This is a genomic window from Nitrobacter vulgaris, from assembly GCF_031453995.1.
Taxonomy (GTDB): Bacteria; Pseudomonadota; Alphaproteobacteria; order Rhizobiales; family Xanthobacteraceae; genus Nitrobacter; species Nitrobacter vulgaris.
Genome location: NZ_JAVDPZ010000009.1, coordinates 57346 through 113331 on the forward strand (window position 1 = coordinate 57346; position 55986 = coordinate 113331).

Annotated in this window: 55 protein-coding genes, 1 tRNA gene and 3 pseudogenes; 26 read left to right on the top strand and 33 right to left on the bottom strand. The window is 58.9% G+C overall.

What is annotated here, in order from left to right:
- Window positions 1-23: 23 nt before the first annotated feature.
- Window positions 24-230 (top strand): DUF2842 domain-containing protein, encoded by a 207-nt coding sequence (locus GGQ85_RS07735; protein ID WP_079446371.1) that lies wholly within the window; start codon window positions 24-26, stop codon window positions 228-230.
- A 193-nt stretch (window positions 231-423) separates the two neighbouring features.
- On the top strand, window positions 424-1617 hold the full coding sequence (locus GGQ85_RS07740; protein WP_309774021.1) for a GNAT family N-acetyltransferase: 1194 nt from the start codon (window positions 424-426) through the stop codon (window positions 1615-1617).
- Between the two features lie 21 nt (window positions 1618-1638).
- On the opposite strand, the gene GGQ85_RS07745 is transcribed toward GGQ85_RS07740, so the two are convergent.
- Window positions 1639-3804 (bottom strand): GumC family protein, encoded by a 2166-nt coding sequence (locus tag GGQ85_RS07745; RefSeq protein WP_309774022.1) that lies wholly within the window; start codon window positions 3802-3804, stop codon window positions 1639-1641.
- Between the two features lie 243 nt (window positions 3805-4047).
- On the opposite strand from GGQ85_RS07745, the pseudogene GGQ85_RS07750 reads away from it, so the two are divergent.
- The 4 genes and pseudogenes from GGQ85_RS07750 to GGQ85_RS07765 all read left to right on the top strand — a co-directional run bounded on the left by GGQ85_RS07750 (window position 4048) and on the right by GGQ85_RS07765 (window position 8741).
- Window positions 4048-4664 (top strand): annotated as a pseudogene (locus GGQ85_RS07750) (polysaccharide biosynthesis/export family protein).
- A gap of 3 nt (window positions 4665-4667) precedes the next feature.
- The gene (locus tag GGQ85_RS07755) at window positions 4668-5801 is read left to right on the top strand and encodes a glycosyltransferase (protein WP_309774023.1); all 1134 of its coding nucleotides are present in this window, start codon (window positions 4668-4670) and stop codon (window positions 5799-5801) included.
- A gap of 108 nt (window positions 5802-5909) precedes the next feature.
- Entirely contained in the window at window positions 5910-7442 is a 1533-nt protein-coding gene (locus GGQ85_RS07760) for an undecaprenyl-phosphate glucose phosphotransferase (RefSeq protein WP_309774024.1), read from the top strand.
- 33 nt (window positions 7443-7475) lie between these two features.
- On the top strand, window positions 7476-8741 hold the full coding sequence (locus tag GGQ85_RS07765) for an O-antigen ligase family protein (RefSeq protein ID WP_079446365.1): 1266 nt from the start codon (window positions 7476-7478) through the stop codon (window positions 8739-8741).
- A 392-nt stretch (window positions 8742-9133) separates the two neighbouring features.
- Here GGQ85_RS07765 and GGQ85_RS07770 read toward each other — a convergent pair whose 3' ends face one another.
- The 8 genes from GGQ85_RS07770 to GGQ85_RS07800 all read right to left on the bottom strand — a co-directional run bounded on the left by GGQ85_RS07770 (window position 9134) and on the right by GGQ85_RS07800 (window position 13948).
- Window positions 9134-10315, bottom strand: a complete 1182-nt coding sequence (locus GGQ85_RS07770; RefSeq protein ID WP_079446418.1) for a saccharopine dehydrogenase family protein — start codon at window positions 10313-10315, stop codon at window positions 9134-9136.
- Window positions 10316-10559: 244 nt separating this feature from the next.
- Window positions 10560-11687, bottom strand: a complete 1128-nt coding sequence (locus tag GGQ85_RS07775) for a tyrosine-type recombinase/integrase (RefSeq protein WP_309774025.1) — start codon at window positions 11685-11687, stop codon at window positions 10560-10562.
- On the bottom strand, window positions 11573-11896 hold the full coding sequence (locus GGQ85_RS20820; RefSeq protein WP_374708858.1) for a helix-turn-helix domain-containing protein: 324 nt from the start codon (window positions 11894-11896) through the stop codon (window positions 11573-11575). The genes GGQ85_RS07775 and GGQ85_RS20820 overlap by 115 nt, the downstream gene beginning before the upstream one ends.
- On the bottom strand, window positions 11896-12330 hold the full coding sequence (locus tag GGQ85_RS07780) for a hypothetical protein (RefSeq protein ID WP_309774027.1): 435 nt from the start codon (window positions 12328-12330) through the stop codon (window positions 11896-11898). The genes GGQ85_RS20820 and GGQ85_RS07780 overlap by 1 nt, the downstream gene beginning before the upstream one ends.
- A 98-nt stretch (window positions 12331-12428) precedes the next feature.
- Window positions 12429-12647 carry a helix-turn-helix transcriptional regulator gene (locus GGQ85_RS07785; RefSeq protein ID WP_309774028.1) on the bottom strand — a complete coding sequence of 73 codons (219 nt, stop codon included), beginning with the start codon at window positions 12645-12647 and terminating at the stop codon, window positions 12429-12431.
- A gap of 271 nt (window positions 12648-12918) precedes the next feature.
- Window positions 12919-13113 carry a hypothetical protein gene (locus GGQ85_RS07790; RefSeq protein WP_309774029.1) on the bottom strand — a complete coding sequence of 65 codons (195 nt, stop codon included), beginning with the start codon at window positions 13111-13113 and terminating at the stop codon, window positions 12919-12921.
- 152 nt (window positions 13114-13265) lie between these two features.
- Window positions 13266-13556 (bottom strand): hypothetical protein, encoded by a 291-nt coding sequence (locus tag GGQ85_RS07795; RefSeq protein ID WP_309774030.1) that lies wholly within the window; start codon window positions 13554-13556, stop codon window positions 13266-13268.
- Window positions 13553-13948: a hypothetical protein gene (locus GGQ85_RS07800; RefSeq protein WP_309774031.1), complete on the bottom strand. Its 396-nt coding sequence runs from the start codon at window positions 13946-13948 to the stop codon at window positions 13553-13555. The genes GGQ85_RS07795 and GGQ85_RS07800 overlap by 4 nt, the downstream gene beginning before the upstream one ends.
- Before the next feature lie 393 nt (window positions 13949-14341).
- Between GGQ85_RS07800 and GGQ85_RS07805 the strand changes: the two genes are divergently transcribed.
- From GGQ85_RS07805 to GGQ85_RS07820, 4 genes are all read left to right on the top strand, one after another.
- Complete coding sequence (locus GGQ85_RS07805; protein WP_309774032.1) at window positions 14342-14725, top strand: helix-turn-helix domain-containing protein; 384 nt, start codon at window positions 14342-14344, stop codon at window positions 14723-14725.
- A 191-nt stretch (window positions 14726-14916) separates the two neighbouring features.
- A complete protein-coding gene (locus tag GGQ85_RS07810) occupies window positions 14917-15405 on the top strand; it encodes a hypothetical protein (RefSeq protein ID WP_309774033.1) in 489 nt (162 codons plus the stop codon).
- Window positions 15402-15641, top strand: coding sequence for a hypothetical protein (locus GGQ85_RS07815; RefSeq protein ID WP_309774034.1), 240 nt, complete (start codon window positions 15402-15404; stop codon window positions 15639-15641). Before GGQ85_RS07810 ends, GGQ85_RS07815 begins: the two co-directional genes overlap by 4 nt.
- Before the next feature lie 911 nt (window positions 15642-16552).
- Entirely contained in the window at window positions 16553-16846 is a 294-nt protein-coding gene (locus GGQ85_RS07820) for a hypothetical protein (RefSeq protein WP_309774035.1), read from the top strand.
- 861 nt (window positions 16847-17707) lie between these two features.
- On the opposite strand, the gene GGQ85_RS07825 is transcribed toward GGQ85_RS07820, so the two are convergent.
- The 8 genes from GGQ85_RS07825 to GGQ85_RS07860 all read right to left on the bottom strand — a co-directional run bounded on the left by GGQ85_RS07825 (window position 17708) and on the right by GGQ85_RS07860 (window position 24616).
- Window positions 17708-18373: a hypothetical protein gene (locus tag GGQ85_RS07825; protein WP_309774036.1), complete on the bottom strand. Its 666-nt coding sequence runs from the start codon at window positions 18371-18373 to the stop codon at window positions 17708-17710.
- Window positions 18374-18536: 163 nt separating this feature from the next.
- The gene (locus GGQ85_RS07830) at window positions 18537-20513 is read right to left on the bottom strand and encodes a hypothetical protein (protein ID WP_309774037.1); all 1977 of its coding nucleotides are present in this window, start codon (window positions 20511-20513) and stop codon (window positions 18537-18539) included.
- Window positions 20510-20851 carry a hypothetical protein gene (locus GGQ85_RS07835; protein WP_309774038.1) on the bottom strand — a complete coding sequence of 114 codons (342 nt, stop codon included), beginning with the start codon at window positions 20849-20851 and terminating at the stop codon, window positions 20510-20512. The genes GGQ85_RS07830 and GGQ85_RS07835 overlap by 4 nt, the downstream gene beginning before the upstream one ends.
- Window positions 20848-21642 (bottom strand): HK97 family phage prohead protease, encoded by a 795-nt coding sequence (locus GGQ85_RS07840; RefSeq protein WP_309774039.1) that lies wholly within the window; start codon window positions 21640-21642, stop codon window positions 20848-20850. Before GGQ85_RS07840 ends, GGQ85_RS07835 begins: the two co-directional genes overlap by 4 nt.
- A gap of 14 nt (window positions 21643-21656) precedes the next feature.
- A complete protein-coding gene (locus GGQ85_RS07845) occupies window positions 21657-21890 on the bottom strand; it encodes a hypothetical protein (RefSeq protein WP_309774040.1) in 234 nt (77 codons plus the stop codon).
- Window positions 21891-21923: 33 nt separating this feature from the next.
- The gene (locus GGQ85_RS07850; RefSeq protein WP_309774041.1) at window positions 21924-22589 is read right to left on the bottom strand and encodes a hypothetical protein; all 666 of its coding nucleotides are present in this window, start codon (window positions 22587-22589) and stop codon (window positions 21924-21926) included.
- Between the two features lie 66 nt (window positions 22590-22655).
- On the bottom strand, window positions 22656-24239 hold the full coding sequence (locus GGQ85_RS07855) for a hypothetical protein (protein WP_309774042.1): 1584 nt from the start codon (window positions 24237-24239) through the stop codon (window positions 22656-22658).
- A complete protein-coding gene (locus GGQ85_RS07860; RefSeq protein ID WP_309774043.1) occupies window positions 24236-24616 on the bottom strand; it encodes a hypothetical protein in 381 nt (126 codons plus the stop codon). The genes GGQ85_RS07855 and GGQ85_RS07860 overlap by 4 nt, the downstream gene beginning before the upstream one ends.
- Before the next feature lie 357 nt (window positions 24617-24973).
- Here GGQ85_RS07860 and GGQ85_RS07865 point away from each other — a divergent pair, with 357 nt between their 5' ends.
- The gene (locus GGQ85_RS07865; RefSeq protein ID WP_309774044.1) at window positions 24974-25645 is read left to right on the top strand and encodes a hypothetical protein; all 672 of its coding nucleotides are present in this window, start codon (window positions 24974-24976) and stop codon (window positions 25643-25645) included.
- Between the two features lie 344 nt (window positions 25646-25989).
- Here GGQ85_RS07865 and GGQ85_RS07870 read toward each other — a convergent pair whose 3' ends face one another.
- The 3 genes from GGQ85_RS07870 to GGQ85_RS07880 all read right to left on the bottom strand — a co-directional run bounded on the left by GGQ85_RS07870 (window position 25990) and on the right by GGQ85_RS07880 (window position 28569).
- Window positions 25990-26631: a recombinase family protein gene (locus GGQ85_RS07870; RefSeq protein WP_309774045.1), complete on the bottom strand. Its 642-nt coding sequence runs from the start codon at window positions 26629-26631 to the stop codon at window positions 25990-25992.
- Between the two features lie 1300 nt (window positions 26632-27931).
- Window positions 27932-28165 carry a cold-shock protein gene (locus GGQ85_RS07875; protein WP_309774084.1) on the bottom strand — a complete coding sequence of 78 codons (234 nt, stop codon included), beginning with the start codon at window positions 28163-28165 and terminating at the stop codon, window positions 27932-27934.
- Window positions 28165-28569: a hypothetical protein gene (locus GGQ85_RS07880; protein ID WP_309774046.1), complete on the bottom strand. Its 405-nt coding sequence runs from the start codon at window positions 28567-28569 to the stop codon at window positions 28165-28167. The genes GGQ85_RS07875 and GGQ85_RS07880 overlap by 1 nt, the downstream gene beginning before the upstream one ends.
- 55 nt (window positions 28570-28624) lie before the next feature.
- Between GGQ85_RS07880 and GGQ85_RS07885 the strand changes: the two genes are divergently transcribed.
- The 5 genes from GGQ85_RS07885 to GGQ85_RS07905 all read left to right on the top strand — a co-directional run bounded on the left by GGQ85_RS07885 (window position 28625) and on the right by GGQ85_RS07905 (window position 35518).
- Entirely contained in the window at window positions 28625-29926 is a 1302-nt protein-coding gene (locus GGQ85_RS07885) for an integrase (protein WP_309774047.1), read from the top strand.
- Window positions 29927-30097: 171 nt separating this feature from the next.
- Window positions 30098-30298 carry a helix-turn-helix domain-containing protein gene (locus GGQ85_RS07890; RefSeq protein WP_309774048.1) on the top strand — a complete coding sequence of 67 codons (201 nt, stop codon included), beginning with the start codon at window positions 30098-30100 and terminating at the stop codon, window positions 30296-30298.
- Between the two features lie 313 nt (window positions 30299-30611).
- Window positions 30612-33083: a DUF3987 domain-containing protein gene (locus GGQ85_RS07895; protein ID WP_309774049.1), complete on the top strand. Its 2472-nt coding sequence runs from the start codon at window positions 30612-30614 to the stop codon at window positions 33081-33083.
- Window positions 33084-33767: 684 nt separating this feature from the next.
- Window positions 33768-34082 carry a hypothetical protein gene (locus tag GGQ85_RS07900; protein ID WP_309774050.1) on the top strand — a complete coding sequence of 105 codons (315 nt, stop codon included), beginning with the start codon at window positions 33768-33770 and terminating at the stop codon, window positions 34080-34082.
- Between the two features lie 353 nt (window positions 34083-34435).
- Window positions 34436-35518 (top strand): tyrosine-type recombinase/integrase, encoded by a 1083-nt coding sequence (locus GGQ85_RS07905; RefSeq protein WP_309774051.1) that lies wholly within the window; start codon window positions 34436-34438, stop codon window positions 35516-35518.
- Window positions 35519-35628: 110 nt separating this feature from the next.
- On the opposite strand, the pseudogene GGQ85_RS07910 reads toward GGQ85_RS07905, so the two are convergent.
- Window positions 35629-36584 (bottom strand): annotated as a pseudogene (locus tag GGQ85_RS07910) (IS630 family transposase).
- Between the two features lie 650 nt (window positions 36585-37234).
- On the opposite strand from GGQ85_RS07910, the gene GGQ85_RS07915 reads away from it, so the two are divergent.
- The 4 genes from GGQ85_RS07915 to GGQ85_RS07930 all read left to right on the top strand — a co-directional run bounded on the left by GGQ85_RS07915 (window position 37235) and on the right by GGQ85_RS07930 (window position 39856).
- Window positions 37235-37972, top strand: coding sequence for a thermonuclease family protein (locus GGQ85_RS07915; protein WP_309774052.1), 738 nt, complete (start codon window positions 37235-37237; stop codon window positions 37970-37972).
- A 451-nt stretch (window positions 37973-38423) separates the two neighbouring features.
- The gene (locus GGQ85_RS07920; RefSeq protein ID WP_309774053.1) at window positions 38424-38717 is read left to right on the top strand and encodes a hypothetical protein; all 294 of its coding nucleotides are present in this window, start codon (window positions 38424-38426) and stop codon (window positions 38715-38717) included.
- Window positions 38718-39175: 458 nt separating this feature from the next.
- Entirely contained in the window at window positions 39176-39436 is a 261-nt protein-coding gene (locus tag GGQ85_RS07925; protein ID WP_309774054.1) for a hypothetical protein, read from the top strand.
- A gap of 108 nt (window positions 39437-39544) precedes the next feature.
- On the top strand, window positions 39545-39856 hold the full coding sequence (locus tag GGQ85_RS07930; RefSeq protein ID WP_309774055.1) for a hypothetical protein: 312 nt from the start codon (window positions 39545-39547) through the stop codon (window positions 39854-39856).
- Between the two features lie 364 nt (window positions 39857-40220).
- Here GGQ85_RS07930 and GGQ85_RS07935 read toward each other — a convergent pair whose 3' ends face one another.
- Both GGQ85_RS07935 and GGQ85_RS07940 read right to left on the bottom strand, forming a co-directional pair.
- Entirely contained in the window at window positions 40221-40409 is a 189-nt protein-coding gene (locus GGQ85_RS07935) for a hypothetical protein (protein ID WP_309774085.1), read from the bottom strand.
- A gap of 564 nt (window positions 40410-40973) precedes the next feature.
- Window positions 40974-41213 (bottom strand): annotated as a pseudogene (locus tag GGQ85_RS07940) (hypothetical protein).
- A gap of 541 nt (window positions 41214-41754) precedes the next feature.
- On the opposite strand from GGQ85_RS07940, the gene GGQ85_RS07945 reads away from it, so the two are divergent.
- The 3 genes from GGQ85_RS07945 (at window position 41755) to GGQ85_RS07955 (ending at window position 45443) form a co-directional block, all read left to right on the top strand.
- Window positions 41755-42495 carry an SOS response-associated peptidase gene (locus tag GGQ85_RS07945; RefSeq protein WP_309774086.1) on the top strand — a complete coding sequence of 247 codons (741 nt, stop codon included), beginning with the start codon at window positions 41755-41757 and terminating at the stop codon, window positions 42493-42495.
- 176 nt (window positions 42496-42671) lie between these two features.
- Entirely contained in the window at window positions 42672-44726 is a 2055-nt protein-coding gene (locus tag GGQ85_RS07950; protein ID WP_309774056.1) for an acyltransferase family protein, read from the top strand.
- 219 nt (window positions 44727-44945) lie between these two features.
- The gene (locus tag GGQ85_RS07955; protein ID WP_309774057.1) at window positions 44946-45443 is read left to right on the top strand and encodes a WbuC family cupin fold metalloprotein; all 498 of its coding nucleotides are present in this window, start codon (window positions 44946-44948) and stop codon (window positions 45441-45443) included.
- A 79-nt stretch (window positions 45444-45522) separates the two neighbouring features.
- Here the strand turns inward: GGQ85_RS07955 and GGQ85_RS07960 are convergent, their stop codons facing one another.
- A complete protein-coding gene (locus tag GGQ85_RS07960) occupies window positions 45523-47049 on the bottom strand; it encodes a right-handed parallel beta-helix repeat-containing protein (RefSeq protein WP_309774058.1) in 1527 nt (508 codons plus the stop codon).
- A 16-nt stretch (window positions 47050-47065) separates the two neighbouring features.
- Here GGQ85_RS07960 and GGQ85_RS07965 point away from each other — a divergent pair, with 16 nt between their 5' ends.
- A complete protein-coding gene (locus GGQ85_RS07965; RefSeq protein ID WP_309774059.1) occupies window positions 47066-47488 on the top strand; it encodes a hypothetical protein in 423 nt (140 codons plus the stop codon).
- Between the two features lie 480 nt (window positions 47489-47968).
- On the opposite strand, the gene GGQ85_RS07970 is transcribed toward GGQ85_RS07965, so the two are convergent.
- A complete protein-coding gene (locus GGQ85_RS07970) occupies window positions 47969-48223 on the bottom strand; it encodes a hypothetical protein (RefSeq protein ID WP_309774060.1) in 255 nt (84 codons plus the stop codon).
- A 544-nt stretch (window positions 48224-48767) separates the two neighbouring features.
- Between GGQ85_RS07970 and GGQ85_RS07975 the strand changes: the two genes are divergently transcribed.
- Window positions 48768-49058, top strand: coding sequence for a hypothetical protein (locus GGQ85_RS07975; RefSeq protein ID WP_309774061.1), 291 nt, complete (start codon window positions 48768-48770; stop codon window positions 49056-49058).
- A 121-nt stretch (window positions 49059-49179) separates the two neighbouring features.
- Here GGQ85_RS07975 and GGQ85_RS07980 read toward each other — a convergent pair.
- The 7 genes from GGQ85_RS07980 to GGQ85_RS08010 form a co-directional block, all read right to left on the bottom strand.
- Window positions 49180-49257, bottom strand: a tRNA-Pro gene (locus tag GGQ85_RS07980).
- A gap of 81 nt (window positions 49258-49338) precedes the next feature.
- Window positions 49339-49935, bottom strand: coding sequence for a MerR family transcriptional regulator (locus GGQ85_RS07985; RefSeq protein WP_309774062.1), 597 nt, complete (start codon window positions 49933-49935; stop codon window positions 49339-49341).
- A gap of 38 nt (window positions 49936-49973) precedes the next feature.
- Window positions 49974-50294: an integration host factor subunit alpha gene (locus GGQ85_RS07990; protein WP_079446363.1), complete on the bottom strand. Its 321-nt coding sequence runs from the start codon at window positions 50292-50294 to the stop codon at window positions 49974-49976.
- A 129-nt stretch (window positions 50295-50423) separates the two neighbouring features.
- The gene (locus GGQ85_RS07995; protein ID WP_079446362.1) at window positions 50424-51401 is read right to left on the bottom strand and encodes a beta-ketoacyl-ACP synthase III; all 978 of its coding nucleotides are present in this window, start codon (window positions 51399-51401) and stop codon (window positions 50424-50426) included.
- A complete protein-coding gene (gene plsX / locus GGQ85_RS08000) occupies window positions 51398-52459 on the bottom strand; it encodes a phosphate acyltransferase PlsX (RefSeq protein WP_309774063.1) in 1062 nt (353 codons plus the stop codon). Before plsX ends, GGQ85_RS07995 begins: the two co-directional genes overlap by 4 nt.
- A 242-nt stretch (window positions 52460-52701) precedes the next feature.
- Window positions 52702-53289, bottom strand: coding sequence for a YceD family protein (locus GGQ85_RS08005; protein ID WP_309774064.1), 588 nt, complete (start codon window positions 53287-53289; stop codon window positions 52702-52704).
- Window positions 53290-53299: 10 nt separating this feature from the next.
- Window positions 53300-53839 (bottom strand): ubiquinol-cytochrome C chaperone family protein, encoded by a 540-nt coding sequence (locus GGQ85_RS08010; protein WP_079446359.1) that lies wholly within the window; start codon window positions 53837-53839, stop codon window positions 53300-53302.
- Between the two features lie 105 nt (window positions 53840-53944).
- Between GGQ85_RS08010 and GGQ85_RS08015 the strand changes: the two genes are divergently transcribed.
- Window positions 53945-54418, top strand: a complete 474-nt coding sequence (locus tag GGQ85_RS08015) for an outer membrane protein assembly factor BamE (RefSeq protein WP_309774065.1) — start codon at window positions 53945-53947, stop codon at window positions 54416-54418.
- A gap of 45 nt (window positions 54419-54463) precedes the next feature.
- Here the strand turns inward: GGQ85_RS08015 and GGQ85_RS08020 are convergent, their stop codons facing one another.
- Complete coding sequence (locus GGQ85_RS08020; protein ID WP_309774066.1) at window positions 54464-55891, bottom strand: DUF1254 domain-containing protein; 1428 nt, start codon at window positions 55889-55891, stop codon at window positions 54464-54466.
- Between the last annotated feature and the right edge of the window lie 95 nt (window positions 55892-55986).

Consider the following 55986-nt stretch of genomic DNA (forward strand, 5'->3'; position numbering starts at 1 on the left):
GGTCACGAGTTGCACTTTAAGGTATGCGGATACGCACCCGGAAATTCCTCGGCACGATCGCTTTGCTCGTGCTGGTCGTCGTCTGGTCGCTGCTGGGCATGGCGGTTGCGCAAATGCCGTGGCTCGCGGCATCCGGTCTCTACCAGGCGATCTTCTATGTTGTCGCCGGACTCGGCTGGGTCTTGCCGGCTATGCCTATCGTGAGTTGGATGGCGAAACCCGACGCGTGAAGCGTCTCACGGTCACCTCACCGGCGGCGAGCGCAAGCCCAGAGTCCGGGTCTTCGATCCATCGCCTTCGACGCGAATGCCTACGGGAACCCCTTCTCGCCGCTCGCATATGGCCCTTACTCTTTGTTGACATCTTTTATGCGAAAGTCCGCCCAGACCAAAAGCTAACAAAAAATTGATAACAGGCTCAGCAATGACCATGGCGGCTCTGATCGAAAGTCCGACCGCGAAGTCACAGCCACGATCAGGCGAACGGCGTATCGCGCATCTCGAAATCCTCCAGGATCTACGCGAAGCCGAGCCGATCTGGCGCAATCTCGAGGTGTCGCAGTTTTCGACGCCCTATCAGCGATTCGACTTCCTGTCTGCCTGGCAGCGACACGTCGGAACCGACAAGCAACTTCCACCCAGCATTATCGTCGCCTTCGACGCTCAGCGACAACCACTCCTGCTGCTCCCGCTCGTATTGGGCACGGAAAGTGGCGTTCGTGTCGCACGGTTCATGGGCGGCAAGCACACGACTTTCAACATGGCGCTCTGGCAGCAGGATTTCGCGGCCTCCGCCACGCGTGCGGATCTCGACGCGCTGGTTCGAGGAATCGGCGAACTTCCAATCAGAATCGACGTGCTGGCATTCACGCGGCAGCCGCGGCACTGGCGCGACCTGCAAAATCCAATGGCGCTCTTGCCGAGCCAGCCCTCTGCCAACGGCTGTCCGTTGATGATATTTTCGCCGGGAGCGCCGCCGTCGGCGCGCATCAGCAACTCATTTCGACGTCGGCTCAAAGGCAAGGAACGCAAGCTCGAAACACTGCCCGGCTATCGCTATTGTATGGCGTCGACGGACACCGAGATTAAGCGGATTTGTGATGCGTTCTTCGCAATCAAGCCGCTGCGAATGGCCGCGCAGAAGCTTCCGAACGTGTTCGCCGAGACGGGCGTCGAGAGTTTCTTGCGCGCGGCTTGCCTGACACCGCTGACGGATGGCGGGCGCGCCATCGAGGTCCATGGCCTCGAATGCGATGCCGAGGTGATCGCGATCTTCGCTGGCGTCGCGGACGGACACCGCTTCTCGATGATGTTCAACACCTACACCATGTCGGAAAGCGCCCGCTACAGTCCCGGCCTGATCCTGATGCGCGATATCATCGATCATTATGCTGGGCGCGGCTACACCTCGCTCGACCTCGGAATCGGATCGGACGACTACAAGCGCCTGTTCTGCAAAAGCGACGAGCCAATCTTCGACAGCTACCTGCCGCTCACCACACGCGGCAGAATGGCTGCCATTGGCATGTCTTCGCTGGCCCGTGCCAAACGCTTCGTGAAGCAGACGCCGGCGCTGAAGCGGTCGGCCGAGATGTTGCGCGGGATAATGCATCGCTGACACCTCCCGCGCGGCGACCGATCAAGCCGCCTCGCGAGGGCCAAGCTGAGTGTCCGAGCGTAGTGATGCCGGATCAAGCATCGTCACTGTCGTAAAGCCGATAGCCTTGAGTTGGCTACTCATCCGCATCCGCGCATCCGCGTTCATCGACGGGTCGGGAACGACGATCGCGCGCGCCTGCTCCGTCAGGAGTTTCGCCGGGAGGTCAGTAGCAGTGCCCGCGACGAGCAGCACGTGATCGTAGACGCCCAACAGAGCATCGAGCGCAATTGCGAGGCGCGGCGATTGCAGCAGCGAGCGATCGGCATCAGAACGCCCGGCACCGACAAGATGGAGCGGCGAGAGCCGGTCGCGGGTGATCACCTGTCCGAAAGACGTCTCACCCAGCATCAGGTCAGCCAATCCAGGCGCCGCCGGATCGACCGAAGTCGCCGTCAACGCCGACGATGACGGAGAAAGGTCGACCAGGACTACCTTGGCACTATTGGTTAACAGGCGCGCGAGCGCGAGCGCCGCGAGCATGATGCTCTCGTTCTCGCCGGTACCCATAACCGTGATTCTGTGCGCCGCTTCGCCTGCCGCTCGCAGGTCATTCGCGAGATGATCGATCTCTGCCAGGTCCGCTGCCGGCGCGGAATCAACGCGGAACTCGCGTATCCTCGGTGCAGCAGGCAACGCTAGGCCGGAGTTAACTGCTGCCAGGTTCCGCGGCGAAGTGATGCGCAGCAGCTCGCCGGTCGCGATAGTGCCCGCGGCCAGCATCAGGGTCGCCAGCGTGGCGATCAGGACGATTGGCAGCTTCTTCGGGTAAGCCGGCGTGTTCGAGACGATGGCCCGCGAGATAACGCGGCCATCGGACGGTGCCGTATCGATGTTTTCTCGCGTGGTAGCTTCGCGGTATTTTGCGAGATACGATTCCAGCAGGTCACGCTGCGCCTTGGCTTCGCGCTCCAGCGCACGCAGCTTGACATCGTCCCCGTTGGAAGACGTCGCCAGCTTCTTCAACTGATCGAGACTAGTGTTGAGACTCTCGACCCGGCCGCTGGCAATGCGGGCGTCGTTTTCCAGCGACCGCGAGATCTTGTCCGCCTCCTCGCGCAACTGACGATCGAGATCCGCAAGCTGGGCCTTCAGTTCCCTGATCCGCGGATGCCGGTCGAGCAGGGTCGACGATTGCTCCGCCAGTTGCGCACGCAGCGTCACGCGCTGTTCCGAAAGGCGGCGGATCAGTTCCGAATTGAGAACTTCCGAGGCTTCGATCGATTTACCGGTCTGAAGCATCCCGCGGATCAGTCGCGATTTCGATTCCGCGTCTGACTTCAGCGCACGCGCGTTGTTCAGTTGGGTATTGATTTCACCCAGTTGCTGGTTCGACAGCGAAGTGTTGTTGGTGCCGATGAAAAGGCTGGATTTAGACCGGAATTCCTCCACCCGTGACTCGGCGTCGGCGACCTTCTTGCGCAAATTGTCGATTTCTCCGGACAACCATTGACCTGCAGCCTTCGCCTGCTCCTGACGCGCGTTCAGTTGCAAAACGAGATATCCGTCCGCGATGGAATTCGCGATGCGGGCTGCGAGCTCCGGACCATGCGATTGGAATTCAATGACGATCACGCGGGATTTATCGACGGCGTAGGCGGTCAGTCGGTCGTAGTAGGATTCCAGCACGCGCTCTTCCAGTGTCATCCGAAGCGGGTCGCGGCCGATTCCGAACAGCGCAAGCAGCGACTTGATCGGCGACACGCCGCGCAACACCGGATCGAATTCCGGATTCTCCGCGAGCTTGTTCTTTTTGATGACCTCGCGGGCAAGATCGCGTGACAGCACCAGTTGCACCTGGCTGGCGACGGCTTCCGGATCGAGCGCGTTGCGCTCTTCGTTACGCTCCCCGGTCGGGCGTAAAAAAACGTTCTCGCGCCCATCGATCAGGATGCGGGCTTCGGACTTGTATCTGGGTGTGATCAGATTGACGATAAGAAGCGAAAGCGCGAAGGCGAGAAGCGTTGGGATGATGATCAAGCGTTTTTTGCGCAGCAGCACCCGCCAGATCGAGCGCAGATCGAGGTCACCGGACTCCGGATTCGGCACGGTTTCGGACGCCGCCGGACCTGACGAAGATATCGCCCCGGATTTAGTCTCCAGATCCGACATCGTGTTCTTGACAGCACGCCAGAACGCAAACCGCATTGCTTACTCCCGCTGGACGCTTAGAGCGCTTTCGGGTGAATCTGACACTCGCCCAATCGGAGGCAAATGTTGGAGCCTTGAATAGGACCACTCAGCCGAACGGGACGATTACAGTCGATTATAGTTTCTGCCGAGTTAACCACGCCTGCCAAGCGGGTTCCACCGGGTGCGTCGCGACGCCTTCGATTACGGTTTATTAACCACAAAAGCCTTTAGTGGATTTGAATATTTCATGGATGCCCGATGCGAAACGTGCGCGCCGTCACTCTGTGCCTGCTAACCGCGCTGGCGTTGTCGGGATGCATGCGGCAGCCGACGACGATGGTCCGTCCGCATAACGCTCTCGATGCGCTGGCCTATGGAGGACAGATAGCGTCGGCGCCGCCGCCGGTTGTGCACGATCCCGCCTACCGGCTCGATGCCGGCGACGGCTGCGCATCGTGGTCTACGGCCAGGAGGGCCTCACCAACACCTATCTGGTCGGTGCCGGCGGCAGCATCACCATGCCGTTGATCGGCGCCGTCACCGCGCGCGGCCGCACGCCGGCTGAACTGTCCGCCGCCATCGCCGCGCGGCTGCGCAACGGCTACATCCGCCAGCCTTACGTCGCCGCCGAAGTCGAGGCCTACCGGCCGTTCTTCATTCTCGGCGAGGTGGCGGCTCCCGGCCAGTATCCGTTCGTGCCGAATATGACGGTCGAAAGCGCCGTCGCCATCGCCGGCGGCTTTTCCCCCCGCGCCAGACGCGACCTCGTCATCGTCACCCACACCGATGCCCGCGGCGTCGTCCGCATCAGCGTTCCCCCCGCTACGCCGCTCAGCCCCGGCGACACCGTCCTCGTTGACGAACGCTGGTTCTGAGGCATGACGGAGCCACCCGATCGACCGCTCCGCATTCTTCATGCCGTTCGCGCGCCGGTGGGCGGGATCATTCGGCATATTCTCGATGTCGCAAACGGACAGGCCGATCGCGGACATCTCGTCGGCATCGTCGCCGACAGCCTCACCGGCGGCGAGCGCGCAGTTGCAGCTTTCGCAGAGATCGCCCCGCGAATGAAACTCGGTATCCACCGTATTCCGATCCGCCGGAACCCGCATCCTAGCGACCTGTTTGCGTGGACGCAGTTCGCCGCGCTGGTGCGGAAGTTGAAGCCGAATGTTCTCCACGGACACGGCGCCAAGGCCGGCGCCTTCGTGCGGCTTAAGGGCTCATCGAAAGGCACAATCCGCGTCTACACACCGCACGGCGGGTCCCTGCACTTCCCATCGACGACAATGAAGGGAATGTTTTACAGCCGCCTCGAACGCGCGCTGATGAACCGCACCGACCTGTTTCTGTTCGAGAGCGCATTCGCGCGGAATACCTATCAGCGGATCGTCGGCATCCCGGCCGGACTGGTGAAATGCGTCTTCAACGGCGTAACGTCCGGCGAATTTGATCCCGTTATGCTAGCCGACGATGCGACCGATATTGTCTATGTCGGCGAGTTCAGACATATCAAGGGTGCGGACCTACTGATCGACGCGGTGGCGCGTTTGCGGGAAAGCGGTAGACGCCTCACGCTCACGCTTGCAGGCGACGGCGAGGAAACAGGAGCGCTGAAAGCCCAGGTCGAGCGCCTCAATCTTGGGGAAACGGTCCGCTTCATTGGACACGTCAAGGCTCGCTACGGATTCTCGAAAGGCCGATTGCTGATCGTGCCGTCGCGCGGCGACTCCATGCCATACGTCGTGATCGAAGCAGCGGCAGCGGGTATTCCCATGATCGCGGCGAACGTCGGCGGCATCCCGGAAATTTTCGACTCGTACACCGACGCACTATTCGCCCCCGGCGTCGTCACTGCCTTGGCGGATGCCATAGAGGCCGCATTGAATGACCCTGCGGCCGCCGCCGCGCGCGCAACATCGTTGCGCGAGCGCATCCTCATGCATTTCTCACAGAATGCGATGGTCGAGGGCGTTATGGCAGGTTACCGTGAGACGTTTGCGAGACGTTAACCATTTCTGAAATGCCGGGAGTTGCGCGAAACCAAATCTTCCCGATTTAGTCCTTAAGTCGCTCTGAAAACGCTTGCTGCATGTGCGGCGTGATGTGGACTTGAGGACATGGACCTTTTCAACGCTCGCTCGAGGATCGATTCAGCAGCGAGCAGCGGCTTTGGAATACCTGTGGAGCGTCGGCGACGGCTGTCACCGGCGGCGCTTGCCGTCACCAATCAAAAGGTACGGCCGGCCTATTCACCCGTCATCATCACCGGCATCGTTCGTGCCGCAGATTTCTTGCTGCTGAGCCTGATCGGCATCGCGCTTTACCTCGGATACGTAGCTCGCATCGACGGTTTTAGCTGGAGCTTCATCGCATCAATCCTCGCCATGTCCGCCACCGCAGTCGTGTGTTTCCAGGCTGCGGACATCTACGACATCCAGGTTTTTCGTAGCCAGTTGCGGCAGATAACGCGGATGAGTTCATCCTGGGCGTTCGTTTTCCTGTTGTTCATTTGCGCATCGTTCTTCGTCAAGCTCGGCGATTCCGTCTCGCGGCTCTGGCTGGTCGCGTTTTTCCTTGCTGGTCTCGCCGGCCTCATTGCCGGGCGGCTTCTGCTGCGCACCATGATCCGCCGCTGGGCACGCGACGGCCGACTGGAACGCCGCACCGTTATCATCGGCGCGGACATGAACGGAGAAAATCTGATCAACGCGTTGCGAGCGCAGGAAGACTCCGACATCGAGATTCTGGGCGTGTTCGATGACCGTAACGACTCGCGCGCGCTCGACACCTGTGCCGGTAGTCCCAAGCTCGGCAAGGTCGACGACGTGCTTGAATTCGCGCGGCGTACCCGGCTTGATCTCGTGCTGTTCGCGCTCCCGATCTCGGCGGAAACGCGGATCCTCGCGATGTTGAAGAAGCTGTGGGTGCTTCCGGTTGATATCAGATTATCAGCGCATACAAACCAACTGCGCTTTCGCCCCCGCGCCTATTCCTTTCTCGGCGCGATTCCGATGCTTGACGTCTTCGAAGCCCCGATCACCGACTGGGATATGGTGATGAAATGGCTGTTCGATAGGCTCATCGGTGGTTTCATTTTGCTACTCATCTCGCCAGTGATGGTGCTGGTCGCGCTCGCGATCAAGCTGGATAGTCCCGGCCCTGTGCTCTTTCGTCAGAAACGCTTCGGCTTCAACAACGAGAGAATCGAAGTCCTCAAATTCCGCTCGTTGTTTCACGATCAGGCCGATCCCATGGCTACGAAGGTCGTGACCAAGAACGACAGTCGCGTCACCCGGGTCGGACGATTCATCCGCAAAACCAGCCTGGACGAATTGCCGCAACTCTTCAACGTCGTCTTCAAGGGCAACCTCTCCCTTGTTGGACCACGTCCCCATGCCGTACAGGGCAAATTACAGACGCGGCTGTTCGATGAGGCCGTTGACGGCTATTTCGCACGTCACCGCGTGAAGCCGGGCATCACGGGATGGGCGCAGATCAATGGCTGGCGCGGCGAGATCGACAACGAGGAAAAGATCCAGAAGCGTGTCGAGTTTGACCTCTATTACATCGAGAACTGGTCGGTGCTGCTCGATCTTTATATCCTGTTCAAGACGCCGCTGGCGCTGTTGAAATCCGAAAACGCTTATTGATCCGGCCTGGCACGTTGAGTTTGCGAAAGTGTAATGGCGTATCCTGCAGCAGTTGACAGTTGGCTCCGGTCATCGACGCAAGCGCCTGGCGTTGCCGCGCTCCAACGCGCGCTGTTGTGGGCAGTGGGAGCTGGCGGCGCGATCGTTTACATCGAACCCAGCCCCTACGAGTTTGCGACTCTGGCGGCAATGGTCGTGTTCTTCGCAACCGGCCTACGAATGCGGCTCGCCTTCGTTCCCCTGCTCATGCTGCTCTTTCTCATCAATATCGGCTACACGATCTGCGCCATACACCTGATGGACAAGACTCCGATCGTGAATTGGATCATGACATCGTGGTACATGGCGGTGACGGTCATTTTCTTCGCGCTGGTTTTCTCGGAAGATACAGAGGCGCGGCTTGACCTGATGCGGCGTGGCCTGATCGTCGGCGCGGTTATTGCGTCGGTAGCTGGTGTCGCGGGCTATTTTCATCTGGTGCCAGGCGAACATGACGTGCTGACCCTTTATGGTCGCGCGCGAGGTACCTTTAAGGATCCGAACGTGCTGTCCGCGTTCCTGATCTTGCCAGCATTGTTCGTGCTGCAAAGCGTCGTCTCGGATCGGTTCGGAAAGGCTGCTCGCAGCGCGATTGCGCTCGGGATCATGAGTCTTGCGTTGCTGTTGGCCTTTTCACGCGCTGCCTGGGGCCAGTTCGTGCTCACGTCGGCTGTGATGCTGGTCCTGATGTTCCTGACCAGCCCATCAAGAAAACAGCGGTCGCGGCTGGTTGTGACCGCGGTGATCGCAGCCGCTGCGATTGCACTGCTGCTGGCAATTCTGCTGTCCCTCGATTCGGTCGAAAGCCTGTTCAAGCAACGTGCGAGTTTCGACCAGAGCTACGACGAGGGTCGTTTTGGCCGCTTCGGCCGGCACATTCTGGGCTTCCAGATGGCGCTGGACCTACCGCTCGGAATCGGCCCGCTGCAGTTCACGCGGTTCTTTCCGGAAGACACTCACAACTCGTATCTGAACGCTTTCATGTCGGGCGGGTGGATTTCCGGAATTTGCTATCCGGTGCTGATCTTCATCACCGTCATCCTGGGCTTTCGATATATTTTCGTGCGAGTTCCCTGGCAACGCACTTATCTTGCCGTCTTCACGGCATTTCTGGGAACTGTCGGCGAGAGCTTCGTGATCGACACCGATCATTGGCGCCATTTCTGGCTGATGCTCGGCATGATGTGGGGCATGTTCGCGGCAACCCACCAGTACATGGCCAGTGACCGGCAGCCTTCCCTTCGACAGGCGCTGCAATAAGGCTCACCGGGGCCGTACGATCGGAAATCTCCGACACGGGTCTTGGGTTTTGCCGGCCGCTTCGCTCCCGTCCGGCCTAGCCACTACATAAAATGCGGTGTTATCCTTGGTCAGGTAACGTCACACTGGAGGTAATCGGCGCAAACGGAGCCTGCTTTCCTTGCCGCGCAGGCGGGTGTTGAGGACGCGCTGGTTTGAAAACCTGATTCAGACGCCACCGGAAACCCTGACGCGGTCATCTTGGTGTTGGTCGGAAAAGGCTGGGGTGTTCGCTTGCTGACTTAAACTGCTTCTATATGTTCGCGAGCAGGACTCTTTGCTGGTTTGCGGTTGGACGCTCTGCACTCACTGAATTTGTGGCTCGTAACTTCCCGAGCCTGGGCGATGTGAGGTTACGGCTCGATCGCGAACGTCAGCCCCGCGTGGTCGACGAGCCGTTTAATCAAGGCCTCCTTCATCGCAGCGCCCGGCGTCCAGAAGCCACCGGCGACGTCCGCTGCGTCGCTTCGCAGACAGATTGCGCATTCCGCGATCATCTTGGAAGTCGATCCGTAGCCGGGATCGCGATCACCGGTCACGACCGCCTTCAATTGCCGCCCGTCGGAGCCGATGCCGAAGAAGAGAAGATCGAAATGGCCGTTCTCGCGCTCTTCCTTCGATGGTCCCTCGCCCGGTTTGGGGCCACCCTGCGCGCCGAGTTTGTTGTTGGCGGCGATGATGGCTTTTGCGGTCGCCTCGCCGGTCTCCTTCGGCCCTGCGATCACCATTTCGTCATAGACGAAATCCCTGCCGTACGGGAACCCGAGCAGGAAATTCGACCGATGCACATTGCGGGTGTTGATGTTGGCCATCACGAACGGCGCCACCCACACCCCCAGATCCTCATCGAACAACGGCTTGTTACCCGGCGGCTGCTTCGGCCCCTCAAACCCCGGCGTCAGCACGAAAGGATCGCGCAGTTTCGGCAACAGACTTGGATCGTTGGCAGCCGCGGCGAAGATCGCCTTCATGCTCGCGGCGGTGCCGCCGGAAAACGTGCCCTTCATCTTACGTACGCGGCCCTTGACGCGGGCGACGCTCGATCCGAACCTCTGCTTTGCAGCCTGCTGAAGAAAGAACACGCCGAGTTCGAACGGCAGCGAATCGTACCCGCAGGAGAACACGATCCGCGCACCGCTCCTGCGCGCCTCCGCCTCGTGCGCGTCGATCATCTGCCGCATCCAGATCGGCTCGCCGCAGAGGTCAAGATAGTCTGTGCCGCTCGCCGCGCAGGCGGCGACGAGACCGGAACCGTAGAGCTGATAAGGTCCGACCGTACTCAGCACCGAGGCCGTCCGGCCAGCCATGGTCCTGAGCGACGCGGGATTCTCGGCGTCCGCGGCGATCAGCGGGAGATCGCGGGGCGCGCCGATGGCTTCGCGTACCGACGCCAGCTTGTCGAGGTCGCGTCCCGCGATGGCCCACTTCAGATCGCCACCGCCATATTTGGCAGCAAGGTATTCCGCGACGAGCCGGCCGGTGAACCCGCTTGCGCCGTAGACAATGATATCGAACTCCGCTGACGACGATGTCATGGCCCTTCCCGAAAATGTCCTGCTTAAAGCATGATTCTGAAGGGTGAAAACCGGATTCGGCTAAGATCATGCTCGATATAGCGGTTCGAACGAAAGCCTGTCTTCAAGTGTAATCCGAGGACGATGCCGCTTCGCGTGAAGAAAACGCTATAAATGGTGGTCGGAGCGAGAGGATTTGAACCTCCGACCCCTAGTCTCCCAGGGCAGTGCGTTACATACATCATAGTGGAAATCCTTCAAGTAGTTACCCGACCTCGCAGACAGGTTTTCGGGACTTTCTTCGGGATTTTTGCATGGCATCGATCCCCGCCGAGACCTCGTCATCGACGACGTGAGCGTACTTAGTGGTCGTTTTGATATCAGCGTGATTGAGAGCCTTTGACACCAGCTTGAGATTCCCAGTTTCCCGGAGCAGCTTCGTGGCAAAGTCGTGCCGGATATCGTGGAAGCGGAAATTCTCGACCTTCGAGGCCGACCTAATTCGCTTCCACGCGGACTTGAGCCCGCTGTACGTCACCGGGTATCGCTGTCCCTTGACGAGCTTCTGCGCCTTCCGGGTTCGCTTCGCTATATAGGTGAAAACGAACTCGTCATGATGACCTTGCAGCGGCCACAAGATCGACCTGACTTCGTTAGTGATGTGAGCAATAACGCGCCGATCGCCCTTTCCAGGCTTCGCGATGCGGCGCGTATCCCAATCGACCTCTGACCATCGCAGAAGACATTCGTTGAGGCGTAGCCCCGATGCCGCTGCAAACTCAAGAATTGGCCTATAGTCGTCCCGTGTGGCTTCGTCGATCTGCGCCTCCTCGGTCTTCTTCAACTCACGGACGCGCTCCTGAGGCTCCTTGAGCCAGTGCCGTTTCCAATTGGGCTCTCGATCGAACCGCACGCCCCACGCCTTGGCGCGAGTGAACAGCTTCTTCATGACTTCGGTGGTGCTACGGTTGACTGTGGCCGGCGCGATGAATGGTTGAGGCGGCGCGCCCTTCAAAGGATTCTTGCGATGGTCCTTCCGACGTTGACCCCGACGCCACGCAATGAGATTGGCAACGTCGTTGTCCGTGATCTCAGAAAGCAACTTCGTCGGACCAAAGTACGCAACCAACCGCTCGATGTCGCGCCAGGTCGTGTTGGCGCCGACGTGATGCTGGCCGATTTCTATCCAATAGCGGCCCGCCACGTCATCGAGCTTGAGAGATACGTTCCCCGAAGCATCCTGAACGGATCGCTTTGGCTTCTCCCGCTCTGTCCGCTCTACGCCTTCGGCTTCGCGTCGGTTCGCTGTCTCCGTAGAGCCGTGAAACCGATGACCTTTGAATTGGAAATCGAAGTGGTAGAACGGTGAACCTTTCGGACGATAAACTGACATGGCGTTTCCCGCTGTGCTCGGCGCTCCACGAACTCTTGAAGGTCTCCTTCGGTAAACATCATGCGGCGGTTTTTCTTGCCGCGGCCTACATTGATGTAGCGCAGGTCCCCGTCATCAACGTAACCCTTCACTGTCTTTATCGACACGCCAAGCCAACTTGCGGCGTTAGCAAGCGGCATTAGAGGCGACGTAGCGACTCCGCAGGACATCAGGCCACCACCCCGAGGCTCTTGACCTCATCCATGCTCAGCGACGGCATCAGTTGATCTATCGAGGGCATGGTCTCGAGGAAGAGCTTCGCCGCTTGCGACTCAAGGCATTGGGAGAGAATCCCCGTCTGAGCGTCTAAACTCAGGATCTCGATTTGAGAGAGTGCAGCCTTTTCCACGGCAGCAATTTTTGACACCGCGGCCTTGCGAAATTCAGTTCGTCGCTCTTTCACAGAGTTCTGGCCGCGTCCATACCAGTGCAAGTTGAGGTCGGGCGCAAATTCATTTGGAATACCTAGCTCCAGACACCTTGCAGCAATGAGTATCTGCGCATCCTTGACCGCTTGCGCAGCGATTTTTCGAGCCTCCGACCACACTTTGTCATCGTCGTAATGATAGATCTTGGCGGACAGGGCATCGAATTCCGCGATCATCTCTGCGGAGCGCTCCTTTGCTTTCGCCCTCATCACTCGCTCGCGCTTCTTCACGATTTGAAGAAGATCGGCGCGCTCGGATTTGGTCATGTTTGACATCAGCCGGCCTCGATCTGATTGCCATGGCGCTTCGCCCAGCCCTCAGGGTCCGACGCCCAAGCTTCGATATCGGCGCGGCGCCACGCGATGCGACGGGGCGCGATGCGTACGCGCTTTGGGAACAGCCCGCGGCGCTCCATGCGTTTGCGCGTCATGTCGCAGAGGCGCGTAATAGCGTCGATTTCTTCGTGAAAAATAAAAGGCGAATTGCCTGGCATGAATAGACCTCTCAGCAAAAGAATAATGATCTTTTGCGTTTTCAGAGGATCAACAGGCAAGAAATATGTCTGCTAAAGTTCGTTGGGATGGTCAAGAGCGTATGTGAGTTTGGAGCAGTCTTTTCCTGATAAAAAGCACCCGAAGCGTTTCCCCTTCGTTCAGTTCGGGCTCGGCACGCCGTTATCAGACGCGCAGGTTTTCCGCTGCTTCCCTCCGCGGTTCGCCACGACATCGCATCTCTCCATGGTGCCCAGGCCAGTACGATGCCCGTCACCACAGCCGCACCTTGATTTCGTCCGCAAGCGGTTCGTCGTCCGCGGCGGCAGGCTCAGTCGATTCCGGGGACAAGCGGATGCAAATGGTGCCGTCCGGCTTGATTTCAACATTACCGGCGCCAGTTTGCTGCGCGGCTCGGATCGCCCGCGCCACGTCGGCCTGGGTAAAGCGAGCAGGGGTCCGGCTCATTGGGAACCCGATGCGAAGTTTGGCGTTTGACCGACGGCGTTTTTTCGACGCATTCGCAATCTCCAGTTATGGGAAACGCTGATCACAGACCACGTCCTGTCCCGATGCAAGAAAAACCCGCCGGCGGACCGGCGGGCCAGTTGGTCAGCGGCCTATGCGGCCCGCATGGTGTTCAGCGCGGCGAACGCTCCCGCCATCAGCGCGCGCAGGCGGGACTTGGCGCTGGGCTTTTGCGCTGAGATCCGGGGTGGCGCTCGTCGTTTCGGCAGATCGGCACCGCCGGCAAGATCCGAGATCACTCCGAGAAAGGCATGGTTGCGCCTCAACGTTTCTCGAGAAATCCGAACGGTGAAGACGACATGATCGTCGTCCGCCGCGATCGCGTCGATATCCGTCTGCAGTAGAACATCGGCTAGATCCTCGACTCGCGCGGTGCCGATCATATCCGCACCTCAGTGAAGCACTCGAGAAATCCGTGGGATGACTCGTCGTCCTCCTGCTCTGCCTCGCCTCCGTGCTCCAACTCGTCGCCCTCGGCGTCGTCCTGAAGGCTCGAACTAAGCTCATAGCCCGCAAGGTTCGGCTCGGTGTCTCCACCGTCCTCGAGATCCGGATCGCTTGCTTCCGCGTCGAGCGTGTCGATCAACAATTCGATCAGTGCTTCCCGCTTTTTGCGAGACCATGCCTGAAAGAACTCTTCCGGCGTAACGTCAGTTTTGACGAATAGGCCGTCCTTGGCTTTTGCAGATTCGCTGGTGCGCGGATTTTTCGTCCGCTGCCTTATGGCGGATTTTGACTCGGACGCATGGCGCGCCCGCTGTGTAGATTTGGTCATGGGTTGCTCTTCAGTATGGCCGATCAAAGCCGCGCTGGTGACGGACCAGCAGCCGGGAGTTGATCGCCCGCTGAAGAGACGGGCCGGCGACTTTTAAGCCCGAAGGCTCTGGACATAGCGCACCGCTCCCGGCCATAATGGCCAGGTCGGCGCACCCGCCAAGGTGCAGCCAGCGCTGTCGAGCCCGCCAAGGCTCATTCCGCGCAACGGAAACCCCGGCACCAACCGGTCTTCCGTCTCTTCAGTCCGGGCGATCAAACCCAACGGACATGCTCAACCGATTTGGTTAAGAAATCAACCCCGCGCGGGGCGCTTCCGCGTGTTCGGTGGACAGCGGGGCCTAATTATCCGATGCGCTCGACAGGAGTTAAGGGAGCAATCCAAGTTAGCGCAATGAAACTTCCGGCACCCGAAACCATAACGCCGACCACGCCGCTGAGGCTTGAGGTCGCGGCCGAACTCGGCTTCCCTGACGGGTCGATGTCCGCAGGGGCATTGCGTAGGCTTGCGGCCTCCGGGAAGCTCGCGCACGAGAAGATTGCCGGCAAATACTTCATCACGCTCGCAGCAATCGAGGAAATGAGAGCGTCATGTCGCGTCCGAGCAAAGGCCCCCGACTTGCCCTCCAAAGACCAAAAGACCGACAGCCAATCTGGGTCATCCGAGACGGACAGCGCACCCTCGGCACTGGATGCAATGAACGCGCTCGCCGAGGAGCTGATAGAGAGTTTGCAGACTAAGCCAACAACTCGGCCAAAGCTGCGACGGCGGTTTTAGACCTCGCCTTCGGAAGCCATCCGCCGCCTGGTCGAGATCGGCGGAAGGCGAATGGCTAATTTCAATCCCGTTTCTCGGCGGCTTTCGATACCTTGGCGCCTAAATGGCCCGGGCGTTGGTTTTGTTCCGAGCAGGAAGCAGTAGCCGCGGGATGCAGGACGTCGAAGCGATGATCGGAAGGAAAGCCAGCGATGAAATGGGCACTGGTCATGATAGCGATGGGGACGACGCCAATTCAAACAAATCTGGTCTATGATGACTTACAGGCCTGCTATGCCGCTGAAGAAAAGATCGCTGCTGAGTATGCCGATGTTTTCAATCAGTGGCTCAAGACGAACGGCGACACCAGCCTCGTTCCTCCATACGTAAAACAGCGCGTAATGCGCGGAATATGCACTCCTCATCAAAGTATCGTTTCCGCACAGAGTATGGAAACTCCTCCAGCGCTGCGTTTGGAACCGAAGCAGCCGAACGCAATGGGCCAAAGTGATGGAGGCGACGTCGGCGACCCCGCTATGCAGAAGCAGGTGATCAATCTGGTCGCAGCTCTGAAGAACATCAAGACGCTGGCGCAGGCCGCAAAGGACAGCGAAGATGTAGACGCGCTGCGGAAGAACTTCGAGATGGTCTCAACGCTCGTAGACAAGGCGCTGCCGGGGAGGCGCAAGAGGATGCGATGAGTGATGATGAAGGCCAAGGCCAACCAGCAGAGCCGAGATCTCTTCACGATCTGCCCGTTGATATCGCGATTAGGCTTCGCTGGGTGCTGCGCGACATTCGAGCGGGTCGCTTAAAGCTGCTCACCCCCTCGAGCGATGATTTGAGGTCGCTTGCAGAGCTCGGTTTGATCAGCGTGGATAACGATCAGATCGTCCTGACGGAAGCAGCGAACCTGGCGATTGGCAGCCCTGAATAGAAAACCCCGCCGGAGCGGGCTTGTCTGCCGGAACGCAACAAGAGCCATAGGTGGCAAAGCGGAAGCTGGCGAGGAACGGGGGAACGAAAAGCCCTCGATCTTTGTAATGCAATGTGAATGGAACAAAACAGCATATTTCGATTTAATTTGCGTCAACTGAACCCGGAGCAATCAAATGAAAACGGCGCTCAAAGCTTTATCGGCAGCGGCCTTTGCCGTCCTCATTGCCTCCCCTGCTCTGGCTTGCAACGGCGGTGGAAATTGCGAAAACGCACCCGGCCAACTTAAACATGGGGTGCATGGAGCGCCTGGACCAATTGTCGGCGCGGCGGGCCTTCCGATTCTGGCCGTCGGTTATGGCGTTTACTGGCTGGTGAGACGTCGACGCAAGTCCGCCTGATATTGCGGAAGCACGGATAGCTTGATTTCAAGGCTGCAAACTTCTGTGACTGCCAATCCGGGAACCGAACCCTAAGCATCGGTTCACCGACGGGAACAGCCTCCATGCTGCCCGTCTCGGGACCCCAGAGCCCGTCGGCGGGCTCGCGCTTTGCGGGGGCACAGTTTATCTCTGAGAACGGCGGTGGCGCCGGCGTCCGGCTCCGGAAACGCTGACATTCACGGCTGCCGTGACGAAAAAAATTGCAACCAGGGGTTCAAAAAGCGGCGGCCCGAACGTCTCACTATAGAGGGCGCGGACTGCTGGCCTATTTGCCCGGCCTCGCGACGTCATTGAAATAAGACCGCGCCGGAGCAGGGTTCAGTGCTTCTGAGCCGCGGCCAACCCAGATCATCTCATCAGCTATCCGGAACCGCCCCTCGACCCGGTTGAAGCCATTCGGAACGGTCTTCCGCCACATGCGTTTTGCTGAGGTGTGTCACGATGTCTGAACGCGCTTTGGAGAACGATCATGCGAAATAATCTGTTTCCCGCCGCAGCTTTGGTCATGATCGGATTCACTGTTCCCGCGTCGGCAGCCGACATTGGCTACGTTCAGGAACCGGTGTCCGAGATCTACACCCAGGCTGGACCGCTGCCGCTTCAGGCGGCTGTCGATATCGCCAACGGAATCGGTCTGGTTTCCGTGTCAAACACAAACAAATGGGGCAATGAGTGGCAGGTCGAGGGCTATGACATTGCCGGAAGCTATATGGAAGTCGATGTTGATGCGCGCACCGGCGCGATCGTAAACGTCGATAGGTGACGTCGGTCGCAGGTGTCCAAGTCAGGCTGAAAAAACGACCGATATCGATCGATGAGCAAGGTCGAAAGAGGTGCAGCTCCCGAAATAGAAAACCCTGCCGAAGCGGGGGTTCTTGTGAGAATCTCTAGCGACCCACAGAATCGCCTCGGGGCTAGCTCGTTCCAACACCTCGTCGGCGAGCGTGGGATCGCCAGCCTTGTAGCGGAGCCAAACTTCCCGAACCTCGATTCCCGCGCAAAACCTCTAGAGCCGGACGGTTCCTTGGCTGGGGCTGCCTATTGCATCACTTGACTTAGCCCGTCCTTACTGGCGGGCCTTTTCTTTGAAACTACCTCCCCGCCACGTGCATTATTCATTCGGACCGGTTGATCGCTTGGTACGGCAGATCCCGGTCCCGAAAGGCCCGCTTCTCCCCCGATTCCAGCGGGCCTTTCGTTGGCCGCTCTTTGCGCAAGCCGGAACAACTTTCATCCAATCATATTGAATCGCCGGAACGGTCGATCATTCTCGCCCGTGTGATCTCCGAACCCGAATTGGCCCGCTGCTCCTTCACGACTCCAGCGGGCCTTTTTGCAGCTTCGGCGCTCTTACCTCCGCCTTCGAATCCGGTGGGAAACTGGCGGATTCTTTTGTGCCGGCCAAAGATTCGCAAGGAACGCCCTTCCCGTCCGTGCATTGTCCAGAAGACGGAGAAATACCCCCCACATTCCTTCGTCCTGCCCCTGCAGCCCGTCGATGACCCCCACGTCGGCGGGCTCGCGCATTTAATCGGCACTGCGCAGCCGCTTCAGCGTGAACTCGGCTCACCGCCGACAGCTCTCGCTAACCTTCGACAATGTACGCCGCGGCCGGTTGCGCATGTCATGCCGCCATCCGCTGCGCGCGGATTTTCTCTCGGCGCCGCCGATCAGCCTTCTGCATTTCCATAACCTCGTCCCACGTGGCCTGTGACACTGTCGGCGGCTTCACCATCTTGCGCGCGGATTTTTTCAGTTTGACCGGTTGTGGGGCGAACGGCGATCCGAGGATTTGGGTTAGCCTCCACCTGAGCGCGTCTTCGAGATGATCCTGCAGGCCAAGATCGCTCAGCGTCCGCAAGATTTCCAAGAGCGGCACGCGATCCAACGCCTCGAGCCAGGCCAAGCCGCGATTGGTCCATACATCATGAAGGCAAAATGAGACCGCCCTCATGATCGGCAGCGTCAACGCTTCCGGACCATTCGTCGTCTCGGCGATCGAGCGCAAGAGCAGTATGACTCGATCCGCGCCGCGGATGGAAAAGCGCCCCGGATCAAAGCTGCAAAGCAGGTCCGCGCGCCAAAGTATGCGCTGAAGGTACATGCGCTCGTCTCGGCCGAGATCGGGAATCTCCAGAGCGTCCAGAATAGATTGTAACCGCGTCACAAATTCTTTGCGCTGATGGGGTTCCGGCTTCGGCGGACCGAACTCCTCCTGCGCGCGCGGACGGCCGCGAGGGACAGGCATGTCATCGTCGCCGTCATCGTCGACAATTTTTCTTTTGCCCATCACGATTCCCGAAGTCGGTCGCGAGCCCGGCGGTTACATCCGCCGCTCGGGCCCGCGACGTCGGCTCTCAATTTCCGGTTGGCGGCGGCCTCGCAAAGCACCGCCAACTGGACTCCCGCACCGCGCAACCGGGTACTGTCGTGCGCGCGGCACCCGGGATTTCTCATTTGTCGGTCGTGTTGTGATCGCCGGAGAAGAACTGGCTTGAACCGTCGGCGGCCGGCGCCTGGGTCGGGAACGAATACCAGGATTGGCTCATCGCCTGGGCCAGCGTCTTGCCGTCGAGATTGATCGTCAGCGCCAACGGCGCCAGCTTGGCTTGCGGAGCTGCGTTGCCGGCTTGTTTAGCGATCCGCCGCTCATAGCGTTCGCCGGCGGTCTCGTGCTTCTCGGCCGCCTGGCTTTTGAGCATGCCAACGACAGCGGCAAGCAGACTAGGATCACCGGCGTGCTTTTCCTCATATCGGGCGCCGGGCTTCCCGCTGGCCGTGCTGCCGCCCAGGTATTGCTCGGCGATGCCCCCGACACCGCCGACGATGCCGCCACCGATCGCGCCCCCGAGAGCCCCCCCTGGGCCGCCGAGGGCACCCCAAACACCGCCGGCGAACGCTCCTTCGAGCGCCCTCGTTCCAATCTTGGAGGCCGCGCCAGGCTTGCTGGTGCCAGGCAAAATTCCGCGTAGGCCGTCCAGCACTGCCTTGAAGTCTCTCAGTCCACCGTTGACAGCCGGCAAGACCGTCATGCCCAGCTCTCCCATCGTGACGTTGAATTCCTGCAACGTCGTTCGCGCCTGTTGGGCTGTGGACCCTTTGGCGTAGTCGGGAAGAAACGAGCTGTAGCGATTTTTGAATTCGGATGAGTTCATTTCCTTGCGCATCGCGAGGATTTGCTCATGCACGGCTGGATTGGCGAGCAAAGCGAAGCCGCCGCCACCTTGCGCACCGAATAGTGCTCTTTCATAAGCGGCACGCTTTTCGATCGGGATGCCTTTCGCACGATCACCAGCGATGTCCAACATCTTGAAGATGTCCGGCTTGCCATCGGTGAACCAGGTCGGCTTGTGATTGCCGTCGATTAGGCCGAACGCCGTGAGCGCTTCCTCGTGTTTCCTGAATGCCAGTTTCGACATCATGCTGGTGCCGGGCATCGCCCGCAGCGCCATTTCCCGCAGCCACGTTCCTGACTTCGTCGACGTCGCACCTGATCGCGTGAGAGCCGTTCCCAACAACAGCGTATCCATCGGATCGAGATCGAGTCCGGATCTCAGCAGCGGGACGGCATAGCCGGCGGCGCGCTCGATCGAGGACAACGATGACGGGTTTGACGTCGACAAATAGGCAAATCCGGGCGCAAGCTTTCTGATTTCGTTTGGCGTCAACGCGCCGGCCATGTGGGCCAGGCCGATGAACGACTTCATCGACTCTGCGAGACTTGAACCCTTCGCCAACGCTTCTTTTGAGGCGGTTTCGAGCATGTCAGGCAAAACATCCAGGCCCTTTCCTGGCGTTCCCTGGAACATGCGCGTCGATGTCAGTGCGGCCTCGCCCACATCGTGAATGTTATATCCCGCTGCGATCATTGCCTCTTGCAAGGCGCCGCGCATTCGCTTGTTGGTGGGGCCGTCTTTCTGATCCTGGCCGGAGTGATAGATCAGTTGCCAAATGTACTTCTCCATTTCGGCGGCTTGGTAGATGCCATACCCGAGCACGCCGGCCCCAGCCATCGCGGCGTTACTGCCGAAACGGACATGACCGCCGCCCGGGATGGACATGCCTGGGCCAGAGATGTGAGCGCCGCCGCCCCGAAGCCATCCAGGCTGACCCCGTCCGCCGTGACCACCACCGCCGGGGACGACAGCGGGCAGACCTAACGCCGCCCTGGCATTCGCCGCCGTAGCGCCACCGATTGCCTTCCGAGCCGCGGCCGCATTTGCCGCAACATCACCCCAAGCCCTCGCCAGGCCGTCCGTCTCGGCGATCGCAGCCCCCATACCCATTGGCTTCGTGATTAGGGCGAGGTTCTTGCGCGCCTTGTCGACCGCGAGGTTGATCTCGCGGATCTGGCGTAGGATCTGGGTGAGCGCCGGCGATGCCTGGTTGATGATTTTGAAAACTGCGCCGACTTCGAAACTGGTGATCACTGGGTGGCCTCCGAGTTTCCGACCGTAACTCGTTCGATTTCGACCTTGCACCGGGCGACCGTTGCGACAAAGGACTCTGCAATCGAGGTGGCGACCTCGGTACCGAGCGAGCCCTCGAGGCGCACCTTCATTCGTTCGCGGACGGTGACGAGGTGCGCAAACATTTGTTCCTGCGACGCGCCGACGAACAGCAATGCCATGTCCGCGGCTGACGCGACGCAACGGTCGATAAATTTTCCATCTGACTCACCTCCACCCGCAGCCAGTTTTGCTTCGGCAAGAGCCACCTTGGCGTCGATCCGATCGAGGGCGCGCTCTATCCGGGCGATCGCCGTCATTTTGCGGGCCCTGACATCGTCACTGGCCGCGGCAGTTGTTGCGCGGCCCTGATCAAAAGCATTGCGCGGTCTTCTTCCGTCATCTCGAACAGCGCCTTGGCGACCTCTTCCTGCGTCGGTACATTCTTTTCGAGCGTCCCGCTGACGTCGGCTTCCTTGGAGATGGCGCGAAACCCAAGGGCCCCAGCAGTCTTCGGCGGCATGGGCTCGGCGAGCAGCTCGACAATCCGTTTTTCCAACTGCTCTATTCTGTTGTCTCTCTCCTGCAGAGCCTTCGCGATGATGTCGGCGCCGTGCGGCTCAAGCGTTCTATCAATGCGGTCAAGCGCCGCGGTCGCTGAGCCCACGGCGTCTATTTTCCACATCGTAATCGCCGCCTCGGGATGAGCAGGCCGATCGACAAGCGAAACTTCGGCTAGCAGGATTTCAGTGATTACCGTAGGGTCTTCCTCGTCGCGCTTGAGCACCCGGCCGCCGACCGAAAACCCGCTATACACCTTCGCCTTCACCTTCCGGACTGCGTCAGCATCAACGATGTGCGCTGTCAGGTGGGTGACCCCGTCGTCGTCGACTGATATCTCAACCGCCCTGCCGGCCGCAGAGGTTGAGCGGTGCATTTCCCGAATTGCCGGGTACTGCTTGTATGCAGGCAATGCTTTCTTGATGGCGCTGGCCAGGATGGTCTCGCCGGTGCTGTCAGGGCTTTCCGTGCTAGCGATGCCCGTGACGAAGATAGACCCGTCGTCGGCATCTTCGACCTTCTGGAGTTCCGCGAAGAAGATTTTCTGCATGATCAGGACTCCTATCAGCCGGCGGAGATCGCCAGTGTGCCACCGTTATTCCAAACGGCGCCGGCGACATGCGGGTCGACCGTCGGCACCGCCGCAATGATGGTCCAGCCGAAGGCAATTAGGCTCCTTGCTAGATCCGTGCCTGCGGGAACTGTGCAAAGTCCGGCCGCGTCAGTCGTGACCTGGTTGTGAGCGGTGAGCTGAAACGTTTCGTTCGGCAACGGGCTCTTGAAAGTCAACGTCGACATATCGGTGTCCTTGTTTTTGCGAGGAGGTGAAGTTCAAGTTTCCAGTTCGGCCGTGGCGTCGGTGCGGAGCCTGGCTACCAGTGAATCCCAGGCCGCGCGATCGGCGGCGGCGGTCTCCACGACCGGCGCCGCTGCGGTACGTAACCGCTCTGACAACTTCCCCGCCAAACCGAAAATTGGACGCATTATCTCGGAGTCACCGGAATGGGCGATACCGATTACCACCTGCAGCGACTGCTTGAGCATATTTTGCTTAGCCACCGCCACGCGCACCGACTCATGTAAGCCCTCGATCAAGGGCTCGACGCTCTCGCTGATGACCTCAGCGATCGCTATCTCGATCGGAATTTTCAGATCATTCGCGACTAAGTCGTCGGCGTGCGCTTCTGCCGCAAGCTGCGCGCTCGCCGACTGAGCCGCTGCCGCGTTTTCCGCTGCCAAGGCATTTGCGGCAACCAGATCTTGGCGCTTGGCGATGTCAATTTCCGGCATATCGCCGTCTTTGGACTCGCCGCGGGCCCAGGCAGCCATCGCGTCGGCGTTCTGCCTATCGAACTCAGAAAGGGCAGCGGCCGCGCTTGCAGCCTCCTGATCCCGGCCGACCAGACGCTGCTGCGCAATCCGCAACTGCTTTGCGCGCTCTTCGCACGACGTCTTTTTGTCGAGCAGGTCTTGTAGACGTGCGCGCGCCGGAGACAACGCGGCGGTTGCAGTTTCGAGCTTATAAAGTTTTCCCATTGGGGTTCCTCTCGTTAGACCGGCATTTCATGTTGGTGGACCGATTTCGCCGCGCTGTTGGCGGTGCCATTCAACAGAGCCCTTCGCCCATTCCTTGGTGATCGGCTGCGGCTTGTCGTTGTCGAGGGGAAACGGCCACGTTCCATTGGCTTTCATCGCAGCCGTCTCCTGGCGGGCGATCTCAAGCATGGCTCGGCTGCCAGACCAGTCCTGCAGGATCAAACCCGTCACCGCACCACTCACGGCGTTGGCGATGTCTTCATGACCAAGGGCGTCGATCGAATCCTTACCGCTGCGCGCGGTGCGACGCTCGAGGCTACAGATCTGGGTTACTAGTTTAGGGTGGTCCAGGAGCTCGACGCGGACACCGTTGATCAGCGGTAGCATCTCGCAGTAGAGATCGGACTTCGGCTTCGCGCTAGGCTCGTAGATGATGCCATGAGTTTCAAAGCGTTCGCGCGGCCATAGCCCGGCGTACTTGTCTCCCTGAACCTTTTTGAGACCATAGGTTTTCAAGAGCTTGGCAAAATCCGCGGTCACCTGCTCGGGAGAAAATGGCGGTTTAGCTTCGCGTACAGCATCCAGAACGGCCTTCTCACCTTCTCGATGCGCGATCGCCAGGGTCATGGAATCGGAACTGCCGCCGCTCGGATCGACGAAGGCGACGTAGCTTAAGCCCTTTGTCGGGGGTAACTCGTGGCGGCGCTTGATGACGCAGGCCTCGACGGCTTCGCGCGAAACGAACGCCTCGATGTCGCTCCTGAATTCCGCGCCATATTCCGCCGCGGCATTCGCCGGGTCGCGCTCAAAGGCATCGCTGATGACCGACGCCGGCACACTGGGGTTCATCGTCGTGGTGCTGGCGCGCCAGACCAACACCGGCGCATCGTTCTGACCGAAGTATTTCCGGAACGTGTCATACAGCGCGCCGCGCTTGGCGTAGGGGCTGCTCGCGCACAGCAGCATGGCGTCCGGCAACATGGTGGTCATGCTCGGCCGGAGGGCGGCCAGGATCTCAACGTCAGGGCTGGCGCTGTCGTCGCCCTGCCAGAACGCAATCTCGTCACAGAGGGCCGCGACCAACGTGTAACCGCGGACGCTGCGAAAATTCGCGGTGCTGATCTCGATCGAGATACCGTTGCAGAGATCAATTCGGTCTTGCGTGATCTCGCCGAGGACCATGGCGGCGATCATGGGCGTCTCGGTGATCAACGCGGTGATGTATCTGAAAATGACGCGAGCCTGCCGACGATCGGCAGCGATGACGAGGACGGTGCCACGTTCGCCAGGCACCAGACGGTCCGACCAGACCTTAAACACGGCGAGATAGACCGCAATCAACGCGAGGATGAGAGACTTGCCACCGCGGCGCCCGACGATCAGCCAAGCTTCGATGTAGCCCGAGGCTAACGGCGCGGTGCGGCCGGTGCACTTCCGGAAGATTTCCAGCTGCGCGGGGGCAAGGGTAAGGCCAAACAGCGCCGACAAGAGGACGCACCAACAGGCGAAGCTAACAGGATCCCTGAACCAGCGGGCAAACAGGTCATGATGGCGCATCGCGTCCAGGATGGTCACGATGGGCTGCGCAGAATGGCCGGCTGCGGTGCTCATTCAGCAGCCTCTGCGGGCCGCGGCGCCTGCGACGCGAGCCATTCCGTAATAGACGGGACCGCCGGCTTGTTCTTCGTAGCTTTCGCCTTAAGCCGAAGCAGAATGCGCCTGGACTCGCTGGTCAGCCTGATGGCCTCATCAGCATCGACGGGTCCGCAGGCCACGATGGCCTCGCGAATTTGTTCGCTACGAAGCGCTAGGGCGGCAGCTTGAGCCACTAACTCCCTGTCGATTGCCGAAAGGGGTCCGCCGACTTCCGCCGCCAACTCCTCGATCAGTGTGCGATATCGCCGGGACGAGCGCGTACGCGCGTCAAATCGCGGCAGGCTAATTCCGGAAGCAGTTTTGCGAGTGGATCGTCGGGCAGCGGTAGGCATCTTCGTCCTGAAAATGGACTGGAGCCTGGCACTGCCTCCCCCGAGCGGCGCGTGTCGGGGACGGGGTGCGCATTACATCGGGCGCACATCTGGTGAGAATCAGTACATGCATCGGGCTAACATTTCAATAATCAGTCGTGCATGGGGAGTGCTTGAGATCAAAGCGGCATCGAGCCACAGTTTCAGAAGATCAACGGCCAGGATCAGAAGGCCTACATTCTCTCGGTCAACGTCAACCGTCGCCACATGACTGTTGCGCAGCGAGCGATGGCGACGGCTTTGATCTATCCGAGTCCCGAGAAGGGCGGCAGGGGAAAGAAGTCCGCAAACTCTAAAGAAACTTTAGGGTTTAGCACGATGAGGTTGTCACAAGCGCGTTCGGTTCTTTCCTATTCCAGACCGCTTGCGGAATCAGTGCTGTCGGGAGCCGCATCTCTCGATGATGCCCATCACCAAGTCCAAGTCGCGACCGGCAAGATCAACAACGACACGATCCGGCTACGCAAGCTGCGCGATTATCGACCTGATCTCGCTGAGCGCCGCCTTGCTGACGAATACGACGCGGCGCAGGAACGGGGGGAAGTCGCATCCGGTTCAGTCCGCACAGACATCATTCCCGGGCAGAACGATGTTCGTCCTGCTACCGCAGCCGAGGTCCTTGGCGACGGCGCTAATAAACTACTTCATGAAGCTCGACTCATCCGCGACGCGGAGGTGGCAGAACCAGGCATCGTGCGTCGCGCGCTCGACGAAAAGCTGGCGGCAGGAGAAGAACCAACGAAGGCCGCCCTCCGCCAGACTGTGCAAACTTTCCGCGACGGATGCGTTGTGCGCAGCAGCGGCTGCTTAGATGCGCTCCCAAAGGATGGCGCCGGTCGATCGAATCTCGGTGTTACCTTCATTGCCGGGGATCATGGCCTGCAGACTGACATGCCGACCGACAATAGCCGCCATCTCGACCTGCCAGCTGTCACCCAACGCGAAATAGTTGCCCAAGGCCCAATCATGGTCGCCGATTGCGGGGGCTAGCACGATCCCGACGTCGAGATCGCTGCTGGGCTTGGAGCCGCCTTTCGGACCTCTGCTTCCGAAGATCCAAAGCTCACGAATGGCCTCATTTCCCGAGGCCCAATCGATTAGCGCCTGCTTCCACCCTGATTTGAGCTCTCTCTCGTCAATCGCGGTCATATGCGTTCCAGCACGTGAGCGACCTGCACTGCGGGACCATTTGCGTTGGCCGCGCCCACCTCACCGCGCAAGCGCTTGCGAGCATGGGGGCGCGAGAGACCGGTTCGATCAACCCACCGGCGACATAGTCCAGCGCAGGCGGATCGGCAAGAGCGCGACGAAACATCACGGGTGACTGCGGCCAGCTACCCCAAGCGCGACAACACGCGCTTGACGGTTACCGCGTGCCACTGCCCGCCGGCGGGTGTCGGTATTTCGCGGGCGTTCAGCTCTGCTGCCATCTTACGATGCGACATGCCGGCAAGCTCGGCGAACACCGGCCGCAGTTGCTCAGCACGTTCCTTCGCATCGTCACGGTTCTGGATGCCCTTTGCGTTGAGACCACCCAACTTGATGCCCTGTGCCTTCTTCGCTGCCAGGGCATCACGCGTGCGCTGGGAAATCACCCGGCGCTCTTTCTCGGCGATAGCGGCATACAGGTGCAGCATGAACGGATCCGCATCCGCGCCCAACTCTGCCACGATGAACGGCGTCCTGTGCGACATCAGACCGCTGATGAAGTGGACGTCCCGGCTAAGCCGATCGAGCTTGGCGACAATGATCGGCGCCTTGTTCTGCCGAGCGACCTTGAGCGCTGCGGCAAGCTGCGGACGCCGTTCGAGCGCATCCGCGCCTTTACCAGTTTCGACTTCCTGAAAAGTCTCGATTAGCGAAAACCCTTCTGCCTCTGCAAACCGGGCGAGCGCTGCCTGCTGCGCTTCCAGACCCAGGCCCGAGCGACCTTGTTGAGCAGTGCTAACCCGAACGTAGGCGATAGCGGTTTTCATGGCCCGGCCCCTAAGTGAAACACTGCAACGAACGTTGCTATGTTGCACATGAGGGCCGTAACACGTCAATAGATATGTTACAGCATTCCTAGAAATGAGATTTTTAGACCAAATTCTGACGTTAGGGATGCTACTTGGTCCAACCGGGTGACTAGGCGCTCAGGGGCCTGAGCGCCGGCTCGGGCCTCAGCCGCACGTCGGGCCGGCAGCCCTAGCGGCTTGGATTTTTATTTCGGCCAGCGCGTGGGCTTAGGACCAGCTTTCACCTCCAAAATTTAGGCTTTGAATTTTGCCCCTCCCTTCCATGACCGGTTGCGATGAGGCGATGGCTTAAAACGGGGGAAGGGCGTTCGAGGACGGTTTCGACGATCCGAGCCCTCAGTGGTTACCTCTTCACCCCACCGATGATCTTATGGATTTGGTTGGGCGAGAAGTGGTGATGGCGATCGGTTTGAGTGTCTATGTGACTGTGCGCAGGAATTGTCGATTGTGCGCGTTTCGATTGACCATAGCTTCGCCCCCTTCATCCCGTGAGTATGGTAAGGCGCCTTGCTGCCTCCCGCCTCTTCCGGCCGCTGACCAAGCGGAGGCTGTTGCCAGCCCGATTACTAGGTATCCCTTCCCGGCAAGCCGGATTGGCAGTGTCCCTGCCAATATCCCGAGCGCTTTCTTCGGCGCGCTCTGATCTTTTTCTCATCAAGCGTTCCGAGTGGTCGTCTCGGCTGAGCTTGATGGGTCGTTTCACCGTTCCGAGGGTTGCTCGGCTATCAATGGTCGCGGGGCCTATGGGTCACGGTTTTCCGCACTGTATTGTTTCCGATCGCTCGAAGGCGTGTAGCGTCCGGCTCGCTGCCACCGATTGAGCGTGTGGCGCGCTGCGGTCATCCATCATCGGCAGCTTGCGCTCGCCGGCGACAGGATCATGGCCGATCTCGACCTGTCGCTATTCTCGCGACGGCCGACCGTGTTTCGTTGATTGCAGCGGGAACCACCGAGCAGACCCGCAATCGCGGACGCCACGGCCGACCGAACGCGGTGGTTCGGTCAGTCGCGCGCGCCCTCGCTAAATGCTCGAGCTGCGGCAGTCCGTGTTTTGTGGGCGCCGAGGTCAGTGCCATCGGCGGATCGCGCATAATGCAGCCCGTCGACCTGATGTATCGTGCCGAGAAAATTCCGGCCGAAGTAGACGTCGACACTTGTCTCAATCTCATCTGAGGAGTATTTGGAGACTTGTGCTGGCGAGCACTGCATTTTGCGATTGGCCCTGCCGTTTCCCGCGGCGGGGCTTCGCATTTGAGGGTCAGGAGGTCGGTGCATCGCACACCTCCCTGGAAACCGAGACCGCTCTTGGACCACGGCCGGCGTCGACAACGTCAAACTCGACCAAATCGTCCGGACGCAGTGTAAGCTCGCCGTCCACGCGACAAGATTCTTGAAGGTCGCTGCGGTGAATAAACACTTCGCCGCCGCCATCGACTATGACGAAACCAAAACCTCGATCGCTGAAGAATTTCACCCTGCCACTGGAGCGCATCAAGCGGCCCTCCGTGCGGCAACGGCTTCGGCAAATGAGCGGCTTTCGAGCGGACTGGCAGCGCCTTCGTGCCAGCCGAGAGCAAACAAGCCATCGTCGCGCTGGATCACCAAAGGGAACGGGTGAAGAACGGAGTTCGGGACTATTTCGGGACTTTTCGATCCGAACGACTCAATTTGGCGCCGTTCTGTTCCGATTTCACGTTTGAGGCTTTGTTGCCCCTCCGTAAAAAACGCCTTATTTATAAGGGGTTTATTGGTCGGAGCGAGAGGATTTGAACCTCCGACCCCTAGTCTCCCAGTCTCGCTGTCTTCAATTGCACCAGCCATCAGCAGATAGCAAGAGCCTCGTAACACGCGATTTTCCGCCCTTATTTTTAGGTCGGTTTTTGCATTGGCCCTCAACAATTGTCTCTGGCGTGTTTCCCCGGTGCTTCCCCGGGGACTTCCGGAGGCACTCATGAGAAACCAAACGATAACGAAGAGCCTGGTCGACGGCTTAGAAGCCCGCGCCACGGAATACAGTGTTTGGGACGCCAAACTTCCTGGATTCGGCGTGCGTGTTCGGCCAACCGGCAGCATGTCTTTCATCGTTGTCTATCGCGCCGGCTCGGGGCGGTCCGCGCCATTTCGACGATATACGATCGCCTCGGTCGGAAAATTAGCGCCAGAGGCCGCCCGGATTCGGGCGAAGCAGATACTGGGGAAAGTGGTCAATGGTATTGACCCGGCGAACGAGAAAGCTCGCGAGCGGGGCACCGCCACAGTCGGCGAACTCGCGGACCTATTTGTCAGACACCATGCTGATAAGAAATTGAAACCAAGCACCTGCAGCTATTACCGCCTGCTCGTCGAAACAATCATAAAGCCGGCCTTCGGCTCCACGAAATCCGACAAACTGTCCCGCGCTGCTGTATCCCGGCTTCACTCAGGCATGAGCAAACACCGCGTGAATGCGAATCGCACGCTAACGTTGCTCAGTGGCATTTATGCATATGGCGGGCAGATTGGCGAAGTGCCGGAGGGCTACAATCCTGCCAGAGGAATCGAGAAATTCAAGGAGGCCTCCCGAGAACGGTTCCTAAACGGGGATGAACTCGGCAGACTTGGCGCAGCGCTCCAGGAAGCTGAAACGGTCGGGATCCCGTGGGACGTCGACAATGGCCCCAATTCAAAACACGTTCCCAAATTGAAGCGGGTGACGATAGTTAGCAAATCGGCCGCGGCTGCATTGAGGCTCCTCGTGCTGACGGGGTGCCGCCTGCGGGAGATTCTTCACCTCAAGTGGGAGTACGTCGATTTCGAGCGCGGCGTATTGTTTCTGCCGGATAGCAAAACGGGTAAGAAGACAGTCGTATTAAACGCTCCGGCCTTGGCGGTGCTCGCGGGCCTCGAGCGTATCGGCCCGTACGTCATACCAGGCGATAATATCGAGAAACCCAGATCTGATCTGAAGCGCCCGTGGGCGGCGGTTTCAACACGCGCCGGCCTGCAGGGCGTCCGTCTACACGACCTACGCCACACCTATGCAAGCTTCGGCGTCGGCGGCGGGCTCGGCCTTCCAATCATCGGAAAATTACTCGGACATGCCCAGGCGTCGACGACCGCAAGATATGCGCATCTCGACAATGACCCACTGCGAAGGGCTACTGAGAAAATAGGCGCGGAGCTCTCTGCGGCGATGGGTGAAAATATTTATGATACCGCCGAAGTGGTGCCGATGAGGTCGAGCGATTTCGTACCCCGCCAAAGCAGCGGCTAACCAACGATCAGAAGCTGCAGGACGGCCGTCACCGCGCGCCATTCCCTGCGTATTGATTTTTGGCCATTACTGTCTATGCTAGAGGTCGGCAAGCGCGCAGTGTGCATCAGTCCCTAGGTTATTTTGAGAGAGTCGTTTGCCTCGTCATGTCTCTCGACCAAAGGACCTACGATGCCCGAACCCTTCCTTTGCACCAAACAGGCCGCGCGTCGGCTTCATCTTTCCCCGGCAACGCTCGAGCGTATGCGCGTACGTGGTGACGGCCCCCCGTTCCTTCGGGTGTCACAGACGCGCATCGTGTACGACTGCGAAATGCTGGACGCATGGGCGCGCAGCCGCCGCTGCACTTCGACCAGTGAGCGCGCGGCATAATTGCCGCGCCACATGACGTGCCCTCGCCTCGCACGTGGAAGACGCTCCTCGGGCGCTACAAATCGGAGCACCACCTCGGCCACACGTCGCCAGAACCCCAGGAATTTAGCTAGGCCGAATCAAACGACAGTCTCGTTAAGCCAAGGGCCAAACAAGCGATTGGCCCCGCCAGCGTGTGGAGCGCTGAAACGAGGCCAATCGAAAGTCTTCATACCATGGGTAATAATACCAGAAACGCCGATGGCGTTCAACGTCCTTCCTTTGCTGAAATCACCCGTTGCTTGTCGTCCTCGCTGTTTAGCGGGGTATGGAAATGAAAAGCCCAACAAAAAGAGAATGGGCTATCACCCTCGCCGAAAGCGATCAGCACGTCTTCCCACTCGTGCCGAACGGCAAGGAGCCGGCGTTACGCGGCGATTGGAAAGAACTCGCTTCGAACGATCCGGGAAAGGTAGCCGCAAGGTGGACGCGCAGAACGACAAACGATGATCTGAACTACAACATTGGAATAAGGACGGGCCTTCCACTCCGCGGCGGTTTTCTCGTCGTGATCGACGTAGACGTAAGGGACGGGAAGCCGGGACGCCAAGCACTGGCAGATTTAGAAGCCAGGCTTGGCGCGCTTCCACCGACGTTTAAGGTCCGCACGGCCAGTGGCGGAGAGCATTGGTACTTTTTGTCACCCTATCCTCTCAGCAATAGCCAATCGAAAATTGGGCCTTGTCTCGATGTGAAGGGCCAGGACGGCTACGTGGTCGGCCCGGGAAGCACGATCAACGGCGAAGAATATACGCTCCTGGATGTCCGAGAGATTGCTGCGCTGCGGGCTCCCTACGTAGAATTATGCGGCCGTCCGAGGAAAAGGACACAACTCGACCGCGCGATTTCGCTCGTGGAGTTGGACCAAGAAACGCACATCAGCCAAGCGGTCGTATACCTCTCTGCTGGAGCTCCGTTGCACGGCACCTACAGGGTTGCTTGTCGCGTCCGCGGATACGGCGTCAGTCGCGACATATGCCTCGACCTGATGATGGAACATTGGCCGCCGGCCGAGGCTAAAGGGGAAGCGCACGTCGCGTTCCGTGTCGACAACGCCTACCAGTACGCACAGGACCCCTTAGGTATCGACTGCGCCGAAGTAGAATTCGAGCCCGTGAAGATCGCCGATCGCCGCGCCGATACGACGGCCCCGCTACCGGGCGCGTGGCAGCAGCCAGCGGACCTTTGGGAACAAGATAAAGCCCCCGATAACATTCCCGACGGTATCGTGCCTCACTATGTCGAACGCTTCAGCCGTGATCGCGCACGGCGCCTCGGCGTGGACGATGGCGCCATGACGGCCGCCACAATAACGTCGATGAGTGCGCTGGTGCCGGCCGGCAACAACCTTCACCTGCGCCAACACAGCGACTCCTGGTCCGTTAAAAGCGTCATTTGGACCGCGATCATCGGAGATCCTGGCACAGCGAAGTCTCCCGCCGTAAATGCGGCCATGGCCTTTCCGAAGGCCGTGGAAAAGCTTTGGCGGGAGGAGTTCGCGAAAGAAAAAGAGCGCTTTGGGCATAGCCAGCCGGCCGACAACGGCGGACGACGTAAACGGAATGCCAAGAATCCCGGGGCCAGTCCTGCCCTGGCGCCGGGCCAGGAGGAGTTGGCGCCGTCGGCCGAACCGTTCAGTGACGACGACCTCATGCGCTCTCTCCCAACGGAGCCGCGGCTTCGCAGAAAGGTCGTCAACGACGCAACCACGGAAGCTTTAGGCGGCGTCCTGGCCAACTGTCCCGATGCTGCACCCATATTGCTGCATTCCGACGAGCTCGCAGGAATCATTGGCGGTATGGACGCGTATCGCTCGCGCGGAAGCAAAGACCGTCCTTTCTTTTTGTCCGCAAAAGAAGGCGCTTCGTTTGCCATCGACCGGAAATCCAGTGGCACGACGCTGGTCCCGGCGTTGGCGATCGGAATCTTAGGCACCATCCAAGACGATAAATTGAGCAAAATTGCCCCCACTCTCACCGACGATGGATTTCTTCAGCGCTTTGCCCCCGTCATGATCCGCAAGACTGGCAGAGGCGAGGACATTCCCGACAATCGGGATCTCGACAGCTCCGTGCCACGCGTCGCTCTCGCGCTCGTTGAACTGGAGACGACAGATTATCGGCTCGCGCCTGATGCGGCGGCGGAACTAGATGCGATTGAAGATTTTAAGGCGAGTGAATACGATCGATTTGATCTCTCGCCGGCCTTGAAGACTTGGCTAAGTAAAACGCCGAACGAATTCGGGCGCTATTGTCTGGCCTTCCACCTGATTGAATGGGCCACCGGGATCGATCCCGCCCTCGGCGTATCGCCTGAACCGCTGGTACCCCGCAATACGGCCGTTCGTGCGCGTAGATACGTTCAGGAATTCCTCTACGCCCATGCGAAGTACGTATACGGCACCGTCATGACCAAGGCGCAGGATGATGACGACGTCCGATGGGTCGCGGGTTACATCCTGACGCGTGAGCTGGCTACCATCACCGCGCGGGAAATCGGTCGTGCCTATCGGTCGCTCCGCGGCTCCGACAAGCGGGCCAAGCTCAAGGCCGTTATGTCGACGCTCGCCATGCAGGATTGGGTCAAGCTCACCAACGAAACGCGAGGTGAATGGAAAGTAAATCCAGCCGTGCACGACGGCCGATTCCGAACGATCAAAGAGTCTGAAGCTAGGCGACGTGCCGCGGTCAAAGCCGAAATCGCCGCAACGGTCGAGACTATCAGATCAGCCAGGGGGAACGAATAATGGTTTGGGCTGTCACCGCTGTCACTTACGCGCGAAATAAAATAGCGTTTCCTCTCTCTTTATATCCACTCCTCTCATTTGCTTCTTTCTCTATGGCTGCCTTAAGTGACAGCGGTGACGATTTTCAGTTCGAATCCGCAAGAACTAGCCTCGCATGTCGCTTTTATAGCATTTCCGACAGGAGTATCGCCCATGGCTGAACTCCCGAAGAAGGTTCAAATCGGCTGGCAAGTCTTTCGGCGCCGCGAAGCCACATCCGAGTACATCACGCGATCGGGCATGTGCATCGACCTTGTTCGGTTCGACGCTCTGTGCGCGACCTGCGGCGCACCGTTTGCGGCCAAGGTCACTAAAACCGGCTGGCGCCGCAAGGAGCTCTCACGGCGTTGCGAGCGCCACCGCGCGCCCGGCGTATGGGTGAACAACGACAAGCCGCCTGTCCCGATCGCAGAGATGCCCTGGTGGGCCAAACCAGCCCCGTGGAGCAAGAGACGCCCGAAGAAGGCACCAAGGAGGAAGCCCGTAGCGCCACGGACGCGCCTGCAGCGGCCACAGCAGCCCGTAAAAGCGCCAACCGAACCGCCGCGGCCCTCTTTCCTGGACTGAGGGTCGACAGTCGAGGACGACTTGCAAGCTCAGCAGACCGGCGGCAACGTAGGGTGCGTTCTTACTTAGGTAACTTTCATGTTTGATCGTTTGCTTTTATCGGCCGTGGTCGGGGTAGTCGTCACCTGCACCATTTTTCCATCATCCGCTAACGAGCGACTAGGCCTTGCAGTTCACCGACTTGTCGACGCCTGCGTCGGCACAGTTATTGAAACACCAGGTGCTATGGAACGCATCGCGCGCCTGGGTCGTACGGCGACAAGCATTTGTTCTTGCGCCGCTGAAGCTGCTGTCGTCACGAGCAAACCCCCTGAAGCAGGATTCGATGCGTGGGCTGCGGAGAGCAAGTTCAAAAATCTGCTAGTTATGTGCACGAAGGCAGGAAGCCAATAAGAGACGAACCCTGCAACAGTCGGCGGTCGTGAAGCAATGGCCAAAAATAGGCCTGACCTCGACGATTGCGAACAACCGTACCCCGCAATGACAGCGGCGAACTGCGGTTCGTACCCCGCAACAAATGCGGCTTAACTACGAATCACGCCACACAAGACTTTCGTATTTTCTCTCACCCGGAAAATTTATCCACAGCACCGCTAAAACCAACAAAAACGACATCCCCGAACGATCGCATTCAATAAGCATCGAAATTTTGTTGACTTTGTCGACACAAAAACACAGCACAAATCAAGATTGACTGCCGGCCACAAGTTGACGCGCCCTCATGCTTCCAACCACAGGAGCAACCGATGGCACGACAGCTTCGTGAACTGCCCTGGATTGCCAAACGATCGAACGGAATCTGGTACGTTCACTGGTACGATAAGCGCGCCCGTCAGACGCGCCGCTGTAGCCTAAAGACCAAAGACCTTGCCGACGCGTACCACATGTTTGAGCGTTATCTCGCTAAGTGGCGGGCGACGCCGGCGGAGAAGCCTCGTGGCATGAACGTCACGCACGTCACCGTCACCAAAATTCTGGACTTCTACATCGCAAGGCACATAGACCGCGAACGCATTGATGTGAAGCGGCCGCGCTCCGCACGTCCCTATATCGAGATGTTCTTCAAAGACACGCCGCTGAACCGGATCCGGCTCCAAGCCTGCGCGGCTTACATAGACGCCCGCCGCGCCGGTCAAGTGCGGCCGGCCCTTGGCAGGCGCTCCACGTTCATTGGCCGCGATGGTTCGATCCGCCGCGAGCTCCTAATCTTGCGCACCGCGGCGCGCTACGCCCTCAAACACGAGTTGATCTGTCACAGCGACATGCCTCTGATTGAGGCGCCGCCAGAGCCGCCATCTCGAACTGTCTATCTCACCAAGGCCGAATTTAAATTGGCCCACGAGACCGCTAAAGGCGAGTTGAAGGATTTCATCACCCTCGCCTATTACACGGGCGCGCGCCGGGGCGCGATCGAGAACCTGACAGCGGGCCAAGTGGACTTCGACGGGGGCCATATCCATCTTCAACCGGACAATGCTACCGCGAAGCAGCGCCGCTCAAAGAAGCGCAAGGCCATCGTTCCGATCACACGTCCCCTGCTTCCGGTGCTGACCCGCCTTACCGCCGGCCGCGGACCGAACGAACGCCTTTTGCCGGAAAAGGACTTCTACACGCCGTTCAATCGGCATCTGAAGCGGCTGGGCCTCGCCGCCAAAGGCTTCCCGCACATCCTGCGGCACACGCGGGCCACTCACCTGCTCCAGGCCGGCGTCTCGATATACGACGTCGCCAAGCTGCTCGGCGATACGACCGCGACGGTGGAGCGCGTGTACGGCCACCACAGCTGCGAGAGTTTGGGAAAGAAGCTGGATGAGTTTGAGGACGCGTGAAGCTCCACCATTGGGAGTCGCCATCGAAGTGGGAGGGCTTACGCAAGTCGCCGAACCGCCGCTGACTGCGGCAGGGAATCAATTGTCGAAGAAGCTAGAGCATCGGGCGTTCATTTGAATCCATATCCAGCGGCATTGAAGTAGTTTGAGCACTCTTGGGGCGTGAAGATGGCGCAGATGTTGCCGATGGCCTTCCAAAGCTCGTCGATGGTTCTGACAGCCCTGGCGCGTAGATGGGCCTTGAGCTTTGCGAAGGCCATTTCGATGGGATTGAGATCGGGACTATAGGGCGGCAGGAACAGCAGCCATGCGCCTTGCGCCCGGATCGCTTTTTCGGCCCGCTCGCTTTTATGGCTGGAGAGGTTGTCGAGGATGACGACCTCGTCTGGCTTGAGGGCGGGCGCAAGCTGGGTTTCGACATAGGTCTCGAAGATCACGCGGTTCATTGGAGCATCGATGACCCAAGGGGGCGATGAGGCCGTCGCACTTGAGGCCCGCCACGAAGGTCTGCGTGCCCCAATGGCCGAAGGGAGCCTTGCTGTTCAACCGCGTGCCTTTTGTTGAGCGTCCGCGCAGGCGCGTCATCTTTGTTGTCGTGCCTGTTTCATCGATGAAGACCAGCCGCTCGCGCTGATCGCGCATGATGGGCTGGCGGCCGTCTCTCCACGCGGCGCGAGCCCTGGCCAATTCAGGCCTGTCTTGTTCGCTGGCCCGAAGAGTTTTTTTTGAAGCTGAGCCCGCAGGCGATCAGAAACTTCGAAAGGGTCGACGGGTCGGCTTTGACGCCTCTGGCTTTCGACAGTTCTTTCGCCAGCTCAGGCATGGTGATGTCATCGCGGGCCGCCACAGCAGCGAGAATAAAGTCCCGGTGGGGCGCGAGCTTGCCATGCCGGAAGCCGCCGCGAGGCCGTGGATCAACCCGGCCGGTCTGCCGCCAGAGGCTCATCAAATTGACGACGAAAGACACCGAAGTTCCGAACCGCTCCGCCGCATGGTGGCAGGAATGCCCCGCCTCGACATGCGCCACAACACGTTCACGAAGGTCGTTCGACAAAGGATGCGGCATGGCAAATCACCTCCGCATACTTTGAATCATCTTCAGCCCGATTTGGGAATCGCCTCCGATTCCAAATGACAGCCCGATGCTCTAGTCGGCCTCACCCGTTCGGCGCCGTCATCGAAAGCTAACAAACCAAACGGTCCCGCGGGTTTATGTGCCTGTTGGCGTTGTTCTTGTGCTTGCTGCTCGAGCGCTGCTTCTTGCTGCGGCTTCTTCTCTACGTATCGCTTATGGCGGTCGCGTTCAGCGGCCTTCTTACGTCGTTCGGCAGCCTCGGCCTTCTTTTCAGTTTCCCGCCGGTGCTCTGCCTGTCTTGCGCTTTCAATGGCATTTACCGAAGCAATGTGAGAATGATCCTGTGGAGATGTCGGTTGTGACTCGAGAGTGGTTGTAGTTGCTGCCTGTACGAGGGGAGCCGATGCCGGCGCGGGGGGACTCGGCGCCATTTCCGTAGGCGCTGGCAGAACAACTCTTGCGGCGGGAAGTGATTTCGCCGCCAACTTGGGTTGAGACGCATGCTGAACAGGTTCGAGCGCGGCTCGTCCAAGCAATATGCCACCGCCAAATCCAATTCCAATCAGCAGGGCTGCTGTTGCCACACCCGAGAAAAAAATCCGTTCCCTAAAGTTTCATTCGTTTACCAGCGAGCGGCACCTATGTTCACCCTTTCACACTCGGTCGCCGCCACTAGTTTGGCGGGACTGCTCTGTTTAGCCGGCCTCTCAACTCACGCTGAAACTATCTTAGGCAAGCCGCGCATTGTAGACGGCGATACCGTTGAGATTGGTGAAAAGAAGATCAGACTTCTGGGCCTCGACGCGCCGGAGACGGAGCAATTGTGTCTGGATGCCAAGGGTGAGAAATGGGCGTGCGGCATCGCGGCGCGCGATGCTCTTACGGCTTTCGCCAAGAACCGGCCGTGGTCCTGCAATGTGTCTGGCAAGGATCGCTACGATCGTTTTCTCGCGTCATGCTCAATCCCCGGCCAAAACATCAATCAATGGATGGTCCGATATGGATGGGCGCTCGCGTTCGTGAAGTATTCCCACCGCTATATCGGTGATGAGGCGAAGGCCCACGACGCTAAGGCCGGAATATGGGCCGGCGCGTTTATCGCCCCTTGGAACTGGCGATCACGCAGCAAACAGACTGTCATTCTCGGAGCTGCGTCTGTACCAGCTCACGCTCAAGAATTGTTGCTGGAAGCGGTGTCGTCGCAGGAAGCTCCAGATCGAACCTGCACCATCAAGGCCGGTGTGAGCCACGGCAATTGTATCTATCACCTCTCCGGTGATCGGTGGTACGCGAAGATGAAGATGGATAAGCCAGACCGGCGCTGGTTTTGTTCTGAGCAAGAAGCCGAAGCCGCCGGATGCAGGGCGCCGAAGCGGTAACCACCGCGGCAGGGTGATTTGATGAGTGATGCTGAATGCAAAGGCCAACCGGCGGAGCCGAGATCTCTTCACGATCTTCCCGTTGATATCGCGATTAGGCTTCGGTGGGTGCTGCGAGACATTAGAGCTGGCCGAATAAAGCTGATCGCGCCCTCGAGCGATGATTTGAGATCGCTTGCAGAGCTCGGTTTGGTCACCGTGGATAACGACAAGCTTATCCTGACGGAAGCAGGATATTCAGCGATTGGCAGCCCGAAATAGAAAACCCCGCCGGAGCAGGGTTCTGTGCTTCTGAGCCGCGGCAACGCAGATCAATCTCATCAGCTATCCGAAACCGCCCCCGCCCCTCGACCCGGTTGAAGCGATGAATGCGGAACGGTCTTCCGGCACCTGCGTTTTGCTGAGGTGTATCAACAATGTCCAATGTCTGAACGCGCTTTGGAGAATGATCATGCGAAAAAATCTGTTTCCCGCCGCCGCTTTGGCCATGATCGGATTCACTGTTCCCGCGTCGGCAGCCGACGTCGGCTACGTTCAGGAACCGGTGACCGAGATCTATACCCAGGCTGGACCGCTGCCGCTTCAGGCGGCAGTCGATATCGCCAACGGAATCGGGCTGGTTTCCGTGTCAAACACGAACAAATGGGGCAACGAGTGGCAGGTCGAGGGCTATGACGTTGCCGGAAGCTATATGGAAGTCGATGTTGACGCGCGCACCGGCGCGATCGTAAACGTCAATAGGTGACGTCGGTCGTAGGCGCCCAAGCCAGGCCGACGAGACGGCCGAATCGATCAATGAGCAAGGTCGAAAGAGCTGTAGCTCCCGGAATAGAAAGCCCCGCCGGAACAACGCATGTTGAGCAGGTCAGAAGAGAGAGAACGCCCGCAATTGCGGTAAACTTGCCGCTGAAGCGAAGGATTTGCCTTCAAAGATCCAATACGAGCGAATGCAGGAAGCCTGGCTCGCACTTGCCGAGGAGGAAGACTGGCTAGATGGTCTAATACCACCCCATAAATAGAAAACCCCGCCGCAGCGGACCCTCAACAAGAAGCAGTAGCCGCGGGAATGCAGGCGACTCCGATACGGTCGCTAGTGGTTCATCTGCCGTTTCCGCATTTGGGGACGGTCGTCTTCGTCGCCATTTACATCTGAGTTGGTCGACGCCGTCGCCCCAGACGTCGCCGCGACAAAAGGAGGGTTTGATGAACAAGCGTAAGGACTTGTCTCACATCCGAACACTGATAAAGGCGCGTGGGCAGGAAGTCCCCTCCCGACAGGGGGATAAAGAGCCTTCCCTCGATCCCAGGGACGCCATGGCGGATATCCGAACACTGGCCCGTGTCGCCTTAGAGAGCGAGGACACCGCCGTCATGAAGCGCGATTTAGAGATGATCCTGCTTATTGTGGAGAAGGCTTTGCCGAGCGGGCCAGAAAACCCCTCCGAAGCGATCTTCGGGGCGTAACTCCCGTTGACGGCAACGCGGTGAAGTGGGCGCAAGAGGGATCAATGAAACGGAAGCGGACTAGCTCGAGGTGACAGGCACCCGGCACAAAGGCTTGGAGAGGCGAGGATGGACTGGATTATCGTAGCCGGGTCGTGGTGCTTGGGGGCGCTGATTGGTGCCCTTGTGGGCTGGTTTTGGTCTACCAATCTGGATAATCCAGTAGCTCCCCGGATTCTAGCTGCCGCGGTCTCTGCGCTCGCCGGCAGTTCAGTTCTCGCGATGTTCAGTTTCCTGGCGGGACTTAATGGGCCAACCCATGAGTACTGGTTCTATCCGATAGGTCTCTTTTCGGGCTTTACCTTTGTAATGGTCCTCGATTCCATCGCTTTCGAGTATACGACCGGGCAGCCCCGCAAATCGCAACGCAAGCGACGCTGAAAATCCAAACTGAGACGCTGCCCGTGTGCTTTCCGAGGAGCAAGACTGGTTAGATGGTGAGCTGCCACCTCAAAAATAGAAACCCCGCCGGAGCGGGGTTAGCGGGCTAAAATGATAATCAGGATGGCGCTAAAGTTTCCCCGGCGGATGCATCCAATCGAGATCGCAACAATCGGGGCGACATACCCACCGCAAGTCCGATTCTTAGCGACGTCGTGATCGAATCTGGATCAGATATTTTTGTCAGGTTGAATGCTGCAGTTAGCTTTGTCCAATATTGAATAGCCCAATTCAATGAAGCCCGCTTGCCTCAAAATGAAGCGGCTTCGGTCATGCTTTCGAACGCGATCATCCCGACCGGAGTTTACGTCGTGTGGCCGGGGTCGATGTTTTTCGGCGTTTTTTTCTCTCGCTGTGGTGTCATTTTAGCCGGATCTGGTTTTCCGGGGACACCGCGCGGACCAAGTTGTTCTCGCTGAATATCGTCTTCACTTACGCGCGGTTTTCCATCATCAAGCTGTCGGCTGCCGCCGTGGCTAGGCTTTGCTGTCATTGAGTTGGCCTCGTGCGCTAAAAATGCCCGGTAAGCCAACAGATCGCCGTCGGGCTCGTTCCAACGCTTTTCGGCGAGGTTAAGCCTTTCCAATATCACCTTGGCCATTACGCCATTGTCGTGCTGCTTCACTTGCCCGCACTAAAAGGCAAGCTCGACGCGCCGCACCTTGGCGATCGTCACAAGCGCGGATCCTCAGGGCGGCAGGATTGCGTCAATCGTTCGCGCTCGTACTGAGGAGCCTGCGCACCCCTCGCCGGCGGGTTTTCTATTGCCGCGCAGACACGCCGGGAACCGCCCCCTTCGCGCACACGTTGTCCGGCCGGGCGAGAATAATTCTGCCTTCAAAGCAGGAGCATCAAATGGCGACCGGAATGTACCGTAGGAGTGATGGCTTCGCGCAAGTTGATTATGATGGAACTAGTATTCCTATCTCGCGCTCAAAGTATGAAGAGAACGGCTACAAGCCGGACTTTGATAAGCTACCATCTGAAGCTGAATATTCGGCGTCGCGAGAAGATGCAATGAGACGCGAGGCTAAGGGGAGCTAAGGGAAGGCCGGGGTCAATCCGCACTCCGCAGCCGCTTCATCGTAAACTCGATCTCGCCGCCGGGAAGCTCCAGCCAGGATTCGACCGCGGACATGTAAGCCGCTGCTGGCCAGCGATTCAGGAACGCCCTCGCCGTCTGACGCGCCTGCTCTCGGGGCTGCGTGAAGGTCTCCCGCGCCTAGCCGTCATCGGCTTTGGCCTGTCGGCGCCGGGCTGCCATCCGATCAGCAAGATCTTTGGGGGTGCGAGGCATCGCGATACTCCACATGCGATGCGGGAAATGTAGTCTCGCACCGGAAGACCGCCAAGCTATTGGGGCCATCGAAAGCCGACCCCCAGCTGTAGCGGCTGGACTCCCACCGTGACCCGCTCCACTTTCGGTCATGACCACGAAGTCGCGCGAGCACCTTTACGGCACCTCCGTTCGCATGTCCGCCCACCGGGCACGGGAGGCACGCATGGAAGCGGATAAGCTGGCCTGCATCGCATGGTCTGAGCGCATGCTGGGGTTCAAGGGACCTGCCCAGCCCTCACCGCTGCTGGGTGACGCGCTGAATGCCGACTTCCGTTATCTCGAGATTCGATGTGCCGGCTGCGATTTGCATTCCGCCGTTGATCTGACGACAGTGCGCCGGCCGAAAACCACTCCTATCCATGAGCTCGAACGCCATATGGCGTGCAAGGACTGTTCGCAGGTCCGCGGCTATCGGTACAAGCGCGGGCAACTGGTTGCCTTGAACACCGATCTCGGCGAACGATCCGCCTTCGGTATGGTGGCCGGGCGAGCGATAGGAATGTGCAACCTCTATTCTATGACGAAGAACGTCGATGCGATCCGACGGCTGTTCGGGGCGATGAAAAGCCAGGTCGGTAATCTGCCATCTTTGCCAGGCATCTTCCCTGACTACCCTGCCCCGATCGTTCGCAATTTGGCCGGTGAGCGCGAGATCGTCATGGCGCGCTGGGGTATGCCCACGTCACCAGTCGCGTTGATGGAGGCCACGAAGAAGCGTGCGGCCAAGCTCGAGGCCAAAGGTCGACCAGTTGACTTCAAGGAGCTGCTGCGGCTCGAGCCGGACAGCGGTGTGACGAACATCCGCAACACCTCGAGCATGCATTGGCAGCGATGGCTGGGCCCCGAAAACCGGTGCCTTGTGCCGTTCACATCATTTTCGGAATACGACACGATTGATGGCAAGAAAGTGCCTGTCTGGTTCGCGATCAACGAGAGCCGGCCACTGCTGGCCTTTGCCGGGATCTGGACGAACTGGACCTGCGTGCGGAAAACAAAGGAAGGCGAGATCACCGCGGACGTCTTCGGCTTCCTCACCTGTCAGCCGAACGCAGAGGTTTGTAACGTGCATCCGAAGGCGATGCCGGTGGTCCTGGCCACCGCCGAGGACTATGACATCTGGATGCGGGCACCGTGGGATGAGGCCAAGGCACTACAGCGACCCTTGCCGGACGGGTCGCTCCGCATCGTTGCTACAGGCGAAAAAGAGGACGGCAAGGACTCCACAGCAATTCTCATATGAACGGCCCCACCGCTTCCAAGATCCAATCCCGATGCGGACGGGAGCACGATCCGAACCATTGGCCAAGCGGCCGAGTATGCGAGCAGTCTTCCGGCAAAGATCGGCAACACCGAGCCATGGCAGCGCGCCGCGAGGGTGCTGCACGAGGCCGTGGAGACGGCGGACCTTTCGTGTTCATGGCCCGGATCAACTTCTATCGGGCCGTGTACGGCGACACTTTACCGCCGATCGGAAACCCGGAAGGCAAGAAGGGGAACCGCTGGGGAAGCGAACACTGCGAGAGACAGATAGCGGCCAAGGCGTTAAGCATAGCTCACTGTAGTGTTGATCCGTGGGGTGAGATGAGATACCGGCCCGACATTGACGGACTGAGGGCCGTAGCGGTCCTTTTAGTGGTCGCGAACCATGCGTTCGGACCGTCCTGCCCAGGCGGCTTCGTAGGTGTTGATATCTTCTTCGTGATATCTGGATACCTCATCACCGACTTGCTGCTGACCGAAATTCAGGCCGGCACGTTCAGCCTGTTGGGATTCTATGAACGGCGCATTCGACGGATCTTCCCTGCACTGATCTTGGTGCTAGCGATGGTCTTTGCTGTCGGTTGGTTCCGGTTGCTTCCCGCCGAGCTGATATCCCTTGGCAAGAACACCATTGCCAGCGCCCTGTTTTCGTCGAACCTGCTGCTACTTTCCGAAGTCGATTATTTCGATGTGGCCGCGCGATCAAAGCCGCTGCTTCACATCTGGTCGCTTGGGGTCGAAGAGCAATTCTATATCGTATGGCCGTTGCTACTTGCCGGCTTGACGGCATGGCGCGTTTCCATTCGATCGGCCCTGATCATATTCATCGGAGCGTCTGTTGCTCTGAGTGCTTACCTGACAACAACACACCCTGCTGCAGCATACTATCTGCCATTCACGCGGGCGTGGGAGCTCGGAGTGGGTGCCGCGATCGTCCTGTTTCGAGGTCAGATCGCAGCGGTCTTTGCGCATCGCATTATAGACGACTTAGCCAGCATGGTTGGCATTGCACTCATCGCCTATGCCGCTTGGCGCTTCTCCGCGAAGACACCGTTCCCGGGCATAGCTGCAGCCGTGCCGGTGTTAGGGGCGGCGCTTATCATCGCTGCGAAAGGCGCGATGATGAACACCTTCATTTTAGGCTCTCGCGCGCCGGTGTTTTTTGGTCTGATTTCTTACCCGCTATATCTCTGGCACTGGCCAGTACTCGTCTACGCAGGATTTTCAAAGATAACGTTGCTAACGGACTTAGAGCGAGGACTGTGCGTAACTGTAGCCATCGCGCTCGCCTGGTTGACATTTCGCTTCGTCGAAAATCCGATCCGGCGCCGAAGGATACCCGCAGCAATTCCTGGGCTAGTGGGAGCCATGGTCAGTGTAGCCGCCGTAGGCATTATTGCGGTGACCTGGTCAGGATTTCCGGAGCGCATCCCTTCCGATATCAGGCAAGCGGCGAATACGACAGCAGGACGTTTCATGATGAGATACGGTGAATGCCACGTGTCACCGGAGGATCACGCCAAGCTTTTACCGAGCTGCGTCGAAACGGGACGCAACCCATCGATAGCGATCTGGGGCGACAGCACGGCTGGCGCGCTTTCAGCAGGCTTCCGACAGCAGGACGATACGACCCGACCCGGAATTACGCAGTTCACGCTAAATTGGTGCGCACCGCTCATCGTTGAAAGTCCCTATTACCCCCAGACATGTCGCGAAGCCAATCTGGATATTCTCCATCGCATCATCAGCGCCCACCCCGACGTTGTTCTCCTTCATTCCCTTTGGCGTGTAGCCAACGAGTCGAACGTCGGTCCGACCGTTAAGGCACTGCAGGCCCGCGGCCTTCGCGTGATAATCGTCGGCCGCGTACCGATATGGAAAACCTCGCTTCCCCGTCTATACGCCGAGTACTACCGCGCCCGCGGGGCCATCATCCCTCAACGGGTTACCGAATTTGTTCAACAATCGGATCGAGAACTGAAACAAACTGCACAGATCCTCGGCGTGGAGTTTTATTCTGTCGTCGATAGCCTTTGCAACGCGGACGGTTGTCTTACGAGGACGTCTGACGATGCCGCCAATATAATAGCGGCTGACCAGGTTCATTTTACGCCAGCAGGCTCGAAGTTTGTTGTATCGAAGATGATTGAAGCACTGGGCCTTACGCGGGGTTCTGCTCACCACAGCACCGCTGACGCGGGGCTGCACTGAAATGCAAAAAGCCCCGCCACCTGCCGAAGCCGATGACGGGGGCAGTTTTCTCGAAGGACGCTCGGCTAAGAGCGCAGGCTCGCCGAGCAGGTCGGATGTCCCGGCCGACACTCGGAGCGGCGGCCTGCATTTGGACAGCGCCCCGACCTATGCTGCAGGCTAGCGCACCGGATCGAGCTGCCAATCCGGCCGTCTCAATTATGATTTGGAAAGACTTGGATGAAGTTTTTCGATTGGACAACCAACGTCGACGGATTCGTGTCAGTCGGAACCAGCACTTGCGACAAGCTTCTCAGCGACGCGAAAATGTCTCCGCGCAGGCGATCACACCTTCTCCTCCACGAAAGTCATGCTGATCCGACGCAACGGTTGCTCGTTGCTTTCGATCAAGGCAGCTATATGCAACCACATCGCCATCCTGAGCAGTGGGAAATGATTGTCCCGATGCGGGGGACGCTCGCTCTGCTGCTATTCTCCGATGACGGGTATGTCGCTGAGAGAATCGAGCTCACCGCAGGATCGGTCCCGATCTCGCAGATCACTGTGGGAGCCTGGCACACGGTAGTCGCTATGACGTCTTCTGCGCTCATGCTTGAGATCAAACCCGGGCCATTCCGAGTTGCGGAGTTTTTTGAACAGTTCCCTACCGAGAATTCGCCAGATGCGGGACGGGCGGCGAATTGGTTAACCTCCGCGAAAACTGGAGACCGATGGTGAGGTTTCGGGAGGCGCTGTTCTTCAAGAGCACAACGTGATTCACGACGGATTGTTGCGCAACTTCCAATTTAGTGATGCCTTAGAGCTGGTTTAAGTTGTCGGACGCGGTGATGCCCGTCGAACCAGTGGTTTGAACAGTGGCAGAAAACGTCCTGCAAAACCTATTCTGGGTGATAAAGCTACCCGTATTTGTAAAGCCGTTGAATTTGATGCCAATGATCGATGCAGCACCAGATCGGATCGTATTGCCTTGGACGTTGCAATAGAACAGTTGATACGTACTCGTCGGACTATCAAACTCGATTCCAACGGACGATGCTGCCGCCAACCATATTTGGTTATTCCGAACGGTAATATCATTCGTGGTAGCGCCAGCATAACTCCGGCAAATAATTCCTTTTGTCCCGGCGTCTTGGATTATGTTGTCCTGAACAACAATGTTGCTGCCGTTGTACGTGGCACTTTCAAACACGATGCCGCGATCAGCACCGCGAATGGTGTTGTTCGCGATGTTCAAACAGGTGTTCGTAGTCGGAGCCGTGTTACACCAAATCGCATCCACCGTCGTGTTGACGATGGTGTTGCCTATGACCGTTGTCTCATAAGAGCCATTCAAACATATGCCGCCTTTCGGTAGCGTACCGTTTAGCGTGTCCGGTCCCTGACTAACGATCAGGTTGTCGTTAATGATGCTTCCAGGCCAGATGTTCGCTTGGTAGATACCAATCGAACGCGGTGAGTGAATCTTGTTTCCTGTAGTTCGTCCGTACTTACCGTTAAAAAACGGCGCGTTCGCGTAAATAAGGATTGCGTAAGCACCGCAATCATTCGAGATACCCTGCTGCCCCGCGTTCCAGATCGTGTTGTTCTTGATCGTAAAGTTATACACTTGATTTTGCACGATGACGCCGCTCTTGATGTAATCGGCGTAAACCACATTGTTCTCAATCAAGACTTCGGTCAGCAGATAGCCGGAGTCGCCAGATCCAAACACCCCGCAGAAAGACGACGAAATTGTAATCACCGCAGGCCCACGAGCATTGCCTGTCTTACTGACAGCGATGTTGTCGCGGATGACAATGTTCGACATGGCACGGGCTTCGTAGTTCTCACTGAAAACCCAATAATCGCCCTTGAAGTTCTCGAAATAGCATTGCTCAACGAGAAACCCGGAACAGCTACCTACGGTGTAATTCACGAACCATATTGCTGCACCGTTGGCGAAAGCGTTGGCTTGGCGGTTGCCCATGAACCGAATGTTTCGATACGTGATGTTGCTTTGACCGTCGGTCTGAAACACCGCGGGGATGACGCCAGTACCCGTGACAGTGATGCTCGCGCCCGTACCGTCAATGGTAACGTTATCTCGCGTGATGATTAGGCCACTCGTCGCGGTGCCGGAAGCGAGCTGATAGTCGCCGCTACCGAGAACGGCAGTAACGTTGTAGGCCGTACTTGCGTTGATCGCGGCCAGCCACGCCAGAAGCGCAGTCGTGTCATCCGTCGAGCCGTCTCCAACCCCGCCGTAGTCCTTGATATGGATTACGTCGAGCGTGCCCCCTTCGGAAAGCGCCGCAATCGCCTCTGCTGTGCGCAACGGCGTCATCAACTTGGTGTTTTCGATGCCGGCCTCGGCCTCTGCCTGCGACGCAATCGTGATGCTGGCGGCTGATGCTGCCGCCGCATCGGCGCTTGCATCGGCAGCCGTCGCACTGGCCGCGGCGTTGGTCGCGCTGGTCGAAGCTGCTGTTGCGCTGTTCGATGCGGCTGTCGCCTGCGTGGTCGCTGTAGTAGCGCTGCCTGACGCCGCCGTGGCGGAATTGGACGCGGCCGTAGCACTGCCAGACGCTGCAGTCGCGCTGTCGGCGGAGCTCGTGGCAGAGCTCGCCGAAGCCGTAGCGGAACTCGCAGCGGCGTTCTGCGACGCCAAAGCCGCCGCAGCCGACGTCGCAGCCGCGGTCGCCTGCTCGCCAAAATCGACGATCAGCTCCCACTTGCTCTCATCGAAGCCATCGGTCGAAGTGTGGTCGACGTTGGCGATGTAAAACTTGTTGGCGTAGAAGACGGTGCTGTCCGTCGTGTACGCGACACCCGCTTCCCACGTCGTCGGAAGGCTGAAACCGAGATCGAAGGTCGCGTCCAACTGGTTGACGCCAACCGAACCATTGGCCAAACGGCCATCGGAGCGCGTAAACAGCTTCATGAACTCAACAACTTCGCCCACGGACGTCACGACCGCGTTCAGATCGACATTCACCTGGTTGCCAGGCAACGGTCGCGTCGGATTGCTGACCTGGTAGCTCTGGAAGTCGTACTGACGGGTGTATTTTGTAGGATAGGGCATACCGGCGACACTTTCGATGGCGCGTTTAGCGCAGTGCTGCCGGCGGAGCAGCTGTGTCACCCAATCGCTATACTATCATGAACGAGGAGAGTTGGAAGCGCTTATACTTTGGCAGCGCGGCGTTCACGCACAGTAAATCAGTTCAGCGAGAGTCCGAGAATCAACTAAGCAGGCTTGAATCTCACGGCTCATCTGTCTTTTTCCAGTTTTGATCGAGCGACTGCCAGAGTTCAGCCTTGCGTTCGTCATCCCGAAGGTCCATTCGGCTGCCGATCCAAAAGCACCCGTAGATTAACGCGAACAAAAAGCTGAAAATGACCAACACGTCATAGCTGAATACGTACAGCGTAAGAACGCGTACGGTGTCGACGGCTGACGCCCACGACGAAGCCATGGTCTGGCTAAGCGCCGGCGCCACAAAAATGCAAAACTGCACGCCTTCGGTATTTCATATGCATGCCACGACCGCGCTCCCGCCGTTGCTGCTGTCAATCTCTCCCTTTTGGTGCTGCCCGAGGGATTCTGAAACCAAAAAATTAGCGCCGCGGCGTTCCGACGTTTGGCGGCGACACGGCCGGCCCCCCACCAGGGGGTGCTCCCTCACCCGGCGGCCTCCCGCCCTCCGCTGGCCGCGACACACGGCTCGTGTTGACTTTGTCGCATTTCCTGCAGCGTGCAAAATAATTTTCAGCAGCAATAACGATTAGCGTTCAAGGCGGTGTGTGTGTTGACTTCTGCTTACAACAGCAGATTCACGGGAATGCGGCTCTTGCGCTTCTGATTTTTTGGCGCATCATCACGGCGGGTCGAAAGCCCACTGAATCTAAGCCGAATGTCGTTACCGGTCAGTCGGCGATCATAATTTCTAGTCCGGGGGCCGCGCGCGCATGTCCAAGGCGCGAGCCTAAAGGCGTGCGGGGCTGCTCTTAGATGCGGTCATTTCGCCCCCGGATGCAATTTTGCTCGAAAGGCAAACATCTATGAACGCTTTGAAGAAAGTCTCCGCCGGTCAAATGCCCACCGACCGCGTCACCGATATCGTCGACCGCCTTAAGGCGCGCAACGTACCGATATCCCTGATCTTTGATGATGGTTTGGCAATGATTCAGGCCCACGTGCCGTCCGGCCAAGCCGCCCGCATGCTGAAGCCGCTGGGCCGGAAAGCCGTTGGGCAATTCTATGCGATGCCCGGCAATATGGTGGTTATTGACGCAATCCTCACGTACGGCCAGGCGGAGCGAATGCTGGCAGCAGGGCGGGCAACGGCCTAAATGGTGCTGCGCGAGGCGCTGAAAATGCGCCTCGTGTTTCCCCGGTGCTTCCCAGGACGGGAAAATCATCTAACGACAATCGGAGGCAATGCAGAATATGTCAGGATTTCAATCGCTTAGTTGGTCGGAGCGAGAGGATTTGAACCTCCGACCCCTAGTCTCCCAGACTAGTGCGCTAACCGGGCTGCGCTACGCTCCGTGCCGTTACGGCCACGTTTCCATTATAGCGTTTTCAAGCGAAGTGATACGGGGTCTTATAAAGAAAATGCGTCAACAAAAGCTACGGCTCACCCTCGCTGAGTGCGTCGTCCAATAGTTGCCTGCAGGCAACAAGTTCAGCCAACACATCCTTTAGTTTCGCAAGCTCGATCGCGGTGGCGCCCACGCCCGGAATCGCACCACTGTCGGGACCGGACCAGAGCACGTCGTCGAGATCGTGCCGTAGCGGCTTATGCACACCCGACTCTCGCGCGCGAGACGAACTGTCGTCGACATCCTCGTCGTCGTCTGAGTCCTCGGTCTCGTAGCCGGACTCGTCCTCCTCATCGACTGCGCCGAGAGTGTTGCGGATATCGTCCTCGATTGCGCCGAAAGCCGCGGCAGACGACCCCTCGGTCAGGCTCTGCACTGATTTGATGCCGTGCTCTTTCAGAATCCGTTGCACGCCGCGGATGGTGTAACCCTCGCTGTACAACAGATGGCGAATGCCGCGAAGCAGATCGACATCGTCCGGACGATAGTAGCGCCGGCCGCCACTGCGCTTCATCGGCTTGATCTGCGAGAACCGGGTTTCCCAGAACCGCAGGACATGCTGGGGGATATCGAGATCGTCGGCGACCTCGCTAATCGTCCGAAAAGCATCCGGTGCCTTGTTCAAAGGCTCGCTCCTCTGCCAATCGTGCGCCGAACGCCGGTTTAGTCAGTTTTGGCGCCGGCGCCGTTGCTGTTGATCCGCTGCTTCAGAATAGCCGACGGCTTGAAGACCATCACGCGACGCGGAGAGATCGGCACCTCGGTGCCGGTCTTGGGATTGCGGCCGATACGCTGGCCTTTCTTGCGCACCATGAACGATCCAAAGGATGACAACTTCACCGTCTCGCCCTTCTCCAGGCAGTCGGTGATCTCCTTGAGAACGAGTTCGACAAACGCAGACGACTCGGTGCGAGACAGTCCTACTTTTTTGTAGACTGCTTCGCAGAGGTCGACGCGCGTGACTGTTTTTCCGGTTTCGGTCATCGCCTGCCCCAAGCTCCCGGCGAACAATTTGCAACTGAAATTAAGAGTTTAACGGCCCAGGGTCAACCTATCACATGATGCTTTCGCATGATAGATGACAGCATTTGGGCGACGGCTTTGATTCAAGTCTTACCATCGCACGAGGGCCGAGCCCCAGGTAAAGCCTCCGCCCATCGCCTCGAGCAAGACCAGATCGCCGCTTTTGATGCGTCCGTCTGCGACCGCGACCGACAATGCCAGCGGAATAGATGCAGCGGAGGTGTTGCCGTGGCGATCGACGGTCAGGACGACTTTTTCCGGCGCGATATGCAGCTTATGAGCTGACGCATCGATGATTCGCTTGTTGGCCTGATGTGGAACGAACCAGTTGATATCGTCCGCGCTCGTGCCGGACGCATTGAATGCATCGACAATGACGTCTGTAATCATGCCGACGGCATGCTTGAACACCTCACGGCCCTCCATCCGCAGATAGCCCACGGTCCGGGTCGAGGATGGTCCGCCATCGACATAAAGTTTTGATTGATGGCGGCCGTCCGAGCGCAGATGTGTCGTCAGAATACCGCGATCCGAGGGCTTGCCCGGCTGCTCCTGAGCTTCCAGCACGACCGCGCCGGCCCCGTCGCCGAACAGAACGCAGGTCCCGCGATCGGTCCAATCCAGAATTCGCGAGAAAGTTTCCGCGCCGATCACCAGCGCGCGCTTGAACGCGCCAGAACGAAGGAAATTGTCGGCGGTGGCCAACGCAAACACGAACCCGGAACAGACGGCCTGAAGATCGAAGGCGGCACCGTGAGTAATGCCGAGCCCGTTCTGAACCGCGACCGCCGTCGCCGGAAACGTATGGTCCGGCGTCGACGTCGCCAGCACGATCAGGTCGATCGACTGCGCATCGATGCCGGCATGAGCCAGCGCAGCATTCGCCGCATGGATGGCGAGATGTGACGTGAACTCCCCTTCCGCGGCAATGTGGCGCTCTCGAATACCGGTCCGCTGGACGATCCACTCGTCCGAGGTATCAACCTTGGTGGCCAGTTCAGCATTGGTCAGCACCCTTTGCGGCAGATAGGAGCCGCAGCCGAGCACGACCGAACGTATCGCAGTCAAGAGATAGCCTCCTGCACTGCCGACGCCGAAGCAAGGGTGTGGCCGTGGCGGTTGAGCGTTTGATTGATCTTGGTCAGGAGATCGTAACGAACCATCTCATAGCCAACGTCGACCGCGTAAGCAAAGCCCTCGGCGTCGGTTCCACCATGACTCTTGACCACGATTCCGTTAAGTCCGAGGAACACGCCGCCATTGGATCTGTTCGGATCCAGCTTTTCCTTGAGCGCCTTGAACGCGCCCCGGGCCAGAAGATAGCCGAGCTTTGAAGCCCATGTTCGCGACAGAGCCGCCCGCAGGAATTCGCTGATCTGCCGCGCCGTTCCTTCGGCAGCCTTCAGCGCGATATTGCCGCTGAAACCCTCCGTCACGATAACGTCCGCCGCCCCCTTGCCGATCCCGTCGCCTTCAACAAAGCCGATGAATTCGAGCTGCGGCAGTTCCATTGCCCGCAGCAGTTCCGCAGCTTCCCGAATCTCCTCCCCGCCCTTAATTTCCTCGACGCCGATATTGAGGAGGCCGACCGTCGGCCGCTCCAGGTCGAATAGAACACGCGCCATGGCGCTGCCCATGATCGCAAGCGTCGTCAGATGGTGCGCATCGCCTCCGATCGTGGCGCCGAGATCAAGCACCACGGAATCGCCGCGCATGGTTGGCCATGTCGCCGCGATCGCGGGGCGATCGATGCCGGGCAGCGTCCGCAGATTGAATCGCGCCATCGCCATCAACGCGCCAGTATTGCCGGCGGACACCGCAACGTCGGCGTCGCCTTTCTTCACCGCATCGATCGCAAGCCACATCGAGGAGGTCTTGCGGCCGCGACGCAGCGCCTGGCTCGGCTTTTCGTGCATGCCGACGGCGACATCGGTGTGGATGACCCGGGATATCGCCCTCACCGCAGGGTACGCAGCGAGTTGCGCTTCGATCAGAGCGTTGTCGCCGTAAAGCAGAAACTCGGTGTCGGCATGACGGTTCAGGAAAATCGCAGCGCCCGGAATGACCACCGATGCGCCGATGTCGCCCCCCATGGCGTCAAGCGCGATTCGAACCTTTTTCGGCATGGAAGTCCCGGAAACCCTGATCTTTTGAAGTCTTGAGACGCGCGGCCAAACACGGACGGCAGTGCGCGGTGCTTTATCCGGCGCGGTCGCGACAATAACGTGTCCCCGCCTCGATACAATATCCGAACCCCCCGATTCCTGTAGTTTTGCAAGTTAAAACGAGACATCAGGAATTAAATAAAACTACTTATTTTCAATGCTGTTGCTTTGATTTTCCATAAATTACATCCAGAATTCCGTCCTTAATCGCGCGCCGGTTTCTTCTTGCCGGGCGGGCTCGGATCGATTTTCAGCTTCTTCAGAGCAGCGAAGGGATGATCCTCAGGATCCGCCGCGCTCGCAGGCGCGACGAAAACGGCATCGGATTTCCGCGGATACGGATCGATTCCCAGAAACAAGACGTCGGTCGCGAGGCGCCCGAGGTCAATGACACCATTGATAATGGGTTCGGGGGAATCCGGAATCTCCCTGATACCGTCGTCATCATTGACGGGCGCGGCGAACTCGCGAACCTGACTTTCCGGCACAAAGATGAGGTCGACCTCCTCGACGATATCGTTCTCAATCGGATCGAGCGACACCACGCAGGTCTGTCCGACACGCGCCGATACCCTGCCCTGCACATGTACGCTGTCGTCGCGCCCCGGAGTCAGATCGAACGATGCCCGGGCAAACTCGATGTCGCGCAAGCCAGCAGTCTTCGCCAATGCCATACGCACATTCTGATCGGCCTCGATATCACGATGAAGGCCGGTTTCCGGAATCTGCGCAACCGCGATCCGCGAGCTCCAGGGATTTGGAGCCATATCCGACCTGTCCTTGGCGATCATGCCTGCTCTTTCATTTCCGTTGTGCGAGGTCCGGAAATTGCAAGTCTCCCGTCGACGTCGCGTAATCACCACAAGCGAGCGCGGCGATCGCGTCCGCCGTATAGGCGGCAAGCCGTCGCGCGCTTTCGATGTTTCCGCCACTATAGATATTCTTGTCGAGCGCCAGCGCCAGCAGCTCGGGGCCCTCGGCCAGGGCTCGATCGTAGGCGGCCGAGCGACCATAAAAGGCTTCTCCGAAGGCTTGCATGCGCTTCGGAACGCTTAGATCGCCAACGCCCATCTCGCGCAGGTTGGCGTCCATGTCACTGCAGAAATGATCGAACAGGGCCTGCCGAAGAGCCTCGTCAGGCCCCGACCTCAGTTGCCGAAGGACCATCCACAAATGCAGCAGAACCAGATCGAAGCGGCCATTCACGGAGTCCGGTACTCCATACGCCTGATAAAACAAGGGCTCTCGCGCTTGCGCCACGATCGTGCCATAGATCGCTTCAATGGTGCGCCGCGACGGCGCGGGGAACTGTTTTTTGAAGCGATTGAACGGCCAGCGCATGTGGGTACCGAAAGACTGCCCGCAGGGGGTCCGTTGTTGCAATCAGGGACCGTTGCCGGGTACGTCAACCGCGCGCGCGATGCAAGAGGATGAGGTCGTCCCGGAATGACAATGTCAGTCCCGAAGAAAGCACCCGGATACGCCGCGACGCGACGGCCTCGTCTGCGCGCGACGCTCGCTGCCACGCTGGTGTGCGCGGTCATGGCCGGCTGCACCGGCGAGACCTTTCAGAAGGGCTATATCCTCCCCCCCGGCGCGCTCGAGCAAATCCAAATCGGTGCAAGCCAGGATCAGGTGCTGATCGTCATGGGAACCCCATCCACGGTCGCGACGCTGAACGGCGAGGTGTTTTATTACATCTCGCAGCGCGCCGAGCGGAAGGTCGCCTTCATGCAACAGAGCGTCATCGATCAGCGCGTGATCGCGATCTATTTCGACAAGAACCGCCAGGTGACCCGGCTTGCCAATTACGGACTGAAGGACGGCAAGATCTTCGACTTCATCAGCCGCACCACGCCAACATCGGGCCAGGAAATCAGCTACCTCGCGCCGCTGTTTAAGCTGCTGAGCGCGAAGTAGCGCATCCTTAATTAATTCGGACCACGTCCGCTCCAGTATCTGCCGTCACCGCCGGCCCATGATGTCACCATCCACCGACTTGATGGTCGGCGGATTCCATACGCCGGTCAACGCCTCCGATTTCGGCGCATAGAGACGCATGGTGAGGTTGAACGGGCCTTTAGGCGCAGGCAGCCAGTTGGCTTCGTGATCGCTGCCGGGATTTGCGTTCTGGATGTAGAGCGTCAGCGACCCGTCGGCGTCGCGCTTGAACGGCATCCAGCTGCTCACCGCAAAACGATTAACCGGATTCGCAACCTGGAATCCTTCGTTATCGTACAGGGTGACTGACCAGAATGCGTCGACCGGCGGCACCGCGTCTTTGGCGAAGTGGATGGTGTACTTGTTTGCACCGTCGAGCGGCTTGCCGTTTTCATCGCCAACGCTGAGCGGATAGATCGCATCTTCCGGCAGATTGGCACCAAGTCCAGCCTGAGCCACGATTGCACGCTTCAGATAATAAGTCCCGTAGACACCCATCGTATCAGTATTCATGGACCAGTGGTTTGCTACGCGCGCCAATGTCGGGAGCTTCCATGCCATCAGCTTTAGACCCTGTGTCGGCGCGTCTTCGATGGCTTTGCGTGTGGTTGCATCAACTTTGGTAATATCGAAGCTCTTGCCCGGTTCGAGGCCGATCCGCTTCATGCGCGCGATGATCGGTTCATCGGTGATGTGCGGCGGGTTGGCTTTGAGCAGTTCGGCTGCATACGCAAAGAACTTATCGCCCGCCATCGTATCAACCTGCGCCTTCGGCGGAGTCTTGACATCGACGCTGGGGTCAATGGTTTGCGTAACGGCGACCGGGGGCTTGCCCCATCCCGATAGCGGCGTGATCCTGTAACCCTTCTGCACGTCGTGGACTGAGGCATAATCGGCGGGACCATCCGTCCTGGTGCGGCCGATTATCCAGACATGGGGCGTCGGCGCATTGATGCGCGTGACGCCTTCCGGCACGCTCCCATTCCAGCCCGGAGGCGCAACCAGGAAATTGGCCGCCTTGGTGCCTGTCGTGCGCGATCCTGGCGACGCAAACACATCGGTCCACATGTCGAGCATCGGCAGCAGGTAGTAGCGGCCGCCGGTATCCGGAACCGAAACGATCATGGGCTCGCTGGTTAGGTCCAGCCAGGCGCTCGAGTACAACGTGTCAAAGTTGGGTCGCACCACTGCCCTCATATCCGCAGTGGGGTAGGCTTGGATATTATCGAAAGTGTTGGGAGGACCGCCGATACCTCCGGTCTTCGGATCGGAATTGTTGAGCTGCTTGCGCGTCACGTCCATCGTCACGAGCGGATAGAAGTAGACATACGCCTCCGTAGCGATAGCGTGTGCCTCCTCCGCGGAAATCGATTGGGCAGCGCTTGGGGCCAATGTCGAGACCATGAGAGTTAAACCCGACAATACCGCAGCAAGCGACGATAGACACTTCATGGAGCTCCTCCTCAATATCCCAGGACGGCGACGGATGGCGTGGCCAGACAATCAGCGACCGCAGCGTTTTGATTGATCTGGATCAAAGAAGTCCG

Bases quoted from the DNA above. Each gene is read 5' to 3' on its own strand.
- GGQ85_RS07735 (WP_079446371.1), top strand. From the start codon at position 24: ATGCGGATACGCACCCGGAAATTCCTCGGCACGATCGCTTTGCTCGTG.
- GGQ85_RS07740 (WP_309774021.1), top strand. From the start codon at position 424: ATGACCATGGCGGCTCTGATCGAAAGTCCGACCGCGAAGTCACAGCCA.
- GGQ85_RS07745 (WP_309774022.1), bottom strand. From the start codon at position 3,804: ATGCGGTTTGCGTTCTGGCGTGCTGTCAAGAACACGATGTCGGATCTG.
- GGQ85_RS07755 (WP_309774023.1), top strand. From the start codon at position 4,668: ATGACGGAGCCACCCGATCGACCGCTCCGCATTCTTCATGCCGTTCGC.
- GGQ85_RS07760 (WP_309774024.1), top strand. From the start codon at position 5,910: ATGGACCTTTTCAACGCTCGCTCGAGGATCGATTCAGCAGCGAGCAGC.
- GGQ85_RS07765 (WP_079446365.1), top strand. From the start codon at position 7,476: ATGGCGTATCCTGCAGCAGTTGACAGTTGGCTCCGGTCATCGACGCAA.
- GGQ85_RS07770 (WP_079446418.1), bottom strand. From the start codon at position 10,315: ATGACATCGTCGTCAGCGGAGTTCGATATCATTGTCTACGGCGCAAGC.
- GGQ85_RS07775 (WP_309774025.1), bottom strand. From the start codon at position 11,687: ATGTCAGTTTATCGTCCGAAAGGTTCACCGTTCTACCACTTCGATTTC.
- GGQ85_RS20820 (WP_374708858.1), bottom strand. From the start codon at position 11,896: ATGTCCTGCGGAGTCGCTACGTCGCCTCTAATGCCGCTTGCTAACGCC.
- GGQ85_RS07780 (WP_309774027.1), bottom strand. From the start codon at position 12,330: ATGATCGCGGAATTCGATGCCCTGTCCGCCAAGATCTATCATTACGAC.
- GGQ85_RS07785 (WP_309774028.1), bottom strand. From the start codon at position 12,647: ATGCCAGGCAATTCGCCTTTTATTTTTCACGAAGAAATCGACGCTATT.
- GGQ85_RS07790 (WP_309774029.1), bottom strand. From the start codon at position 13,113: ATGAGCCGGACCCCTGCTCGCTTTACCCAGGCCGACGTGGCGCGGGCG.
- GGQ85_RS07795 (WP_309774030.1), bottom strand. From the start codon at position 13,556: ATGATCGGCACCGCGCGAGTCGAGGATCTAGCCGATGTTCTACTGCAG.
- GGQ85_RS07800 (WP_309774031.1), bottom strand. From the start codon at position 13,948: ATGACCAAATCTACACAGCGGGCGCGCCATGCGTCCGAGTCAAAATCC.
- GGQ85_RS07805 (WP_309774032.1), top strand. From the start codon at position 14,342: ATGAAACTTCCGGCACCCGAAACCATAACGCCGACCACGCCGCTGAGG.
- GGQ85_RS07810 (WP_309774033.1), top strand. From the start codon at position 14,917: ATGAAATGGGCACTGGTCATGATAGCGATGGGGACGACGCCAATTCAA.
- GGQ85_RS07815 (WP_309774034.1), top strand. From the start codon at position 15,402: ATGAGTGATGATGAAGGCCAAGGCCAACCAGCAGAGCCGAGATCTCTT.
- GGQ85_RS07820 (WP_309774035.1), top strand. From the start codon at position 16,553: ATGCGAAATAATCTGTTTCCCGCCGCAGCTTTGGTCATGATCGGATTC.
- GGQ85_RS07825 (WP_309774036.1), bottom strand. From the start codon at position 18,373: ATGGGCAAAAGAAAAATTGTCGACGATGACGGCGACGATGACATGCCT.
- GGQ85_RS07835 (WP_309774038.1), bottom strand. From the start codon at position 20,851: ATGACGGCGATCGCCCGGATAGAGCGCGCCCTCGATCGGATCGACGCC.
- GGQ85_RS07840 (WP_309774039.1), bottom strand. From the start codon at position 21,642: ATGCAGAAAATCTTCTTCGCGGAACTCCAGAAGGTCGAAGATGCCGAC.
- GGQ85_RS07845 (WP_309774040.1), bottom strand. From the start codon at position 21,890: ATGTCGACGTTGACTTTCAAGAGCCCGTTGCCGAACGAAACGTTTCAG.
- GGQ85_RS07855 (WP_309774042.1), bottom strand. From the start codon at position 24,239: ATGAGCACCGCAGCCGGCCATTCTGCGCAGCCCATCGTGACCATCCTG.
- GGQ85_RS07860 (WP_309774043.1), bottom strand. From the start codon at position 24,616: ATGCCTACCGCTGCCCGACGATCCACTCGCAAAACTGCTTCCGGAATT.
- GGQ85_RS07865 (WP_309774044.1), top strand. From the start codon at position 24,974: ATGAGGTTGTCACAAGCGCGTTCGGTTCTTTCCTATTCCAGACCGCTT.
- GGQ85_RS07870 (WP_309774045.1), bottom strand. From the start codon at position 26,631: ATGAAAACCGCTATCGCCTACGTTCGGGTTAGCACTGCTCAACAAGGT.
- GGQ85_RS07875 (WP_309774084.1), bottom strand. From the start codon at position 28,165: ATGCGCTCCAGTGGCAGGGTGAAATTCTTCAGCGATCGAGGTTTTGGT.
- GGQ85_RS07885 (WP_309774047.1), top strand. From the start codon at position 28,625: ATGAGAAACCAAACGATAACGAAGAGCCTGGTCGACGGCTTAGAAGCC.
- GGQ85_RS07890 (WP_309774048.1), top strand. From the start codon at position 30,098: ATGCCCGAACCCTTCCTTTGCACCAAACAGGCCGCGCGTCGGCTTCAT.
- GGQ85_RS07895 (WP_309774049.1), top strand. From the start codon at position 30,612: ATGAAAAGCCCAACAAAAAGAGAATGGGCTATCACCCTCGCCGAAAGC.
- GGQ85_RS07900 (WP_309774050.1), top strand. From the start codon at position 33,768: ATGTTTGATCGTTTGCTTTTATCGGCCGTGGTCGGGGTAGTCGTCACC.
- GGQ85_RS07905 (WP_309774051.1), top strand. From the start codon at position 34,436: ATGGCACGACAGCTTCGTGAACTGCCCTGGATTGCCAAACGATCGAAC.
- GGQ85_RS07915 (WP_309774052.1), top strand. From the start codon at position 37,235: ATGTTCACCCTTTCACACTCGGTCGCCGCCACTAGTTTGGCGGGACTG.
- GGQ85_RS07920 (WP_309774053.1), top strand. From the start codon at position 38,424: ATGCGAAAAAATCTGTTTCCCGCCGCCGCTTTGGCCATGATCGGATTC.
- GGQ85_RS07925 (WP_309774054.1), top strand. From the start codon at position 39,176: ATGAACAAGCGTAAGGACTTGTCTCACATCCGAACACTGATAAAGGCG.
- GGQ85_RS07930 (WP_309774055.1), top strand. From the start codon at position 39,545: ATGGACTGGATTATCGTAGCCGGGTCGTGGTGCTTGGGGGCGCTGATT.
- GGQ85_RS07935 (WP_309774085.1), bottom strand. From the start codon at position 40,409: ATGACAGCAAAGCCTAGCCACGGCGGCAGCCGACAGCTTGATGATGGA.
- GGQ85_RS07945 (WP_309774086.1), top strand. From the start codon at position 41,755: ATGTGCAACCTCTATTCTATGACGAAGAACGTCGATGCGATCCGACGG.
- GGQ85_RS07950 (WP_309774056.1), top strand. From the start codon at position 42,672: ATGGCCCGGATCAACTTCTATCGGGCCGTGTACGGCGACACTTTACCG.
- GGQ85_RS07955 (WP_309774057.1), top strand. From the start codon at position 44,946: ATGAAGTTTTTCGATTGGACAACCAACGTCGACGGATTCGTGTCAGTC.
- GGQ85_RS07960 (WP_309774058.1), bottom strand. From the start codon at position 47,049: ATGACGCCGTTGCGCACAGCAGAGGCGATTGCGGCGCTTTCCGAAGGG.
- GGQ85_RS07965 (WP_309774059.1), top strand. From the start codon at position 47,066: ATGCCGGCCTCGGCCTCTGCCTGCGACGCAATCGTGATGCTGGCGGCT.
- GGQ85_RS07975 (WP_309774061.1), top strand. From the start codon at position 48,768: ATGAACGCTTTGAAGAAAGTCTCCGCCGGTCAAATGCCCACCGACCGC.
- GGQ85_RS07990 (WP_079446363.1), bottom strand. From the start codon at position 50,294: ATGACCGAAACCGGAAAAACAGTCACGCGCGTCGACCTCTGCGAAGCA.
- plsX (WP_309774063.1), bottom strand. From the start codon at position 52,459: ATGCCGAAAAAGGTTCGAATCGCGCTTGACGCCATGGGGGGCGACATC.
- GGQ85_RS08005 (WP_309774064.1), bottom strand. From the start codon at position 53,289: ATGATCGCCAAGGACAGGTCGGATATGGCTCCAAATCCCTGGAGCTCG.
- GGQ85_RS08010 (WP_079446359.1), bottom strand. From the start codon at position 53,839: ATGCGCTGGCCGTTCAATCGCTTCAAAAAACAGTTCCCCGCGCCGTCG.
- GGQ85_RS08015 (WP_309774065.1), top strand. From the start codon at position 53,945: ATGACAATGTCAGTCCCGAAGAAAGCACCCGGATACGCCGCGACGCGA.
- GGQ85_RS08020 (WP_309774066.1), bottom strand. From the start codon at position 55,891: ATGAAGTGTCTATCGTCGCTTGCTGCGGTATTGTCGGGTTTAACTCTC.